The organism is Streptomyces wuyuanensis (genome assembly GCF_900103455.1).
Lineage (GTDB): Bacteria > Actinomycetota > Actinomycetes > Streptomycetales > Streptomycetaceae > Streptomyces > Streptomyces wuyuanensis.
On sequence record NZ_FNHI01000001.1, the window covers coordinates 575,217 to 631,709 of the forward strand.

A 56,493-nucleotide genomic window follows, 5' to 3' on the forward strand; every position below is an offset into this window, starting at 1 on the left:
GGTCAGGGTCAGCGCGCACCGGCCACCGGCCGTGGCCAGCGCGGCCAGATGGTCGATCAGCTCCCGGCCGAGTCCGCGCCGCGCGAAGTCCGGATGGACGGACAACTGCTCTATGTGGGCGGCGCCGTCGACGGGTTCGGTGAGCAGATACGCCACGGGCCGGCCGTCCTCCGTCTCCGTCACCCACAGCCCGCCGGCCTTCCGGTAGCGCTCGAGTTCGCCGAGCGGCGGGGGGTCGTCGTCCGCGACCGCGGTCATCCCGAGGGATCGGAAGGGCTCGCCGGCGGCCCGCTCGATGTCCTGGAGGAGCGGGAGTTCGAAGGGTTCGGCCGGGCGTATGCGCATACGGGGAGTATCGCGCACGGGCCGGGCCGGACGGCGCGCCCTCACGCCCGGCCGGACGCGGTCGGCGTGAGGCCACTACAGGGCGGGACGCGGCTCCCGCGAGGCTCCGGCGGGACGAGGCCGGCGCAGGGTTCCGGCGGGAGGCCGTCGCGTACCGCCCCGGCCGGACGCCGTCCCGTGAGGCCCGGCCCGGACCCGTCGCGTGAGGCCCGGCCGGACGCCGTCCCGTGAGGCCCGAGCCGGCCCGCCCGGGTCATGCGCCGGTGGAGAGCAGGTCCTTCGCCGGGCCGTTCACCGGCTCGGGGACGCCCGTGAGATCCATGACGAACAGCGGGACCCCGAGGTCGTCCGCCCGCGCTCGGGCGTCCGCAGAGTAGCCCGCGAGGGAGAAGAGGACGCTGGCGGCCGAGGAGTTCAGTCCGTTCAGCCAGAGGCATTCCACGGCGCGCAGGGTGACGGGACGTGTGGTCGGGTCCACCTGGGCGACCAGGCCCTGTGCGCGCAGGTCGATTCCGGCGGTGGTGCGCTCCTCGGGCTGGACGACCTCCCGGAACCCCAGCCAGCGCAGATACAGCGCCGCGGCGGTCACCGCGTCGCGTGCCGTGCGGATCGTCACCGGGCGGAAGGCGGGCCTGGGCACCGGTTCGGCACGGGGCGGCACGGACAGGGGGCAGTCCTCCGCCGGCCCGTCCGCCGGGCCCGTCGGCACCGGGGCCCCCGCCGCGTCGACCGGGCCGGCGTACCGGGAATCCCCGGAGTCGAAAGCGCCCGGACCGGGGGCGCCGGGCCCGCCCGGACCACCTGCCCCGCCGGCTCCGGAGCCCCCGAAGGAGCCGCCGGCGCCCGATGCGGCGGCCGTGCTCCGCCGAGCCGCTGCCGCGCCCTCCGACGCCTCCGGCGTGGCCGTCACCGGCCGCACCGGGATCCGCAGCACCGTGCCGCAGGGGCAGCCGAGTTCCGGCTGCGGCCACTGGTCCTGCCGCCCGCAGGCCGGGCAGCGCACGGTGACCCAGTCGTCGGTCCAGGTGCGGTGGCGGATCGGTTCGGCCGGAGCCCCTTGCAGCAGGGGCGGGGCGAGTGGCGCCCCGCAGGCACATGGATAGACGGGCGACGCGAAGGTGTGCGCGCGGCGGCACACCGGACAGCGCACCGGTACGTGATCTCCCATGTCCGTCCCCCTTCGGCGCTTCCGGGCACGCCTCGTGTCCATCGTCCACCAACCGCGACGCCTTGGGGAGGGAGTTCGGCCATCGGCGGCGGGCCCTTCCCTTGACGCCGTCCGACCCGCCACTTAGATTACTTCCGAATAGTAGAAGATGTCTTCCGTATAGTGGAAAAGTCGCGAGGTTACGGAAGGCGATCAGGGAACCAGCACGGAATCGACGCTCTCAGGTGGCGCGACAGAGCCCGATCCGCCAGGCCGAAGCAGGAGCACTCCATGCCTCGTATGACCGCCGCCCGAGCGGCTGTTGAGATCCTCAAGCGTGAAGGCGTCAGCCACGCATTCGGTGTGCCGGGCGCGGCGATCAACCCCTTCTACAAGGCGCTGAAGGAGGGTGGCGGCATCGACCACACCCTCGCCCGCCATGTCGAGGGCGCCTCGCACATGGCCGAGGGCTACACCCGCGCCGCCCCGGGCAACATCGGTGTCTGCATCGGCACCTCGGGTCCCGCCGGCACCGACATGATCACCGGTCTGTACTCCGCCATCGGTGACTCGATTCCGATCCTCTGCATCACCGGCCAGGCGCCGACGAGCGTGATCCACAAGGAGGACTTCCAGGCCGTCGACATCGCCTCGATCGCCAAGCCGGTCACCAAGGCCGCCACGACCGTGCTGGAGGCCGCGCAGGTTCCCGGCGTCTTCCAGCAGGCCTTCCATCTGATGCGCTCCGGCCGGCCCGGCCCGGTCCTCATCGACCTGCCGATCGACGTCCAGCTGACCGAGATCGAGTTCGACCCCGAGACGTACGAGCCGCTGCCCGTCTGGAAGCCCGCCGCGACCCGCGCCCAGATCGAGAAGGCGCTCTCCTTCCTCCTGGAGGCGGAGCGTCCGCTGATCGTCGCGGGCGGCGGCATCATCAACGCCGACGCGTCGGATCTGCTGGTCGAGTTCGCCGAGATCACCGGCACCCCGGTCGTCCCGACCCTGATGGGCTGGGGCACCATCCCGGACGACCACGAGCTCAACGCCGGCATGGTCGGCCTCCAGACCTCCCACCGCTACGGCAACGCGAACTTCCTGGAGTCCGACTTCGTCCTCGGCATCGGCAACCGCTGGGCCAACCGCCACACCGGCTACAAGCTCGACGTCTACACCCGCGGCCGGAAGTTCGTCCACGTCGACATCGAGCCCACCCAGATCGGCAAGATCTTCGCCCCGGACTACGGCATCACCTCGGACGCCAGGGCCGCGCTGGAACTCTTCGTGGAGGCCGCCAAGGAGCTGAAGGCGGCCGGACGGCTGCCCGACCGCTCCGACTGGGCCGCCGCCACGCAGGAGCGCAAGGCCACCCTGCAGCGCCGCACGCACTTCGACGACATCCCGATGAAGCCGCAGCGCGTCTACGAGGAGATGAACAAGGCCTTCGGCCCGGAGACGCGGTACGTCACCACCATCGGCCTCTCCCAGATCGCCGGTGCGCAGATGCTGCACGTCTACCGGCCGCGCCACTGGATCAACTGCGGCCAGGCGGGCCCCCTGGGCTGGACCATCCCGGCCGCTCTGGGTGCCGCCACCGCCGACCCCGGGACCCCGGTCGTGGCACTCTCCGGGGACTACGACTTCCAGTTCCTGATCGAGGAACTGGCCGTCGGCGCCCAGCACCGGATCCCGTACGTCCACGTCCTCGTGAACAACTCCTACCTGGGCCTGATCCGCCAGGCTCAGCTCGGTCTGGACATCGACTTCCAGGTCAACCTGGAGTTCGAGAACATCAACTCCCCGGAGTTGGGCGTCTACGGAGTCGACCACGTCAAGGTCGCCGAGGGCCTCGGCTGCAAGGCGATCCGCGTCACCGACCCGGGCGAACTCGGCGCGGCCTTCGAGCAGGCCGCGAAGCTGGCCGCCGAGCACCGGGTGCCGGTCGTCGTCGAGGCGATCCTGGAGAGGATCACCAACATCGCGATGAGCCGTACCGCGGACATCAGCGACGTCACCGAGTTCGAGGAGATCGCGACGGAGCCGGGCCACGCCCCTACCGCGATCAGGCCGCTGAAGGTCTGACGCGGCCGACCCGACGGCCGAGTGGCCGGTCCGCCGTGGGGCGGACCGGCCACTCGGCCACGTCGGCGTGTACCCGGTCGGGCAGCTGCCCGACCGTCCGTCAGGGGGCGTGCGCCCGCCGGATCAAGCGCTCCTCCCGGTGTTTCCATACGGCTCCGCGGAGGCCGGAAGGCCGGCCGGTCGTGTCCCGGACGGGCGGCCGCGGGCGGTCCGCCTGCGCAGCGCCCATCCGGCGAGGACCGCGGCCGCCGCCGTCGCGTAGGCGGTGGTGCCGACGGTGTCGGCGTTCCCCGGAAAGGCCGGGCCGGTGACGTACTTCGCCGCTCCGGCGACGGCGATGCCGAGCCATTCCCAGCGGCCGTCGAGGGCGACGAGGGCGACGAGGAGCAGGGCGTACCAGGAGTAGCCGGGAGTCAGGAGGAGGAAGGCCGTCCCCGTGACCAGCAGCGCTCCGCTCCACGGCCGCTCCGGATCCCCGCGGAGCACCACGTACGCGACGACGGCCGTCATCGCTGCGGCCACGACGGGCAGCGTCCAGTCGTCCGGCAGGATCAGACGCAGCAGCGCGTAGCGGTTCCTGGCGGAGGCGTCGTCGTAGCCCTCCTCCCGGACGTAGCCGCCCAGGAAACCGAGGACCGAGCCACGCGACACCAGCACGTAGGGCACGTACAGCAGGGCGACGACACCGGCCGCGGGCACCAGCACGGCCAGGGCGTCGCGGGCGCGCCGAACACCGGACAGCGCGCCCGGAATCAGCACTGCGGGCAGCAGCTTCGTCGCGACGGCCGCCCCCAGCAGCGCCCCGCCCGCCGCCCTGTGCCGGACGACGGCGGCCAGGGCTGCGACGGAGAGGAGCACGCCGAGGACGTCGACGTGGGCGTTGTTCACGGCCTCGACCGGCACCGCCGGGCACCAGGCCCAGTAGGCGGCCCTCCACGGCGCACCGCGGCGACGCAGCACCAGCAGCAGGGCGGCCGCCGTGGCGACCGAGAGCAGCGCCCCGCCGGTCTGCAGCGGCTTGTGCCGCGTGCCCTCGGGCGACAGGCCCTCCACCAGGAGGAAGTAGCCCTCCGCGACGGGCGGGTAGACGGTGTTCACCCGCGGCCGGTTGATGCGGGTGCACACGCCGGCGCCCACCGGCGCACGGTCGGGTCCGGCGCAGGCGGCACGGCCCTCGGGAAAGAGCCACGCGTCGCGCAGCGGGGCGAGTTCGGCAGCCGCGGGGACGTGGTCGTACGGAGAGATCCCGGCCGCCTGCACCCGGCCGTCCCAGGCGTACCGGTAGGAGTCGGTGCTGGTGCGCGGCGGTGCGACGAGGCCCGTCGCGGCGATCACGACCGAGCCGGCCATGACGAGCACCACCGCCGTCCGTGCGGGTGCCGTGCGCAGCATCCACAGACTTGCCGCGAAGAGCAGCCAGGCCGCCGCGTACCAGAGGGACAGACGCCCGGGGGCGGAGTGGTAGTCGTCCGCGCGAACGGTGCGGACGAGTACGGCGACGAGGCCGGCGAGCAGCAGGACGGTCACGGCGGTGCGGCGGCTGGTCATGGCGCCCAGCGTGGCAGCGCCGCGGACGTCGGAACGGCACGCGCAATGCGCCGTCCGCGTTTCGTAAGGTGTCCGAACCGCCGCCCGGGCCTTCGCGGCGGTCTCATGGACGGCATGAGACAGCGACTTCGGCCACCGTCCTTCTCCGGCAGGTTGCACGACGCCCGTACGGCCACCGTGATCGGCAGGTGGCTCGGCGCGGCGATCGCCGTCTGCTTCCTGACCGGCCTCGTCAGCCACTGGCTGCAGCACCCGCCCCGATGGCTCGTGAACGAACTGCCGCCGCGACCGGTGTGGGGCTACCGGCTGACCCAGGGACTCCACGTCGCCTCGGGCCTGGCGGCGATCCCGCTGCTCCTCGCCAAGCTCTGGGCGGTCTACCCGAGGCTCTGGGTCTGGCCGGCGGTGCGTTCCGTCGGGCACGGGCTGGAGCGGCTCTCGGTGGGGGTACTCGTCGCGGCGGCCGTGTTCCAGTTGTTCACCGGGCTGCTGAACATCGTCGAGTGGTATCCGTGGCCGTTCTCGTTCGTGCCGGTCCACTTCGCCGTCGCCTGGCTGGTCGCCGGTGCGGTGCTGCTGCACCTGGCCGTCAAGGCGCCGCAGATCAGGGGCCATTGGGGGCGCAGGTCGCCGGGCACGCTCGCGCTGCCGCCGGAGGACGCCCCGGACCGCAGGTCGCTGTTCGTGGCCGTCGGCGCGGCGGTCGCCGCCGTGACGCTGACGACCGTGGGTCAGGCGTTCACGCCGCTGAGGAGACTCGACCTGCTGGCACCGAGGCATCCCGGGATCGGCCCTCAGGGGCTGCCGGTCAACCGGACGGCAGCCGCCGCGGGTGTCACCGCCGCGACGGTCCGGAACTGGCGCCTGGAGGTGCGGGGACCGCGCCGCTACACGCTGACCCTGGACGAACTGCGGTCACTTCCGCAGGCCGAGGCCGTACTCCCGATCGCCTGTGTCGAGGGATGGAGCGCGTCGGCGCGCTGGGGAGGCGTACGCGTCCGGGACCTCATGGAGCGGGCGGGCGCCTCCCGGGACGCGGGGCTGCGCGTGGTCTCGATGGAGGTGCGCGGCGCGTACCGAGTGATGGAGATGGGCCGCGAGTACGCCCACGACCCGCTGACCCTGCTGGCACTGACCCTCAACGGCGAGGTGCTGTCGGCCGATCACGGCTTCCCGGCGCGGATCATCGCCCCGAATCGCCCCGGTGTCCTGCAGACGAAATGGGTCACCCGACTGGAGGTCATGTGATGCCGCCACGTGGAGGCGCCGCACCGCTCCGGTACGTCACCGGAGCCCTGGGAGTGGTGATGATGGCCGTGGGTGCGGCGCTGGTCCTCTCCAACCGCGATGCCCCGGGGGTGCTGGTGTGGCTGGGAGGAGCGCTCGTCCTGCACGACGCGGTGCTCGCTCCGCTGGTTCTCGGCGTGGGGCTGCTGGTGGCCGGCCTGCCCGCCCGGGGCGTGGTGCGCGGTGCGCTGGTCGTGGGCGGTTCGCTCGTGCTCGTCACGCTGCCGCTGCTGCTCCGCCCCGGTGCTCCGCCCAACCCGTCGGCGCTGCCGCTGCCCTACGCACGGAACCTGGTGATCGTCCTTGGGGCTGTGGCCGGCGCCGCCTGCCTGGTCCTCCTCGTCCGGTGGCTTCGCCGCAGACCGCGGTACACCGAGGACGACGGCCGGCGGGGGCGTCAGGCCCCGCGCCGCTGAGAGGGTCCGCGTAGTTCGACGAAGCTCCGCCCGGCCGCCGTCCACCGGCGTGCCGGGGTCCAGCCCGCACCGGCCGCGTGCCCGCACAGGGCGCGGGCGCCGAGGCGCGCCCAGGGGAACGGGGCACCCCGTTCCCCGCTGCCGTTGACGACGCTGACCTCGACGCGTTCGTCGGCGTCCTCGTCCTCCGCCGAGGTCTCGGCTATCAGAACCGCCCCCGGTGCGGTGACTTCGGCCGCGCGCCGCAAGAGCGCGGCCGGATCTCCGCCGATGCCGATGTTGCCGTCGATCAGCAGCGCCGTCCCCCAGCCGCCCTCGTCGGGCACCGGCTCGAACACCGACCGGAGCAGGGCCGTTCCCCCGGCCCGGAGCGTACGGGCCACCGCCTCCGGACTGACGTCGATGCCGAGCGCACGGCGTCCCCGCGCCAGCAGCGCGACGACGAGCCGTCCGGGACCGCAGCCGATGTCCAGGACGGACCCCTGGCACCGCCGCAGCACGGTGAGATCGGCCGAGTCGGGCCTCTCGCACCACCGTTCCACCTCCAGGGGCAGGAGCCACCCGTCGCGACGACGCAGGAAGAGCGGACCGCGGCCGGTGCGCAGCGCTTCCGTGTAGGGGTCGGCACGCCATGCGGTCGCCGTCATCGCGGGTCCGCCGGGGAAGATCCGTCGCCGGGCCGCGGCCGGCACCCGTCCGCGCGGTCGGGGCCTGACGCCGGTACCAGCCGTGCGTACAGGGCCGCGAAGCGGCTTCCCGCTGCATCCCGGGCCACCAGCCGCGCGTCCGCGGCGGTGTCCACGTCGCGCAGGGTCGGCAGATCGCCCACGCGCAGCCCGGCGTCGACCAGCCGACGACGCTGTGCGGCCCCGGTCTCCGGCACGGACATGGGTACGCCGCGCAGCAGTTCGGGGTCGGGGACCGCCAGGCCGAGTGCCCAGAACCCGCCGTCCGCCGCGGGCCCGAACCACGCGTCGTGCTCGTGCCACGCCCGCGGCGCGAGCGCGGGGGCGAGGAGGGCCGCCGAGAGCTGCGGGGTGTCCATCCCGACGAGCAGCGCCGGGCCCGCAGACAGCGAGAACGCCGCGGCGAGCCGCTCGTCGAGCGGGCCGGGGCCCTGGGGCACGACGTCGAAGCCCTCCGGCAGCCAGTCGCGGGCCGTTCCGTCCAGGACGAGTACACGGCGCTCCGCGGCAAGTCCGGCGACCACCGCGAGGGTGTCGGCGAGCGCGGCCTCGGCGAGCAGTGCCGCCTGCGCCGGGCTGAACGGAGGACACAGCCGTGTCTTCACCCGGCCCGGTACCGGCTCCTTGGCGATGACGAGAAGCGTGGTCACCGTGCACCACCCGCCTCGCCCAGCACCCGGCGCATGTCGTGCACCGCCTGCCAGGTGCCCCGCCAGGTACCGGTCACCTTCGACTTGCCGGTCCGGGGCAGGTAGGGCACGTCCTCCTCCCGTACCCGCCACCCGGCATCCGCGGCGCGCACCACCATCTGCAGCGGATAGCCGCTGCGACGATCCGTCAGGCCCAGCCCCAGCAGCCCCTCGCGGCTTGCCGCCCGGAGCGGACCGAGATCGTGGAGCCTCAGACCGGTCCGTCGGCGCAGCATCCAGGACAGCGCGAGGTTTCCCGCGCGGGCGTGTGCCGGAAACGCCCCCCGGACGGCGGGCCGTCGCCGGCCCAGCACCAGGTCGGCCTCGCCGTCCGCCACGGCACGGACGAAGGGGACGAGGAGGCCGGGGTCAAGGGACGCGTCACAGTCGCAGAAGCACACGATGTCCGCCTCCGCGGCCAGCAGTCCCGCGTGGCAGGCCGCACCGAAACCGCGCCGTTCCTCGCACACGACGGTCGCCCCCAACTCTCGGGCGACGGCGGCGGATCCGTCGGTGGAGCCGTTGTCGACGACGATGGCGCGCCATCCGGCAGGGACGCGTTCGAGGACCCAGGGCAGCGCCCCGGCCTCGTTCAGACAGGGAAGTACGACGTCAGTGGTCACGAGTTTCACCGTACGAATCGGCGGCGGACAAAGCGGATATCGACCCCTTACGAAACGCGGACGTCATCCTTCGCCGGCGGCAGTCCCGTGCCGCTCCGCTGCCGAAGCGCACCCCGCCGCCGCGGCGCTGCCCAGTGACGCCCGTGCGTCCGCCCGCCTGCCCGTACGTCCGGTGAGGACCGCACCGCGGTAGAGCCCCACGCCGTGGCGCGGCGCGGCGTGCCCTCGCCTCGGGGCGACGTCCGTGCCGGGCCCGCCCCGTCCACACTCCACGGGTTCCGCAGCCGCGCACGCCGGCGTGGGCACGCGCGGGGGCCGGCGCGAGGGTGTCTGCGGGCATGCACGGGGGTCCGGAGGCACGCGGGCCGGCGTGGGCGCGCCGGGGCGCGCGGTGTGGCGGGTGGCCGCAGGTCGCTCCCACGCGCTCGTCGGCGTCCTGTCCCCGGCTGCCTTCCGGGCTCAGAACGGCTGAGCGCCCGCGGCGGGTGCAGCGCCCGGTGCGCGCTGCGCGGCGCGGGCGAACTCGGCCATGCCGTCACGGAAAGCCGTGCGGGGCGACCAACCCAGGTCCCGTCGCAGCCGACGCGAGTCCGCCGTGATGTGCCGGACGTCTCCCAGCCGGAACTCGCCGGTGACGACCGGGGCGGGCCCTCCGCACGCGTCCGCCAGGGCCCCGGCCATCTCGCCGACGGTGTGCGGCTCGCCGCTGCCCGTGTTGTACGCCGTGAGGACGCCCGCCTCCAGGTCTGCGCACGCCTCCAGCGCCGCGACGTTCGCCGCGGCGACGTCCCGGACGTGGACGAAGTCCCGTCGCTGGGCACCGTCCTCGAACACCCGGGGCGCCTCGCCCCGGGCCAGCGCCGACCGGAAGAAGGAGGCCACTCCCGCGTACGGGGTGTCGCGGGGCATCCCCGGCCCGTAGACGTTGTGGTACCGGAGCGACACGGCCCGGCCGTCCGTCGCACGCGCCCAGGCGGCCGTGAGATGCTCCTGCGCCAGCTTCGTCACGGCGTACACGTTGCGCGGGTCGCACGGGGCGTCCTCGTCGACCAGACCCGGCGTCAGTTCCGCGCCGCACCGCGGGCACGGCGGCTCGAACCGGCCCCCCGCCAGATCGGCCGCCGACCTCGGACCGGGCCGCACCGCCCCGTGGCGGGGGCATGCGTAACGCCCTTCCCCGTACACGACCATCGAACCGGCGAGCACCACCTGCCGCACCCGCGCCTCAGCGGTGGCGGCGAGGAGCGTCGCCGTCCCCAGGTCGTTGCAGTCCACGTAGCCGGGCGCATCGGCGAAGTCCTTGCCCAGTCCCACCATCGCCGCCTGGTGACAGACCGCGTCCACGCCGCGCAGGGCCGGGGCGAGAACCGCTGTGTCGCGGACGTCGCCGTGCACGAACTCGGCCTCCGGCAGGACCGGAGGCCCGTGGTGCGCGGTGGGCAACAAGGCGTCCAGGACCACCGGTTCGTGCCCTTGCCGGATGAGTGCCGAGACGATGTGCGCGCCGATGAAACCGGCGCCTCCTGTGACGAGTACGCGCATGTTGCCGACGCTATGGGCCGCCACCGCCCCATGCGGGCTCCCGCGCCAGGGCGTCATACTTCCGTCATGGGTCGGGCAGCCGCCGACGAGCCCGCAGGCAGCGCCCCCGCCCGCAGGCCGTCCGCCGTCGTCCGGTCCGCCCACGCTCGTGCGCTGTGCGCGTCCGCCGGCTCACGGGGCGGTGGCGGCGGAACCACGCCCGGTCGGCTCGCCGGACATGCCTCCGAGGTCAACAGGGCCTCTCCGCAGTCCCGTTGAGGTGCGCCGCAGGCTGACGACACGGCAATGTATGGCATGTGCATCCCATTCCTCAGCAGGTGCGGCCCGCCACGGGCCACATGCTCGTCAGCGGTGACGACGCCCTCGCCCACCGGCTCGCCGCCGAACTCCGCGACGTCTACCGGCAGCAGGTCACGCTCCTCGTCCCACCCAGCCGCTCGCCCGCGAGCCCTCCCGCGGACGCGAACGTCCCCTCGGGCGGCCGGGCCCTCGCTCTCCTCGGCAGGGTGTCGGCCGGCATCGCGCGTACGGGAGGGAGCCGGGCCGCGGCGAACGGCGGGGGCGGTCGACCCGACGAGCCGGCCGTCATGGAGACCGACGACCCCGACGACGTCGCGCTGCGGGAGGCCGGGGTGGAGACCGCACAGGCGCTCGCCCTGGTGCACGAGGACGACGAGACCAACATCCGCGCCGCGCTCACCGCCCGCCGCCTGAACCCCCGTCTGCGGCTGGTCATCCGCCTCTACAACCGCAAGCTCGGCCAGCACCTGGAGGAACTGCTCGACCAGGCCGCCGCCCTCGCCGTCCCCGGGATCGCCGCGGACGACATCGACTCGTCCACCACCGTCCTGTCCGACGCCGACACCGCCGCCCCCGCCCTCGCCGCCACGGCGGTCACCGGGACCAGCAAGATCGTCCAGGCGGACGGGCTGCTCCTGCGTGCGGCCGAGAGGCCCCCGCCGGGGCGCGGTGAGACCGCGGATCCGGGCCTGTGCACACTGGCACTCCTCTCCTCCACCAGCAGCGACCCCGCCGGTGTGGAGGGAACCGACGGCAGCGGCTCCGACGGTCCGCTCCTGCTGCCGGACGACCGGGCCGTCGCCGCGGCGTCCGGCCGCGGCAGGATCGTGCTCGAAGCCGTCACCGGCCCGGACGCGCGACCCGGCAGCCGCCTGAGCGGCCCCGCACTGCCCTTCCGGGAACTCTTCTCGCGCCGTGTGCGCTGGTCGTTCGCGGGGGTCGGCGCGGCCGTCACCGCTCTGGCGGTCGCGTCCTGGCTCACCACGGGAGACCACCCGCTCCACGCCGCCTACATCACGCTCCTCGACCTCTTCTCGATCAACGACCCCGCAGTGGGTGCGGAGACGGACCGCCAGGTCCTGCAGCTGCTCACCGGGCTCGTGGGACTCCTGCTGCTGCCGCTGCTCGTCGCCGCCGTACTGGAAGCGCTCAGCTCCTTCCGTTCGGCGACCGCCCTGCGCCGTCCGCCGCGGGGTCTGAACGGGCACGTCGTCCTGCTGGGGCTCGGCAAGATCGGCACCCGCGTCCTCGGCCGGCTGCGCGAACTCGGCACCCCCGTCGTGTGCGTCGAGAACGACCCCGAAGCGCGCGGAGTGGCCCTCGCCCGCAGGCTGCGTGTCCCCGTGATCATCGGGGACGTCACGCAGGAGGGGGTGCTCGAGGCCGCCAGAACCCACCGCGCCCGCGCCCTGCTCGCCCTCACCAGCTCCGACACGACCAATCTCGAAGCCGCCCTGTACGCCCGGTCGATCGCCCCCGACCTCCGGGTGGCGCTGCGGCTGTACGACGACGACTTCGCCACCGCCGTCTACCGGACGCTGCGCGCCGCGCACCCCGGGGCGCTCACCCGCAGCAGAAGCGTGACCTCGCTCTCCGCGCCCGCCTTCGCCGGTGCCATGATGGGCCGCCGGGTGCTGGGAGCCGTCTCCGTCGAGCGCCGGGTGCTTCTGTTCGCCGCCCTCGAAGTCGCCGACCTGCCGCGGCTGGAGGGCCGTACCATCGCCGAAGCCGTCCGTCCGGGCAGGTGGCGGGTGCTGGCCCTGGACATGACGGCACCGGGCGACCGGCGTCCGGACCTCTCCGCCGCCCCGCCCGACGACGGGACGGAACACACCACCGGGCTGCTGTTCGACCTCCACCCGGGGCATCTGCTGCGGCCCGGCGACCGGGTGGTCGTCGCCGCCACACGTCGTGGTCTGGCGGAACTCCTGGGACACCGGACCGGGTAGCCGGGTCCGTGCGCGGTGCTGCGGCAGCGCGTGAAGGCGCCGCCCAGGGCGTCGCGAGCGGGTGAACCTTTCGGGGCAGCCCTTAGGGTGTGAAGACCGGTGCCCGCCCCGTCGACGCGTGCACCGGAGGGACGACACCGTGAACGAAACCGCCTCGCTTCTGACCGTCGCCATCGTGGTGGCCGCACTTGTGATCAGGACCGCCGTGGCGGAGATGCGCAATCCCGGGAGTGCCCGTGCCCGGTGGGCCCTCGCCTCCGGCACCCGGGCCGTCACCGCGGGGGCTGTGGCGGCGGCCGCCCTCGGTCTCGTCGGCTGGCGGTACTTCGGCTACGGAGCCGTGGCGTGGGCGGTTCTCGCAGGTGCCCTCGTCGCCGTCGTCGTGGACCGCCGCCCGCCCGAGGGCTGAACCCCGGCTTCGCGTGCGGCGGGACGACTGCCGCGCCCGAACGACGCGGCCCCCACGAGATGCCTCCGGGGAAGGCTCGTCCGGACCGTGCCGACCGGGTCCTTCCCGGGGGCGCGCCGGGCGGTTCTCGGAGACTCGGCGCCGGTGAGGCACCCCCGGACGGCCGCGCCGACCTGGGGTCTCCGGACGGCCGCGCCGGGCGGGCCTTGCGGCTCGCCCGGCGCGGTTCACCACTCCATGAGCCTCGGTCCCCGAGCCGCGGCGTCCGCGCCGCCCCGTGAGCGGCCGCGGCCCCGGCCTCCCGCCCCCGGCCGCCCCCGATGGCCGGCGCGGTCCACCAGCCCTCAGCCGCTGATCTCGACCGTCCCGTTCTCCGCGGGCCCGGCGGGCACCCGCTTCGGGCCCTTCTGCGTGATGCCCCTCAGCACCTCGGTGAGGTCGACTCCCGTGGTGGAACCCAGCAGTTCCAGTCCCTGGGCGACGTTGTCCGCCACTGCCCGCGGCAGCTTGCCGGCACCGTCGGTGGAGATGACGGTCAACTTGTCGATCGCGCCGAGCGGTTCGGCCGCCTTGCCGACCACCTGCGGCAGCACCTCGACGAGCATCTGCAGCACCGCGGCGTCGCCGTACCGGTCGAAGGCGTCCGCCTTCTGCTGCATGGCCCCCGCCTCGGCCGATCCCTTGGCGGCGATGGCCGCGGCCTCCGCCTCGCCCTCGATGCGGACCGCGTCGGCGAGCGCCGCACGGTGCGCCTTCTCGCCCTCACCGGTCAGACGGGCGCGCTGGGCGTCGGCCTCGGCCTGCTTCACCAGGGCGACGCGACGCGCCTCGGCCTCCTGCTCGGCCTGGTAGCGGGCCGCGTCGGCCGGCTTGCGGACCTGGGTGTCGAGTTCCCTGTCGGTCAGTGCCGCCCGGCGCTCCGCGACCTTCTCCTGCTGGCTGAGGATCTCCTGCTGCCGGTCTGCCTCGGCCAGCGGCCCCGCGGCTGCGGCCTTCGCGGCGGCCTCGTCCGTCTCCGCCTTGATCTCGGCCTGCTTGAGGGCGAACGTCCGCTGCGCGACGGCGATCTCCTCCTCCGCCTTCAGCCGTGCCTGCTCCGATGCCCGCCGGGCCACCGCCTCGGCGATGTCGGCCTCCTGCTTGGCCCGCGCCGCTTCCGGGCGCCCGAGGTCCTCGAGATAGGAACCCTCGGTGGTGATGTCCTGGATCTGGAAGGCGTCGAGCACGAGGCCCTGCCCCGAGAGGCTGGCCTCGGCCTCCTCGGCGACCTGGCCGGCGAAGGCCGCCCGGTCCCTGATGATGTCCTCCACCGACATCCGGCCGACGATGGAGCGCAGCGCGCCGGAGAGCACTTCCTGGGTGAAGCCGACGATCCCGTCCTGCTGGACGAGGAACCGCTGGGCGGCGGCCCGGATCGAGTCCTCGGTCCCGCCGACCTTGACGATCGCCACGCCCTCCAGATTGGCCTTGATGCCGCGCAGCGTGACCGCGCCCCGGACGGCGACGGGGATGTGCCTGCTGGAGAGGTCGAGGGTGAACCTCTGCTGCACGAACGGCACGACGAACACGCCGCCACCGACGACGACCTTCTGGCCGCTGTTGTCGGTGAAGACCCGCCCCGTCTCGGGATCGGTGGACTTCTTGCCGCGCCGGCCGGTGATGATGAACGCCTCGCTGGGGCCCGCGACCTTGTACCGCGTGACCACGACGAGGCCCAGCAGGACGACGAGTACGACGACTCCCACCACGGCGATGACGACTGGATTCATGGTGCTCCCCCCTGCCTCCCTGGGGCGGCAGATCAAGTGTGTCGAATGGAACGGCGCCGGGGTGAACCGTCAGCGCTCGACGGGGCGGACGAGGACGGACGTGGCCGACAGGGCGGCCTCCACCCAGATCTCCGAACCCCGCTGGACGGGCGCGGCGGACCTGGCGGCGAACTTCACGGGCTGGCCGGCCACCCTCAGCAGCACCTCGCCGTAGCCGTCGGCCGGGATGGCGGTCACCACGGACCCTCCGGTGCCCAGAAGATCCTCACCGCGCGGAGCTGCCGGGGTCCGGTCCCGCATGAGCGCGCTGCTGAGCCGCCAGGTCAGCCGGGCCGCGAGCAGTCCGGCGAGTACTCCCGCCACGGTGGCGGCGGTCCCTCCCAGGCCCGTCGTGCCCAGCACGATCGCGCCGGTGAACCCGAGCATCGAGACGAACCCGGCGATCACCGGGAGCGACAGCCAGCCGTCGAGCAGGCCGTCCAGCACGCCGTCGAAGACGCCTTCCAGCACTCCGTCGAGGACGAGCGAGAGCGCCAGCAGGACGATGCCCGCGATGCCGAGACCGAGAAACAAACCCATACCAGCACACCCCCTGACCACTGGTCACCCCGATGGCCGGATGGTCTCATCCACACCGAACCCATTTCATTGCCGTGTTACGGCAATCTTGACGACGTCTTGATGCCAACGTCTTCCGCTGCCCGGACCGGGGAGGCCCGGACCGGGGGGCCCGGAGCGACAGGCCCCGCACCGTGGACGGGGCGGGGCCGGGACGCCTGCGTCGTACCGTCGTCTAGAGGTCGAACTCGTGCGGCGGGAGGTCGAGGGCGTAGCAGGCCTCGCGTACGACGGCCTGCTCGGTCTTGTCGAAGTCGCCGTCCGCTCCGCCGATGACGATGCCGATCTGGATGACGGCACGGGCCTCCGCCGGCTTCTTCTTCGCCTTGGCGATCTCCTGCAGCACGCTGACCCTGCCGAAGTCGAAGTCGGTCGTGAGCCTGTCCAGGTTGTCCTCGAACCGGCGCCTGAGGTCGTCGGCGGGGAAGTTCTGCAGGACCTCGTTGGTGGCGATGAGCTGCGCGACGCGCTGCCGTTCGGACGGCTCGACGGTGCCGTCCGCGGCCGCGACCAGGGCGCACATGGCCATGGAGGCATCGCGGAACGCGCCGCTGCGCAGGTCGTTCTTCTTCGCCGTCAGCTGGGTCTGCATCGTCGACGCGGATTCCCTTATGCGGTCCCACAGTGCCATGGGGATTGCCTCCTCGGATGGTGACGGTTCTTCGGTTCCGGTTCGTGCGCCCGCAGGCCGAATCGGTGCCGTGAAGGCGCCGGTGCCCGGCGCCCACGCGGTCGGCTTAAATCTACATCACTGTAGAAGTTTGGTGAGGTGTCCTCCGCGTCTGCGTGCCTCCGCCTCTCGGTGCCTCCGCCTCTCCTGACTGCGTGCCTCCGCCCCCGCCTGCCTCCGCGGTCCCGGTTCGGGGCCCGGCGGGGCCGGCGCGTGCACCGCCTCGTACCGCATGGCCGTGCGAGGCGCCGTACGGCCGTGCGACCTGCGGCGGGGCCGAGAGGGAGGACAGGGGCGGAGAGGGGGCAGTTGACGGAAGGGGAGCACCACGCGCCTTCCGGGGCCCGGGTGTCGTCGCCGCCCGAGCCCTTCTACGCGGAAGTAGAGTGCTTGGACCTTGCCGTGGCGCCGAGCGCGCGTGCCGACGACGGGCGGGCGCCGCCCCCCCGGGCAGTGGAGGAACCTCGACGTGAGCGATGCCCCCGGACAGCCCCCGGCGAAGCCCCGGCAGCCCCCGGCGAAGACGGGACGGAGCCCGGTGGCGGACCGGCGGACTCCCTCGCCGGGCCCGGCCCGCGGTCCTGCCCGGCGCGGGCGGCGAGCGTTCAGGGCCGTTGCGGCACTCGCCACGCTGCTCGTCGTGACCGCGGCCGCCGGCGTCTGGGTCTACCGGGACCTGCAGGGCAACATCCGCTCCGCTGACGTGGACAACAAGATCGGTGACGACCGGCCGCCCAACATGAGTCCCGGCTCGAAGAACATCCTCGTGGTCGGCTCCGACTCCCGGGCCGGGGCCAACGCCGAGTACGGCAGGGGCCTCACCACCATGCAGTCCGACACGCTGATGGTCCTTCACCTCGCCGCGAACCGGGAGTGGGCGACCGTGGTCTCCTTCCCCCGGGACTCGTGGGTGAAGGTACCGGCGTGCGACCGCGGCGACGGCAGCACCTCCGACCCTCACCACGCCAAGATCAACGAGGCGTTCGCGATCGGGGGCACCACCGGTGAGGTCGCGGGCGCCGCCGCCTGCGCCATCAAGACGGTGGAGCAGAACACGGGTCTGCGCATCGACCACTTCATGTCGGTCGACTTCCAGGGGTTCAAGGGCATGGTCAACGCCCTCGGCGGCATGGAGGTCTGCCCCGAGGCCGCGATCCGCGACGAGAAGGCGCGACTCGACATCCCCGCGGGGTGCCAGACCGTCAGGGACGAGGACGCCCTGGGCTACGTCCGCGCCCGCTACGGCGTCGGCGACGGCTCCGACCTCGGCCGCATCGGCCGGCAGCAGGAGTTCATGCGCGCCCTCGCCGACCGGGCCCAGGAGAAGCTGACCAGCCCCGGCGCGCTGTACGGACTGCTGGAGTCCGCCACCGAGTCCCTCACCACGGACAAGGCACTCGCCGGGATCCAGCCCCTGTACGGTCTCGCCTCCCGGCTCAAGGCTATCGAGCCCGGCCGGCTGACGTTCGTGACGGTTCCCAACTACCCCCGCAGCATGGACGTCCCGTCCGACACGGCCAATGTCGTCTGGCGGTACCCGGAGACCGCCGATCTGTTCACGGCCCTCGCCCGGGACAGGGAGGTCCGCGAGGAGAGTGTCGCGGCCGCCGGAGAGAACCCCCTGTACGCGAGCGCCATCCGCGTGAGGGTGCTCAACGGCACCGGCACACCCGGCCTCGCCGGCGAGGTCGCCCGGTCGCTGCGGCTGGCCGGTTTCACCGTCACCGGAACCGGCAACGCCCCCGCGGCGGCGGCGCGGACGTCGGTCACCCACCCGGCGGGGCTCGCCCGGCAGGCCCGCGCCCTGGCCTCGCGGCTGCCCGGCACCGCCGTCTCGGAGCGCGCGGACGCCCCCGGGGGACTGATCACCCTGACGGTGGGAAACGACTTCGACGGCCTGCCGTAATCCGCGGGTCGTGCCCTTGCGGCCGGCGGCGCCGCACCGCACGGCGGTCCGTGAAGGGGGCAGGGCGCGGCCGTACGCTCCCCGCCCTGCCGCTCATGCCGTGCGGAGGCTCACGCCGTACGGTGGCTCATGCCGTGCGGAGGCTCACCCGCCATGGCGCTCACGCCGTACGGAGGCTCACCCGCCCGGGCGCTCATGCCGTACGGAAGCGGAACGCGCCCGTTGCGCCGCCCATGGTCAGCCAGACGTGATCGGCCTCCTTCACGAGTCTGAGCGCGACCCGGGTGCAGCCGGGGCAGCGGGCGGTGAGGCCGGGTTCGGGCCCGTAGACGTGGAGTTGGGCGAGGGGGCCGGCCATGCCGCACGTAGGGCAGCGCCACCAGGCCCGGGTCGGTTCGACGGCGAGGATCTCCGAGAGCGGGCCGGCCAGCCAGTTGCCGTCGCGGTGGAGGGGCGTGTCTCCCATGGGGGCCTCCGGGGTTGAGGTGGGTGGGTTCGGCGCCGGTGCGGCGCGGGGCGCTGTCAGCCGAAGCGTTCGGTGCGGATCGATCCGGAGTCCCGGCCCAGGTCCACGAGGTGGTCGCTGACGGCTTCGACGAATGCGGTGGGACCGCAGACGAAGACCGTCCCGGCTCCCGCGAGCCGCGAGACGTGTCCGCGCAGGTCGTCGGCGGAGATCCGGCCCGGCGCACGGCTGCTGCCGGGCGCGGCCCGGCGCGTGTAGAGGACGTCGACGTCCAGATGGTCCGCCCCCTCGGAGAGCAGATCGCCGTACCAGAAGTCCTCGGGGGTGCGCACCGAGTACACCAGTTGGAAGTCGCTGGGGGACTTCGCCTCACGGTGGGCGCGGATCATGGCCGTCAGCGGGACGACCCCCGAGCCTCCGCCCACCAGAAGCACCGGACCGGTCTGTTCGGGCCGCCAGACGAACCAGAAGCCGAGGGGCCCCCGCACCTCCACGTCGGCGCCCACGGGGAGGCCGTCGGCCAGATAGGGCGAGACCTCCCCGTCGGCCACGGCCTGCACGCCCAGTTCGATGCGTTCGCCTTCGGCCGGCGCGGCGAGGGAGTAGCTGCGCGCGGCCTGGTAGCCGTCGTCGCCGGTGAGCCGCACGTCCACGTGCTGGCCGGCGAGGTGGCCGGGCCAGCCCGGCACGGTGAAGGCCAGGGAACGGGCGGTGGCGGTCTGCGGCAGGCGCTCCACGAGGTGGGCGCGGCGCCAGTCGGCGGCCATCGTCAGTCGTCCCAGGTGCGCTGCTCGCGCCAGGGGTCGCCGTAGTTGTGGTAGCCGACGCTCTCCCAGAAGCCCGGCTCGTCCTCGAGTGTGAGCCTCAGTTCCCGCACCCACTTCGCCGACTTCCAGAAGTACAGGTGCGGCACCAGCAGCCGCGCTGGTCCGCCGTGCTCGGGGGACAGCGGGAAGCCGTCGTAGGTGTGGACGACCCACGCCTTGCCGTCGAGGAGGTCCTCCAGCGGCAGGTTGGTCGTGTAGCCGCCGTGGCTGACGGCCACGGCGTAGTCGGCGGCCGTCTCGACGTCCTCCAGGAACGCGTCGACCGGGACGCCCCGCCACGGCGTGTCGAACTTCGACCACCGGGTCACGCAGTGGATGTCGTGGACCGTGTCCTCCTGGGGCAGCGCCATCATCTCGTCCCAGGTCCAGCCGCGGGAGTCGCCGTTCTCCGTGGTCACGGTGAAGGTCCAGGTCTCGGTCGGCACACGGGGCGTGGGGCCGGCCGACAGGACGGGGAACGACTCCGTCGGGTACTGCCCGGGAGGCAGCTTGTCCGCAAGGCCGCGGGCGCGGCCGTGAAAACCGGGTGAGAACGTACCCATACCGTCGCCTCCTGAGCACCGTTTCCTGACCGGTCGGGCACGGAAGGGCGCCGCCCTTGCGGCGGGGGTGTGCCCCGGCCGTCGTGTGTCGTCTCACCATCCAGTGTCCGAGGGCGGGGACGGTCCGACCACTCAGGCGGCCGCCGTGGCGCCCGAGGCAGCCGGCGCCGCCGGCGTGTTCCGCTCCACGGTCTTGGCCAGACGGGCCAGCAGATTGCGGTGCCGCAGCTGGATGAACACCTCCAGGGGCGCCGCGTGCACGGTGCCGCCGAAGCCCCGCAGCGGGTGCTCGTCCACGATGACCAGGGTGTGCTCGCCCCAGGGCCGCAGCTCGATGCCGATACGGGCCGTGCCGAGCCGGCCGCTGTGCGCTTCCAGCTCCAGCCGGCCCGGAGGTTCGTAGCACCGGACGACGGTGTGGCCCTCGTAGGACCAGCGGCCGACGGAGATCGTGTAGGCGAGTGCGGTTCCGACCGCGGGCCAGTGCTCGTCGATCGGCCGGGTCGACGCCACCCCGGTGACCCAGTCGCCGTAGAGCCGGGGGTTCGCCAGCACGGTCCAGACCGCCGCCCGGGACCGTCCGATGACGCGGTGCCGTACGGCCATGGCAGCGCCTTTCGCTCGTGGCCGCACCCGGGTCGCGGGCGCGGACCTGGTGGGGCCGCCCGCCCGGCGAGGCCGTCGCGCGCATCCGTGCGACCGCTCGTCGCCGGTGCTCGTCGTCCGTGCTCGCCGTACGCGGCAGGCTGCGCGAGTTCGCGCGGTACCGGCCCGTCGCTCGCGCCGTACCAGCTTGCTGAAGGGGCACGGGGTCGGCAACAGGAGGCACGACGGCCCGCGCCGGAGCCCGTCGCCTCAGTGCGCGTGGGCGGCGCCGTCGTGCGCCGGGGCCGACGGGGGCCGGGGCGTGTCCGTACCGGGCACGGCGGCGACGCCGGCACGCACGGTGAACGCGGCCGTGCGGACCGTGCCCTTGTGCTTGAAGTCGAGGAACAGGCGGTACGTGCCCGGGCTCGGCGCCGTGGCCGTGAAGGAGACACCGGGACCCGGCCGGGTCCTGCCGTCGTCCGGTTCGCCGTCGGGGTGGACGTGGAGGTACGCGAGGTCGCCCGATCGCAGGGCCACGAGGTGGCCGTAGGCGCCGAGGTACGGCTCCAGGTCGGTGACCGGCCGGCCGTCGCGGGCGACGTTCAGCCGGAGCCCCCCGGGTGCGCCCGGACGCAGACCTCCGGTCAGGGTGACCGTGTAGCCGTCGACCGTGGCCGTGGAGTTCGGCCCGGGCGCCGGAGGTGGCGCGTAGGGGCCGGCGGCGGCGAGTTCCGCGCCGAGGGTGAGGTTCCCGGCGCCCTCGGCGGCGGGGGTGAAGTCGGCGAAGACCCGGTAGCCGCCCGCGGCGGGCAGGGTGACCGGGACGCCCCACGTGCCGTCGGCGGCCCGGACGGGATGCAGGTGCCGGTAGGTGAGCAGATCGCGGGAGACGACGATCAGGTGGAGCTCCTTGCCGTGGTCGCGCTCGAAGGCGGTGACCTGCCGCCCGGACGCGTCGCGGACGGCGAATCGCAGATCGGCGGTCCGCCCGGCCGTGACGCGCGGTGTCTTCAGGTCGAGCGTGTAGCCGCCCTCGGAGACCTGCAGCCCCGCGGGCGCGGCGCCGGGCCGCGCGGCGCGTGCCTCGCCCCCGCCCGGTCCGGCGGCGTCGTGCGGGGCGTGGGCGCCGGGCGCGGGCCCGGACGGCGCCGGGCCGACGGCGGCGCCGAGGCCGTAGGCGGCGCCGAAGGACGCTGCCAGGGCGGCGCCGAACGCGCCGATCTTCCGGATCGTGTGCATGGCCTTCTCCTCGGCGAGTCGGGGACCGTCCCCGACGTTTTTGGTAGCGTATACCCCTTGGGGGTATGTGCAAGAGGTCGGACGGCTTGCGGACGGATACGGGTAGGGGGTATGCATGGCGATCGACGTCGGAGCGTACCCCCAGGGGGTATATAGTCGACAGAGGTGGGATCGGGCGCCGTCCGGCGGCCGGCCCCGCCCCCATCCACGAGTCCAGGAGCAGGGATGACTGCCACGGTCCACGGCACCGCCGAGGTCGAACTCGCGATCGGCGGGATGACCTGCGCCTCGTGCGCCGCCCGTGTCGAGAAGAAGCTCAACCGCATGGACGGTGTTGAGGCCACGGTCAACTACGCCACCGAGAAGGCGAAGATCTCCTACCGAGACGACGAGGTCTCCGTCCGGGACCTCATCGCCACCGTGGAGGCGACCGGCTACACCGCGGCCGAGCCCCCGCCGCCCCGTACCCGGGCCGAACCCGGCGACGGCGGGGCCGGGTCGCAGGACGAGCTGCGGCCGCTCCGGCAGCGGCTGATCACCGCCGTGGCGCTGTCGGTGCCGGTGGTCGCCATGGCGATGGTCCCGGCCCTGCAGATCGAGTACTGGCAGTGGCTCTCGCTCACCCTGGCCGCACCCGTCGTGACCTACGCGGCCTGGCCGTTCCACCGCGCCGCCCTCACCAACGCCCGGCACGGTGCGGCGACCATGGACACGCTCGTCTCGGTCGGCACCTCGGCGGCGTTCCTGTGGTCGGTGTGGGCCCTGTTCTTCGGCACCGCGGGCGAGCCCGGCATGACGCACGGCTTCGAGCCGACCATCGCCCGCACCGACGGCGCGGGGAACATCTACCTCGAGGCCGCCGCCGGTGTGACCGCGTTCATCCTGGCCGGCCGCTACTTCGAGGCCCGCTCCAAGCGCAGGGCCGGCGCCGCGCTGAAGGCCCTCATGGAACTCGGCGCGAAGGACGTGACCGTGCTGCGCGCCGGCGGGGAGCAGCAGGTCCCCGTCGCGGAACTGGCCGTGGGCGACCGCTTCCTGGTGCGCCCCGGCGAGAAGATCGCCACCGACGGCACCGTCGTCGAGGGCTCCTCCGCCGTGGACGCGTCCATGCTGACCGGGGAATCCGTACCCGTGGAGGTGTCCATCGGCGACACCGTCACCGGAGCCACCCTCAACGCCGGCGGCCGGCTCGTCGTCGAGGCCCGCCGGGTCGGCGGCGACACCCAGCTGGCGCGCATGGCGAAGCTGGTCGAGGACGCGCAGAACGGCAAGGCCGCGGCGCAGCGGCTGGCCGACCGGATCTCCGCCGTGTTCGTACCCGTTGTCATCGTCCTGGCCATGGGCACGCTCGGCTTCTGGCTCGGCAGCGGGGCGGGGTGGACGGCGGCGTTCACCGCCGCGGTCGCGGTACTGATCATCGCCTGCCCCTGCGCGCTGGGGCTGGCCACACCCACCGCGCTCATGGTGGGTACGGGGCGCGGCGCCCAGCTCGGCATCCTGATCAAGGGGCCCGAGGTGCTGGAGAACACACGCAGGGCCGACACGATCGTCCTCGACAAGACCGGCACGGTGACCACGGGGAGGATGGCCCTGCTCGGGATCCGCACCGCGGCGGGGACCGACGAGACCGAGGCGCTGCGGCTGGCGGGAGCCCTGGAGCACGCCTCCGAGCACCCCATCGCCCAAGCCGTGGCGACCGGGGCCGCCGAGCGGGTGGGGGCGCTCCCGGCGCCCGAGGACTTCGCCAACGTCCCGGGCCTCGGCGTGCAGGGAGTCGTCGCGGGCCATGCCGTCCTCGTCGGCCGCGAGCGACTGCTCGCCGAGTGGGCCATCGCGCTCCCGGCCGAGCTGGAGGAGGCCAAGGAGCAGGCGGAGGCCGAGGGCAGGACGGCGATCGTCGTGGCCTGGGACGGCGAGGCACGGGCGGTCCTGGCGGTCGCCGATGCGGTCAAGCCGACGAGCGCCGAGGCGGTGCGGCGACTGCAGGGCCTCGGGCTGACGCCGATCCTGCTGACCGGCGACAACAGGGCCGTCGCCGAGGCGGTCGCCTCGGAAGTCGGCATCGAGCGGGTGATCGCCGAGGTCATGCCCGAGGACAAGGTCGACGTGGTGCGGCGCCTTCAGGAGGAGGGCCGCACGGTGGCGATGGTCGGCGACGGCGTCAACGACGCGGCCGCGCTCGCCCAGGCGGACCTGGGCCTGGCGATGGGCACCGGGACCGACGCCGCGATCGAGGCCGGGGACCTGACACTCGTGCGCGGCGACCTGAGGGCCGCGGCGGACGCGATCCGGCTGTCGCGCAGGACGCTCGGCACGATCAAGGGCAACCTCTTCTGGGCCTTCGCCTACAACGTCGCCGCACTCCCGCTCGCCGCGGCGGGACTGCTGAACCCGATGATCGCGGGCGCGGCGATGGCCTTCTCCTCGGTCTTCGTCGTCGGCAACAGCCTGCGCCTGAGGCGCTTCCGCCCGGCGGACTGAGGACAGCGGGGACACGCGGCCGTGGCGGGCGGCGAGGGCGCCACCCTCGCCGCCCGCCACGGCCGTGTTCGCAAGGTTCCGCCGTCCCGGCTGCGTGCCGGAGCGATGGTGCGCCGGGAAGAAGCGGGCACCCCGGCCCGGGCGACCTCGTGGCGGGGCCGAGCGCGGGGAGGACGAGTCCGGGAACGTGTCGTGGGCGAGCCCGGCACGGTTCGGTGTGCGGCGAGCCGAAGGGTGCCGCCCCGCCGTCCGGAGAGCCGGCGCCCGCCCGCCGGGCAGCTTCGGCCGCGTACCGGCCCGGGGCGCGGTGAGGCCCACCCCGCACCGGCGGCGGGCGGCAGGGCGGTCACGGGCACTCGGGGCGGTCGTCCGGGCGACGGCACGGACAAGGGCCAGGCGCACGGCAACGGGCCGCCGGAGGATCCGGCGGCCCGTTGCGTCGCCCCCTCGGAAGTCGCCCCTTGGGAAGGGGAGGCGCGGCCCGAAGGAGCGGGCGGCGTGAGGCGCCTCAGTGGTAGGCGTGGACGACGGCGTGGCCCTTGCCGCGGGCGATCAGCCACTTGTTGACGGGCGTGGTGACGACGAATGCGACGACGAAACCGCCCAGCAGAGACGACCAGAACAGCGCGTCCGTCAGGTGCGCGTCCATCGCTCCCGGGACCAGCGCGATGATGCCGTTGTCGACGAACTCCATCACGGCGATGGAGAGGGTGTCGGCGGCCAGCGCGACCTTGACGGCACCCCTGAAGTCCACGCCCGCGCGCAGCACCGCGAACATCGTGAACGAGTAGCCGAAGAGGAACGCGAGCGTGATCGCGAGAATCATCGTCGGCAGGTTGCCCCACATCAGAGCGGTGCCGATGACCATTCCGAGGATCTCGCCGATGGCGCAGCCGATCAGGCAGTGCAGGGTCGCCTTCGCCGCGGTGCTCCAGGTGACACCGCCGTGCCGGTGGCCCGCGTGATCACTGTGACCGTTGTGACTGCTCCGGCCGGTGTGACCGCCGGATGAGCCGGGAGCCAGCGCGGCCCGGTCGCCGGTGGCGCCGGCGTCGTGCGAGGTGTGGTCCATGACGTGTCATCCCCATTCCCGTCATTCCCGTCGAGTGCGCCCCGCGGTCCCGGGGCGCACGAGTAAACAATATACCCCCCTGGGGTATTCCGGAGGGGTGGCCGGAAGGACGGGGAGGGGCCTGGCCGGCGCCCTCCCCGCCGCGCGGGTCAGCCCCGGCCGAGCAGCTTCTTCATCAGTGAGATCTCGCCGGTCTGCGCGGTGATGATGTCGCCCGCCAGCTGCTTCGCGGCCGCGTCGGCGCCGCCGGCGCGCTCGGCCTCGGCCATGGCCACCGCGCCTTCGTGGTGCTCGATCATCAGCTCCATGAAGGCGGTGTCGAACGCCTTGCCCGAGGACTTCTCCAGCCGGGCCATATCCCGGGCGCTCATCATCCCTTCCGCGCCGTGTGCGGCGTGATCCGAGCCGCCCTCCGCGGGAATGTCCTCGCCCCACGAGGACAGCCAGCCGGACAGCGTCCTGATCTCCGGGCCCTGGGCCTTCCTGATGTCCTCGGCGAGCTTCCTCACCTCGGGCGATTCCGCTCGGGTCGCGGCGAGTTCCGCCATCTCCACCGCCTGCCGGTGGTGGGGGATCATGCCTTTGGCGAAGGTGACGTCGGCCGCGTTGTGCCGCCCTTGCGCCGCGGAGGCCGCGGTGGACGGGGTCGCCGCGGCGTGCCCGCCGTGGCCGCTCGACGTGTCGCTGCCGCCGCCGCAAGCGGCCAGGACGAGGGCGGCCGCGCCGGCGGCGGCCACGGCGAGGGTGCGGCGGGCAGGGGAATGCTTGCTGGTCATGCTGGTGCAACTCCTTGACGCGCGACCTGAACCGGGCGCGCGGGATCGCGGAAACGTGGGCGCGGGGAGGCGCGGCGCCGCTCACCGTCCGTGCCGGGGCGCGAACGGGAGGCGCCGTGCGGGGTGCCCTATATGCGCAGGAGTTGCAGTTCGGCCAGATCGGGCGGCGCCCGCCCGCTCGGGGGTGTGCGACCGGCCCCGCTCGGCGTCGCGACCGAGGGCGGGGCACCGAGCGCGGGGGCGGGCTCCGGGGGTGCGTACGGGGAGCCGACCCCGGCTGCGGCGCACGTCCCGTCCGCGTGGCCGAGGTGGTCCGCCCCGCCGTCCGTGTGCGAACAGCCCGGACCGGCCTGGGCCACGGACGGCTCGGGCACGGTCTGCCCGTGGACGGGTGAGGCGTGGACGGGCGCTGCCTGGACGGGCGCCGTGTGGAGGGGGGCTGCCTGGACGGGCGCCGTGTGGACGGTGGCCACCGCGCCGTGCGCCTGTGCCCGGGACCCGGGAACCCCGGCGGGCGCCAGGGCGTGCATGCCCAGTACGCCTGCCAGCACCGCCAGCACCAGCAGCGCGAGCCCACGCCCTGCGGGGCGCGCGTGGCTCGTCGTGCGGCGGGTCATGGGCTCATCGTAAGGGGGCCCGGCCGGCGGGCGGTTCGCCGGGCCGCATCCAGGGCGGGGTGGGGCCCGGCCGGCGGGGGGGTTCGCCGGGCCGCATCCGGGGCGGGGTGGGGCCAGGCGCTCCGGGGTGGGACCCGGACCTTCTGCGGGCACTCGCCCGACACGGGGACACGACCGGCCGGTGACCCCTGTGCGAAGGTCACCGGCCGGTCGCTCGGGCACGCAGTGCGGGACCGTAAACCGCACTGTGCGCCTGGTCCGGGGAGGTGGTTGCCGCCCGACGGCGCGAGGCTGGCGCGACAGGACGTTCGCGCCGCCGGGCGGGGTTCGTGGGTGCAGCGGAGCCGGATCGAGCATCGATCGCCGGAGCCCGGAGCCCGGAGCCCGGAGCCCGGAGCCCGGAGCCCGGAACGGGGTCGGGGAGGGCCTTCCCGGACCGGGCCGCCGGGGGATTCCGCCGGGACCGCGGCGGGGCGATGGGCCTTCCGGCCGTCCCCTCCCTCAGGTCTGGAAGGGGGCCGGGTCGGCCCGTACCACCGCACTGGCTCGCACGCCGCCGCGGTCCTCCGGCGGGCGCCGGCCGTGGAGGCCGGCGCCGTGTCCTCGCCGTCGGCCACCCCTCATCCGGGCCGGCGGTTCGGACGGCGTACGCACGCGGGACCTCCCAGTCTGCGTGCGTACGCGGTCTCGGTGTCGGCGCCCCGCCCCGGCAGCACCGGTCGCGGCGCTGTCCGGGGGCGGGGCGGCGGGTCCTCGGTCCTCGGGCGGTCCTCGGTCCTCGGGCGGTCCTCGGGCGGTCCTCGGTCCTCGGGCGGTCCTCGGTCCTCGCGCGGACCTCAGTCCTCGCGCAGGGCGCGGACCGCCTCCTCCACGCGCTTGCCGTAGTCCGGGTCTGCGGCGTGGAAGTGGGCGAGGTTCTTCTCGATGACGTCGTCGCGGGAGACCTGTGACAGGCCGCCGGCGATGTTCGCCACCAGACGCGACTTCTCCTCCTCCGACATCAGCCGGTAGAGCTCACCGGCCTGGTGGAAGTCGTCGTCCTTGGCGTGCTGCGGCGCCGCGTGCGTGCCGGTGTGCCCGTACAGGGCCAGCGGGGCCGACAGGGCGGCGTCCGTCTGCACCGGGCCCGCGTACGAGTTGGGCTCGTAGTTCTTGTCGTGGCGGGAGCCGTTGCGGGTGGCCATCAAGCCGTCGCGGCCGTAGTTGTCGGCGCCGCCGGGAACGGCCTTCGGCGCGTTCACCGGGAGCTGGGTGTGGTTGACGCCGAGGCGGTAGCGGTGGGCGTCCGCGTAGGCGAAGAGGCGCCCCTGGAGCATCTTGTCCGGCGAGGGGCCGATGCCCGGCACGAAGTTGTTCGGCGAGAACGCCGCCTGCTCGACCTCGGCGAAGACGTTGTCCGGGTTGCGGTCGAGGACCAGCCGGCCGACGCGCTGCAGCGGGTGGTCGGAGTGCGGCCAGACCTTGGTGAGGTCGAACGGGTTGAAGCGGTAGTCCGCCGCGTCGGCCGCGGGCATGATCTGCACGTACAGCGTCCAGGACGGGTTCACCCCGCGCTCGATCGCCTGGAGCAGATCGGACTGGTGCGAGTTGGGGTCCGTGCCCGCGACCTCGGCCGCCTGCTCTCCGCTCAGGCAGCGGATGCCCTGGTTGGTCTTGAAGTGGTACTTGACGAAGAAGGCCTCGCCCTCGGCGTTCGTCCACTGGTAGGTGTGCGACCCGTAGCCGTTCATGTGGCGGTACGAGGCGGGGATGCCGCGGTCGCCCATCAGCCAGGTGATCTGGTGCGTGGCCTCCGGCGCGTGCGCCCAGAAGTCCCACACGTTGTCCGGCTCCTGCTTGCCGGTGAACGGATCGCGCTTCTGGGAGTGGATGAAGTCCGGGAACTTCACCGGGTCCTTGATGAAGAACACCGGGGTGTTGTTGCCGACGAGGTCGTAATTGCCTTCCTCCGTGTAGAACTTCACCGCGAAGCCCCGCGGGTCACGGACGGCGTCCGCGCCGCCGAGCGAGTCGGCGACGGTGGAGAAGCGCAGGAAGAGCTCCGTGCGCTTGCCGATCGTGTCCAGGAACGCGGCCCGGGTGAAGCCGGTGACGTCGTCCGTCACCTCGAAGTAGCCGTACGCGCCGGAGCCGCGCGCGTGGACGACCCGCTCCGGGATGCGCTCGCGGTTGAAGCGGGCGAGCTTCTCCAGCAGATGCTGGTCCTGGAGGAGGAGCGGGCCACCGACGCCGGCGGTGGCGGAGTTCTGGTTGTCGGCGACCGGAGCGCCGGACTCGGTCGTAAGCACGCGCTGCGTCATGGGTGGGAGGGCGGCCTTCCGTGCGGGAGCTGCTGAGGTGTCAGGAGCGTAAGTACGCGTACGAGAAAACGTCAACAGTTTGTTGAAGCGAAGGGTGGATCCGGGCCGTGGCTGCGCCTGGGCGCGACAGGACAGGTGTCGGCGCGGCCACGGCCCGGACGTGTGAGGGGGTCGAGGACGACCCCGTGCCGGGGAACTGCGGATCGGTACGGGTGGGACGGTCACTCCGGCGCGGATCCCGCCGCGGGCGCGGCCGGATCGGTCGGCGCGGACCGCCCGGGTGGCTCCGCGGGCGCGTATCGCCGGGCCGGGTGGCGGGCGGCGGTCGGCCGGGCACGTCTCACCGGGCCGGGCGGACGGGCGGCGGTCGGCCGGGTCAGGCGACCGGCGAGCCCGACAGGCGCTCGACCGCGCGGAGCAGCGCCGAGTGGTCCAGTCCCCCGTCGCCCTGCGCGCGCAGGGAGGCGACCAGCTGGGCGACGACGGCCCCGACCGGCAGCGCGGCACCGACGTTGCGGGCGGCGTCGGTGACGATGCCCATGTCCTTGTGGTGGAGGTCGATCCGGAAGCCCGGCTTGAACTCGCGGTCGAGGAAGTTGTCCTTCTTGCGGGTGAGGACGGTGGAGCCGGCCAGCCCGCCGTTGAGCACGTCCAGTGCCGCCCGCAGGTCGACGCCGGACTTCTCGAGGAAGACGACGGCCTCGGCGCAGGCCTGGATGTTGACGGCCACGATCAGCTGGTTGGCGGCCTTCACCGTCTGGCCGGAGCCGTGCGGGCCGCACAGGACGATCGTCTTGCCCAGGGCTTCCAGGATCGGGCGCGCCTCGTCGAAGGCGTCCTGCTCTCCGCCGACCATGATCGACAGCACCGCCTCGACCGCACCGGCCTCACCGCCGGAGACGGGGGCGTCCAGTACGCGGATTCCCTTGCCGGCGGCGTTCTTCGCCAGGTCGACGGAGGTCTGCGGGGTGATCGAGGACATGTCGATCAGCAGGGCGCCCCGCCTGGCGTTCTCCAGGATCCCGTCCGGACCGTAGGCGATGGCCTCCACCTGCGGCGAGGCGGGGACCATGGTGATCACCACATCGGCGTCCCGGACGGCCTCGGCGAGCGATGCGGCGGCGGTGCCGCCGGCGGCCGCGAGGCGGTCCAGCTTCTCCTGCTCCAGGGTGTAGCCGGTCACCTGGTAGCCCGCCTTGATCAGGTTCTCGGACATGGGCGAGCCCATGATGCCGAGGCCGATCCACGCGATCGTGGGCAGGCCGGGCCGGGAGGAGTCTGCGAGGGTGCTCATCGGGGTGCCTCTCTTGAAGCGGTGGTACGAAGGGGAGTCGGCGGACGGCGGGCCGGGCGTCAGCGCGCGGACCGGGCGCTCTCGGGGAGCCAGTCGAAGGACCGGGCGCTCGGACGGTCGCCGGCCTTGTACTCCAGGCCGATCCAGCCGTCGTAGCCGGCCTTGTTCAGCCGGTCGAGCAGTTCCTCGAGCGGCAGGGAGCCGGTGCCCGGCGCGCCGCGGCCGGGGTTGTCCGCGATCTGCACGTGGCCGGTCTTCGCCGCGTACGCGTCGATGACGGCGGCGACGTCCTCGCCGTTCATCGACAGGTGGTAGACGTCGAGCAGGAACTTGGCGTTGCCGAGGCCGGTGGCGGCGTTGACCTTGTCCACGACCTCGATCGCGGCGGGCGCGCTCACCAGCGGGTAGAGCGGCGACTCCGGCTCGTTCAGGGTCTCGATCAGCAGGATCGCGCCCACCCGGTCGGCCGCGCGGGCCGCCGTCACCAGGTTCTCCAGGGCGAGTTCGTCCTGCACCGCAGGGTCCACGCCCTCGACGCGGTTGCCGTAAAGGGCGTTGAGCGCCTTGCAGCCGACCGAGGCGGCGAACTCCGCGGCCACGTCGATGTTGGCGCGGAAGCGGTCCGACTCCTCGCCGGGCACCGACAGGGCGCCGCGGTCCGGGCCCGGCAGCCGCCCGGCGTAGAAGTTCAGTCCGACGAGCCGGGTGCCGGAGTTCCTGAGCGCCTTCCTCAGGTCGTCCAGTTCGCTCGGGCCGGGCGTGGGGGTGTCGATCCAGGGCCACCACAGCTCGACCGCCGTGAAGCCCGCCGCGGCGGCGGCCGCGGGGCGCTCCAGCAGCGGGAGTTCCGTGAAGAGGATCGAGAGGTTCACATCGAAGCGCTGGTCCGTGTATCCCATGAGGGGGTTGCGCTCCTTCCGTATTGCGGAAACTCATTTCTGCTTAATGGAAGATTGCCTGGCGTGGGGGAGAGCTGTCAAGACCGGTCCGTGATCCGGCCGCCATGCGGACCCGCCCGTCGGCCCAGGCGGACGGGCGCGAAAAGGCGCCCCCAGGCGGACGGGACGGCCGCACACGACCGTCCCGTCCGCCTGGGGGCGCAGCGGCTCCCGCTCGGCGGCTACAGCGCGTCGACCGCGCTGACCTTCCACCCGCCGGAGGTCCGGGTCAGCTCCATCCGGACCCGGTTCAGATCGACCCGGGGCCCGTCGACACGGGTACTCCTCGTCACCTGGTTGACGAAGAGCAGGACGACGGCACGGTCGGGCGAGGCCGACACCACCGAGGCCGCGGGGCTGCCGCCACCGGGCGGCGTCACCACCGAGGCCGTGACCACCCCCTGGTACTTCTTCGCCGTGGGTGCCACCACCTTCGTGGTCGTCCTGCGGTACTCCTCGAGGAACGGCCCGGTGAGATGGCCGCGGGCCACGGCGAAGTCCCGGTCCAGATGCCGGTGGTCGTACGAGAGCACGGCCGGTGCCGCCTTCCGCGCGGCCGCCAGGGCCCCGGCCCGCCCCTCGCCGGCACGCCGGCCGTCCGCGTACGCCGTGCCGAGTACGGCCGCCACGACCAGCCCGGCAAGGGTCAGCACGGCCAGTACCGCGCAGACCGCCATCCGGCGCCGCGGGGACCGCCGGCCTTCCGGGCGGTCGCCGCGCTCGGCCGGGACACCGGCCCGCAACTCCGCGTCCGGCTCCGGCTCCTCGGGGCCGGGCTCCTTCTGGTCCGGTGCCTCCCAGTCGGGTGCCTCCCAGTCGGGTTCGGTGCCCTCGGGCGGCGGGTCCTCGGCGCGCAGGGTCCGCCCGGACACCACACCGCCGGGACCGGCGGCGGGCTGTACGGATCCGTCGGCGCCGGGCGCTGCCCGCCCTCCGTCACCGGTCTGCCGGGCCTGCTCGGCACGCTTGCCCGCCGCCCGCGCTGCGGCGGTCAGGTAACGCCGGGCGGGGGAGCCGGCGCCGCGGCCGCGGGTCGTCGTGTTCGCCACGGGGATTCTCCTCACTGGTGGTCGTACTGGCGCGACGGCGGGCGCGGGTCAGCCGACGAACTCGACGTTCGACGTCAGCCAGCGGCCGCCCTCGAGCACGAGGTCGAGCTGGAGCCGGTAGGTACGGGACTGGCCCTCCGGGGCCGCCGAGTTGGTCACCTTGCTGTCGGCGACGACCAGCACCCGGGCGGTGCTCTCGTCGGAACGGGCGATGCCGGCCTCCAGCACCTGCCCCTGCGACACGGACTTGTTCGCCGCCACCAGCTTGGTCAACTGGGCCGTCTGCGCGGCGAACTGAGCCTTGAAGCCGCCGGTGGCGCCCTTCAGCACATTCGCGCTGTCCTTCGCGTAGCGCCGGTAGTCGAGCGAGGTGAAGTTCAGCGCGGACTGCCGGGCCGCCGCCAGGATGTCCTGGCGGCGCTGCTCGTCGGCCCGCTGCTCGTGCACCCGGAAGCCGAGCCACAGGGACAGCGCCGTCGTCACGACCGTCGCCGCCACCAGCGTCGCCGGCAGTGCCCTGCCGTGCCGCGCCGCGGCCGCGAGCCTCGTGCCGAGCAGTCGCAGCGAGCGGGGCAGGCGCGCGAGGATGCTCCCGTTCATGCCATGGGTCCGACGAGCAGCCATTGCCACGATTCCTTTCCGAGCACGCTCTGTTCGCCGCCCGTCGAGCCGATCTCGACGAACGTTCCGTCCGGGCCGGTCGTGATGCCGGTCTCCGGGTCGTAGGGGGTGACGTACGAGGCACGGGCCGCACCCGTGCCCGTGGCGGCGCCGGGCGCGTTCTGCGCACCGCGCACCGAGGTGGCACTGCCGCGTGGTTCCGTGCAGCGCGCGTTCGTGTTCGCGGGGCGCTCGGAGGTGTCCGCGGGATCGCGCCGCTGGGTTCCGTAACCCTGGCGGCACGGCGGCGGATCGTCGGCGCCGGTGACCATGCCGAAGTGGGTCGTGCCGTCGCCCGGGATGACGGTGGAGCTGCCCGCGACGACCACCGGGAAGGTGACCAGGGCCTGCTCCACACCGGGCAGCCGAGCCACCGTGACCTGTCCGCCGCTGATCAGATTGCCGAGCAGTACGGGCAGATGGGTCTCGTTCGCCTTCAGCAGCGAGTTGACCTCCTGCGCGGCCGGCGCCGCCGAGCCGATCAGCCTGCGCAGATCGCCGTCGCTCGACTTCAACTCGGCCGTCAGGGCCGCCAGGTCGCGGGAGAAGGACTCGATGGCCGAACCCTTGTCGGCCTGTGTCGCGAGCACCGTGCGCGAGTCCTCGATCAGCGACGTGGTCTCGGGCAGCGAGGCGTAGGCCGACTCCACGAGGTTGTTGCCCGAGTCCACCAGCCGGCTCAGATGCGGGCCGGTACCGGCGAAGGCCTTCCCGAGCTCGTCGACGGTGATCCGAAGATCGTCCTTGCCCACGGAGTCGACCAGCCGGTCCAGGCTGAGGACCAGATCCGTGGTGGGCAGCGGCACCCTCGTGTCACCACGGCCGATCACACTGCCGTCGTGCAGGAACGGCCCGGCGCTGCCTCGAGGCTGGAGATCGACGTACTGCTCGCCGACCGCGGAGCGGTTCGCCACCACCGCCAGCGTGTCGGCCGGGATCCGGGCCTCGTCCTCGATCTCCAGCGCCACCGACACCCCCGCCGCGTCGGCCAGGCGCAAGGAACCGACCCGGCCCACCGGCACCCCGCGATAGGTGACCTCGGCACCCGAGAAGATGCCTCCGGACTCCGCGAACTCGGCACGCACGGTGTAGCCGCGGTCGAAGAGCAGGTCCGCCAGGCCCGCGTAGCGGGCGCCGACGTACGACACACCGACCGCGGTGACCGCGGCGAAGGCAAGCAACTGGGCCTTGACCGTACGAGTGATCACAGTTGCATCCCCTTCAGCATCAGCTCGGCGAGAGCGGGATCGACTCCCCGCGGCAGGCCGCCGAGGTCCGGGCGGCCGTAGGCGGCGTGACTGCCGGTGCAGACCGGCGGGCAGAGCGGACCCGTACCGCCCGGCGGGGCGGAGGGAGTGCCCGGGGCCTGCGGCGGCGCGGTGGGCACCGGGACGCCGGGCGGCTCCGGCAGTTCCGGCGGTTCCGGTGCCTTCGGTACGTCCGGTGGGCCGGGCTTCTTCGGCGCGCCCGGCTCCTCGGGCTCGTCGGCGAGATTGCCGTAGACGCTCGCCAGGTCGAGATCGGCGGTGATCGACAGGTTCACGTAGTCGCCCTTGACGGCGTCCGTCGCATTGCGCGGGAACGGGTACGTCGTCATGAGCTCCAGAGCGTTGGGCAGATCGCTGCCCGCCTTGTTCAACTGCTCCAGGATCGGCCGCAGACTGCGCAGATTGGCCACCACATCGGCCCGCGAGGCGTTGACCACCTTGGTGCCCGCCGTGCCGAGCCTCGACAGCGAGGTGAGCATCGCGGTCAGGTCCCGGCGCTGGTCGGCCAGCACCTTCAGGGCGCCAGGCAGGGTGTCGACCGCCGTGGCGACGGTCTTCTTCTCCTTGGCGAGCCGTTTCGCCAGCCGGTCGATTCCCTCCAGTGCCCGGACGATCTCCCCTCGCTGCCCGTCGAGTCCGGCGAGGAACGTGTCCAACTCGGTGAGCAGCGACTTCACCCGGTTCTCACGGCCCTCGAGGGCCTTGTTCAGCTCCACGGTGATCGTCTTGAGCTGGGCGACACCGCCGCCGTTGAGCAGCGCCGACAGCGCGGAGAGCACCTCCTCGATCTCCGGGTTGCGGCCGCTGCGGGACAGCGGGATCCGGTCGCCGTCGCCGAGCCGGCCCGTCGGGACGGCTTCCACCGGGGCGGACAGCGCCACGTACTTCTCACCGAGCATGCTGGTCTGGTGCAGCTCGGCGATCGCGTTGCCCGGCAGCTTCACCGAGCCGTCGACCCGCAACCGCACCCGGGCGTGCCAGCCGGCCAGCTCGACCTTCTCGACCGAGCCCACCGTGACGTTGTTGACCTTCACGGCCGACTGCGGAACCAGATCCAGCACGTCCGCGAACTCGACCGTGACCCGGTACGCGTCGCCGCCGGCTGCAGCGCCGCCCGGCAGCCCCACGTCGTACAGGCCGTTGAACTCGCACCCGGTGAGCGCGACCGAGCCCACGGCGGTCCACACGGCGGCCGCCCTGCCCCCGCGCAGCGCACTCCTGACGCCCCTCATGCGCCGGCCTCCAGGATCCCGCCGAGCGTCCGGTCGACCGGGCCCGTGCCCGGCACGGCTGTGGCGTGGGGGAGTCGGGGCAGGGTCTCGAAGAGCTCCTCGAGCTCCTTGCAGTCGGGGTTCTTGCCCCCCGCGTCCCCGGTGGTGCGCAGCAGCGAGCACAGCAGCGCCGCCGGATCCTGCGCCTGTTCGAGGTTGTTGCGGGTGTCGAGGGTGCCGGACGAGGGATTGTAGGCGTTCTGCAGATTGGACAGTCCTGCCGGTGCCACCTCCAGCAGCTCCTCCAGCGCCGCGCGCTGGGTGACCAGTACCTTGGTGACCTTGCTCAGCCCCTTCACATCGGACGTCAGCGCCTTCTTGTTGTTCCGCACGAAGGCGGACACGTCGCCGAGCGCCTTGCCCAGATGCCGCAGCGCGGCCGCCAGGTCCTTGCGTTCCCCGGCGAGCTGGTCGGCCACCGCGGCGAGACTGTCGTTGAACGACCGGACGTTCTTGTCGTCCGCGGCCAGCGCCGCGGTGAACACCTGCAGATTCCGGACGGTGCCGAACAGGTCCTTGCGGCCGTCCGACAGCGTGGTCACCGCGAGCGACAGGTCCTCGACCGTCCGGTGGAGCTGCTCGCCCTGACCTTCGAGGTTGTCCGCGCTCACCCCCAGCAGCCGGGACAGCGAACCGTCCGCATTGGCTCCGCGCGGACCGAACGCCTCGGCCGTCGTGTGCAGACTGTCGAAGACCCGGTCGAGTTCGACCGGGACCGCCGTGCGGCTCTCGGGGATGACCGCCCCGTTCTCCATCGCGGGCCCGCCGCGGTAGACGGGCAGCAGCTGCACGTAACGGTCGCTGACGACCGAGGAGTTGATGATCGCGGCCTGCGCGTCCGCGGGGATCCTGCGGCCCGCGTCGTACTCCAGCTCCACCCGCACGCGGTGGCCCTGTGCGGTGATCGCCTTGACCTCACCGACGCGTACGCCGAGGACGCGTACGTCCGAGCCCGGGTGGATGCCCACCGTACGAGGGAAGTACGCGGTGACCCGGACCGGGCTCGACCGCGGCCACAGGACGACCGCCGTCGTGCCCGCGACCAGCGTGAGCGCGACGAACAGCGCCAGACGCGCGTGCCCCTTCGGGATGCTGAACCTCCTCGACCCCATGCGGCTCATTGAGATTCTCCTGTCCTCGGTACCACCGGGGCGGCGACCATGTTCTGGATGTAGCTGTCGAACCAACGGCCGTTGCCAAGGGTGTTGGTGAAGACCCGCACGTAGGGCGCGAGCAGCTTGACGCTGCGGTCGAGGCTCGCCTGGTTGCGTTCGAGCATGGTGACCACCTGGTTGAGGCCCTTGAGAGCCGGGCCGATCTCCTTCGCGTTGTCCTCGACCAGACCGGACAGCTGGACGCCGAGCGCGGCCGAGCTCTTGAGCAGCGAGTGGATGGCCGCCCGGCGCCTGGTGATCTCCTTGAACAACTTGTCGCCGTCCCTGACGAGCGTGGCGAACTCGCCCGAGCGCTCGGAGAGCACTCCGGTCACTCCGTTGGCGTGGTCGAGGAGCTCCCGCAGCGCCTGGTCGCGGGAGGCCACCGTCCGCGAGATCCTCGACAGTCCCTTGATGGACGCCTTCACCTCCTGCGGCGAGTCCTCGAACGTGGTGGAGACGGTCTCCAGCGCCTTCGCCAGCCGTGCGGTGTCGACCTTCTCGGTGGTGGTCGTCAGATCGCTGAAGGCCGCCACGACGTCGTACGCGGGGGTCGTGCGGTCCAGCGGGATCTCGCTGCCGGGTGCCAGCTGCCCCGGCCCCTTCGGCTGCAGGGCCAGGTACTTCGCGCCCAGGATCGTCTTGACCCTGATGGCGGCCCCGGTCCGGGTGCCGAACCCCGGCTCGCCCTTGATCCGGAAGGTCACCTTCACGTGGTCGCCGTCCAGGTCGACCTCGTCGACCTTGCCGACCTTGACACCGGCGATCCGCACCTCGTCGCCCGGCTTGAGCCCGCCCGCCTCGGAGAACGCTGCGCTGTAGGTCTCGCCGTCGCCGATCACGGGCAGGCTGTCGGCGTTGAACGCGGCCACGGCGAGCAGCGCGAGCGTGGTGACGCCCACGGCTCCGACCGCCACGGGACTGCGGTCGCGGAAGGGAATCATGAGCACCTCGCCCGGGCGACACGGAGTTCGGGGGTGAGGACCTCCCCGGTCCTCGGCAGCACGATCCGGCCGTCGAAGTCGCAGAGATAGAAGTTGAACCAGGAGCCGTACGAGGCGGTCCCCGTCAGCTTGTCGAGCTTGTCCGGCAGCCGTTGCAGAACGCCCTCCACGGTCTTCTCGTTCCTGTTGAGCGTGCCGGTGAGCTCGGTCAGTTCGGCGATGTCGTCGCGGAGCGCCGGCCGGGCGTCCTCGAGCAGACCGGAGGTGGCCGCGGCCAGTCCGTCGATGCCCGCCAGCGAGGCGCCGATGGGCTTGCGGTCGGCGGACAGGCCGGAGATCAACCGCTGGAGCTGCTTGAGAAGCCCGGAGAACCGGGCGTCCCGCTTGTCCAGGGTCGCCAGCACGGTGTTGAGGTTGTCGATCACGGAACCGATCAGCTCGTCACGGTCCGCGAGGGTGGTGGTCAGCGAAGCGGTGTGCGCGAGCAGGCTGTCGACCGTGCCCCCCTCGCCCTGCAGGGTCTTGATGATCTCGGTGGCGAGCCGGTTGACGTCCTCCGGGCTCAGCGCGGCGAACAGCGGCTTGAAGCCGCCGAGGAGAGCGTCGAGGTCCAGCGCCGGCTTCGTACGGGACAGCGGGATCACCCCGCCCGGCTTCAGCCGCGTACCGTCGCCCGCGCCCTCGGTCAGCGCGACATAGCGCGAACCCACCAGGCTGCGGTAGCGGATGACCGCGCCGGTGCTGGTCAGCAGCGGCCGGTCACGGCGGACGGTGAAGGTCACCTCGGCCCGCGTGCGCTCCCTGATCGCGATGTCCCTGACCTCGCCGACCCGGACGCCGGCCACCCGGATGTCGTCGCCCTCCTCCAGGCTGGTGACATCGGTGAACACCGCCCGGTACGAGTCCTCGGGGGCGAACGAGACGTTCACGATCGTCGCCGCGAGCAGAGCGGTGGCCAGCACGGTCACCAATCCGAAGAGGCTGAACTTGATCAGTGGAGCGGCCGTGGCATCGGCGCGTGTCGTCCTCATGCGACGCTCACCGCCGTTCCGCGGGCCATCGGACCGAACAGCAGCGTCGCCACGGGCGGCACCCGGTCGGCCGGCATCCCGAGGACCGGGGCGACCAGCGAGCCGACGGCCCGTTGCTCGGCCGCGGTGGCCGACACCCCCGCCCCGCCGGGCGGACCGTCCGCCGCCGTCCTCGACGTGCCGTCGTCGAGACGGACGTCCGGGGCCGGCACCCGGGGGTTGGGCATGCCCCTGCAATCGGGTCCTGAGCGCTCTGCATAGCGCGGTTCCTCACCGGGTCGGTACGCGGGCCTGGGACGGACGAATTCGAGCGTGATGCGCATCCGACCGCCCCTGAAGGCCTCCTCGGACGCGGCCTCCTGCTTCACCAGGCCGTCGAGCAGGCAGGGGTACTCGGGTGCGTAGCGGGCGAACAGCGCCAGCGTGGGCCGGGAGACCCGGCCGAGTGTGATGAGCCGGTCGCCGTTCTCGTCGAAGAACTCCTTCGCCGTGCCTGCCACGGTCGTGGTCGACCCGAGGGCCTCGGCGAGCCGGTCCTGCTGCTCGACGACCGTGCGGCTGGTGGTGACCGAGTTGCGCAGGATCCGCAGCAGATCCGGCGCGGCGTCCCCGTACACCTCCGCCACGTCAGCGAAGCGCGCGATGTCCTCCTTCAGCGACGGCATATGGGGGTTGAACGCGCGCAGGTAGGTCTCGACGCGGGTCAGGTTGGCGCCGATGCGGTCGCCACGCCCCTCCAGCGCGGTGGCGAAGGCGGTCAGGGTGGCGTTGAGCTCGGCGGGCCGTACGGTGCGCAGGAGCGGCAGCAGGTCGTTCAGCAGCTGCTGCAGCTCGATGCCCACCTCGGTGCGGTCCTGGGTGATCACATCACCGGCCCGGATGGGCCGGCCGGTGGGCCCGGGAGGCGGCACCAGGTCGACGAACTTCTCGCCGAAAAGCGTCTTGGGCAGCAGCCGGGCGTGCACGTCGGCCGGGATGCGGGAGACGTGTCCCGGCTTGAGCGCGATGTCCACCGTCGCCTTCTCGCCGTCGGCCCGCACCCCCCGCACCTCGCCGACCAGCAGGCCGCGCAGTTTGACGTCGGCCCGCGGATCGAGCTGGTTGCCGAGCGTGTCGGCCTCGAGCGTGATCCGTACGACCGAGGTGAACACCTGCTGGTACACGGCCACGGACAGGGACAGCAGCAGCGCCATGACCACGAGGAAGGCGATGCCGTAGAGCCGCAGCCGGGTGGCGCGTGCGAAGGACGGTCCTGGAATGCGCATCGGCGCTACCCCGCAATCCGTACGGTCGTGTTGGCGCCCCAGATCGCCAGACTGAGGAAGAAGTCGAGGATGTTGACGGCGACGATGGAGGTGCGCACCGCGCGGCCCACCGCGACACCGACACCGGCCGGGCCACCGCTCGCGTGGTAGCCGTAGTAGCAGTGCACCAGGATGATCACGACGGCGAAGACGATCACCTTGCCGAACGACCACAGCACGTCGACCGGTGGCAGGTACTGCTGGAAGTAGTGGTCGTAGGTGCCGGTGGACTGGCCGTAGTAGCCGGTGGTGATGGTGCGCGCCGCGAAGTACGAGGACAGCAGCCCGACCACGTACAGCGGGATCACGGCGACGAAACCGGCGATCATCCGCGTGGTCACCAGGAACGGCAGCGAGGGAACGCCCATCACCTCGAGGGCGTCGGTCTCCTCGCTGATCCGCATCGCACCCAGCTGGGCGGTGAATCCGGCGCCGACCGTCGCCGACAGCGCGAGGCCCGCCACCAGTGGCGCGATCTCACGGGTGTTGAAGTACGCGGAGAGGAAGGCCACGAAGTTCGAGGTGCCCAGCTGGTTCAGCGCCGCGTATCCCTGAAGGCCGACCTCGGTGCCGGTGAAGAAGGACAGGAAGGCGATGACGCCGACCGTGCCGCCCACGACGGCCAGCGCGCCGCGGCCGAAGCTCACTTCGGCCAGCAGCCGCAGGACCTCCTTCTTGTAGCGGCGCAGCGTCCGCCCGGTCCACGCCAGCGAACGCCCGTAGAAGGACAGCTGGGTGCCGAGCTCCTCGAGCCGGTCCAGCACCAGACGATTCATCAGTGCCATCGCTCAGCCCTTCTGCGGCACGACTTGGAAGTACACGGCCGTCATCACGAAGTTCGTCACGAACAGCAACATGAAGGTGATCACCACGGACTGGTTCACCGCGTCGCCGACCCCCTTCGGCCCACCCTTGGCGGTCAGCCCCTTGTAGGAGGCGACGATCGCGGCGATCGCACCGAACACCAGGGCTTTGAACTCGGCCGCCCACAGGTCGGACAGCTGGGCGAGGGTGGTGAACGAGGCGAGGTAGGCGCCGGGTGTGCCGTTCTGCAGCACCACGTTGAAGAAGTAGCCGCCGGCCACGCCGACCACCGACACCAGCCCGTTGAGCAGCACCGCGACCAGCATCGTCGCCAGCACCCGCGGTACGACGAGCCGGTGGATGGGGTCGATGCCCAGCACCTGCATCGCGTCGATCTCCTCGCGGATCTTGCGCGCGCCGAGGTCCGCGCAGATGGCCGTGCCGCCCGCTCCCGCGATCAGCAGCGCGGTGACGATGGGGGACGCCTCGCGCAACACGGCGAGCACCGACGCGGCGCCCGAGAAGGACTGGGCGCCGAGCTGACGGGTGAGGCTGCCGATCTGGAGGGCGATGACCGCGCCGAAGGGGATGGAGACCAGCGCGGTCGGCAGGATCGTGACACTCGCGACGAACCAGGCCTGCTGAATGAACTCCCTCATCTGGAAGGGACGTTTGGGCATGGTGCGCAGCACGTCCAGGCCCATGGCGAACAGGCTGCCCGTATGCCGCAGCGCACCCGTGGGGGACAGGCTCACGATCCCGCCGCCTTTCCGCGTATCGAGGCCCGCACCTGCCGCAGCGACTCCCGGTCGGCGATCGCCTCCCAGCGCGGCGGCCGGGTGATGCCCGCGGTGGGCAGCAGCCGCGGCGTCAGGTCGGGTACGCCGGGCGGCGCGGGATCCGCGTCCGCCCCGAGCTGGGCCAGCTCCTGCTCGACCTGGGCGGCGTCCTTCTCCTCCGCCATGCCGATCGGGCCCTGCATCCGGCCGCCCAGAAACTGCCGTACGACCGGTTCCTCGCTGGTCAGCAGCTTCTCCCGAGGGCCGAACATCACCAGTTCGCGGCGGAACAGCAGCCCGATGTTGTCCGGCACCTGCCGCGCGGAGGCGATGTCGTGGGTGACGATCAGGAACGTCGCGTCGATCTGCGCGTTGAGGTCGACGATCAGCTGGTTGAGATAGGCCACCCGGACCGGGTCCAGCCCGGAGTCCGGCTCGTCGAAGAGGATGATCTCGGGGTCGAGCACCAGCGCCCGGGCGAGCCCGGCCCGTTTGCGCATGCCGCCGGATATCTCTCCGGGCAGCTTGTCCTCGGCACCGATCAGACCGACCATGTCCATCTTCTCGAGCACGGTCCGACGGATCTCGCTCTCCGGCCTGCGCGTGTGCTCGCGCAGCGGGAACGCGATGTTGTCGTAGAGGTTCATCGACCCGAAGAGCGCGCCGTCCTGGAACAGCACGCCGAACAGCTTCCGCACCTCGTACAGATCGTGCTCGCGCAGGGCCGTGATGTCGGTGCCCGCGATCCGGATCGACCCGCGGTCGGGCTTGAGCAGCCCGACGAGCGTCTTGAGGAACACCGACTTGCCCGTGCCCGAAGGACCGAGCATGACCGAGACCTCGCCGGCGGGCAGCGTCAGGGAGACGTCCTGCCAGATGACCTGGTGGCCGAAGGACTTGGTCAGTCCTTCCACACCGATCTCGACACCCATACGGTTCACCCTTCAGCCGTGGAGCGGTCCGACATCTGCTCTACGCAGGGGGACGGGCCGTCCGTCGCTGAAGGGCGAAGTTTTTTACGGCGGTGTTCGGCGGAGGTTCCGCACGGCTCCTACGGGTGTGACAGCGACGCCGGGTCCGTGACGCCGGCCGACGCGTCCGGCACGCGGACACGGCCCGTGGGCAGCGGGTCCGCGGGGAGGGTCGCCGAAGCCGCGGCGGTCGGACCGGGCACCGGGACCTGGGGCACGGCGGCCGGGGGCAGCGGCAGTTCCGGTACGACCGGCATCTTCGGGATGTCCGGCACCGGTGGGGTGCCCAGCGGCAGCTTCGGCAGCGGGACCTCGGGCAGCGGCACGAGCGCCGGCGAGTGGTCTCTCGGGCGCGGTTCGGCGCCGTCGCCGTGCCACGCCGCCCGGCCGGAGGTCGGCGCGGTCGGCTGCGGGCCCCGGCCGGCCGGCGCGTCGTCCGCCGCCTGCGAGACCGCCGGGGACGAGGGACGCGAGGGAGCCGGCCGGTCGCCGTCATGGGCGTACGGCAGGATCAGGCCCACCACCGCCAGCGTTGCCGCCGTCGAGGCCACCGCCACCGCCTGGGTGTTCCCGCCCTGCGGGCGCCCCCGCCCGATCAGCCACAGCGCCAGACCCAGCGTGGCGGCCAGCGAATTCCGCAGCGTGCGACGGGCTCTCGCCAGCAGCGACTCCACTGTCCGGTAGCTCAGCCCCATCTTCACCGCGACCTGGTTGACGTCCAGGTCCTCGGATTTCAGCCAGAGGGCCTCGGCCTGGCGGGCGGGCAGTTCGTCGCTCCGGCGGGCCAGCCACTTCGCCTCGTCGCGGTCGCAGACCACCTCCTCGACCGGCGCCGGGACCGGGGTGAGCAGTCTCGGGCTGCTGCGCACCTCGGTCTCGCGGTTGACCTGCCGGTAGCGGTCCACGCACAGCCGCATCGTCACCGTCGTCAGCCACGCGCCCAGCCGCTCGTCGTCCAGGTGGGGATTCTCGGCTGCACGCAGCATCGCCTCGTGCACGGCGTCCTCGGCGTCCTCCAGGCTCATCGACCTGCGGCGGGCCACCTTGAGCAACTGCTCGCGGTGGGCCCACGCGCGCTGCCACCGTTCATGGGCCGCATCCGTCTCCGTCGTCATGAGGGCCCCTTCGCTCTCACCCGGCCGGACAGGGTGCTGGTCGGTCCGGCGCGGGGGAGATTACCGTCCGGTAGCCGGGGTTGTGGAGGGGGCGGTGTGCATCGATTCGGTTTCCCTGCTGGTCAGCCTGGATCCGGGCGGCCGGGCAGCACGCCGGAGCCCGGCAGCTCGGTGAGGTCGGCCGGCACCGGGAGCGGTGTCGGCCCGGGTGCCGGTGCCCCCGGCGAGGGCGAGGGCGACGCGCTGGGCTCGGGCGGGGAAGAGGGCGGGGCCGGCGTCCCCTGGTCGCGGCCTCCGCCGGGACGGGGCGCGCCGGCGGACGAGGCCGGGGGGCGCGGCGTGTCCGCCGGTTCGGGCTCGGAGCGGGGTCCCGGTGCGCCGCCGCGGTCCGGCACCACTCGGTGGCCTTCGAGGAAGTACGCGAACCACGCCCTGACCGTGCGCAGGTAGGCCGTGGAGTGGTTGTAGCCGAGAATCGCCCGGTCCAGGTCCGTTTCCTCGGACAGGTCCCGCCCGCCCGCACAGAGGTACCGCCCGGCCGCGAGGGCCGCGTCGAAGACGTTGCCCGGATCGCTGCGCCCGTCGCCGTTGCCGTCGGCGCCCCAGGACGCCCAGGTCGAGGGGATGAACTGCATCGGGCCCACGGCCCGGTCGAACACGGTGTCGCCGTCGTACCGGCCGCCGTCGGTGTCCCTGATGAGGGCGAACCCGTGGCCGTCCAGCCGCGGGCCGAGGATCGGGGTGAGCGTCGTGCCGTCCTCCCGCACCCGGCCGCCGTGTGCCTGCCCGGACTCCACCTGCCCGATTGCGGCGAGCAGCTGCCAGCGCAGCCGGCAGCCGGGCCTCCCGACGGCGAGGCTCTCCTCGGCCTTCCGGTAGGCCCCGAACACGGTCTCGGGCAGCGCGCCAGCCACCGGGGTCCCGGCGCCCTCCGCACCTTTCGGGCCGCTCCCGGCCGGGGACCGCCGCAGCGGCGGAAGCTCGGTGCGGTACGCGCCGTCGCCGAGGACGTCCGGCCCGGGCGGGGCCGGACGCTTCGCGGGGGGCGAGGCGCCGGCCACCGGTACCGGCGCCTGTGACCCGGCCAGTGCCGCCATGGCCGCGGTGGCGATCGCCGTCGCCCTGACACCTCTGCGCGTGCGCCCTGTCATGATGCATACCCCTCCTCGCGCCGCTGCTCCGCAGCGCTCCTCACCTGCTCTACGGGGCACCCGCGCGGTTCCGTCGCACGACATGCGGACTCTCCGCAGCCGACCGCGCGCCGACCCGGGGCCGATGCGGATTCCCCCGGGACCCGGAGGGCCGAGGACGGCGCGCGAGGGCCCGACTAACGTGGGGGCATGGTGCGACTGAGAGTGGAGTTCACGACCGAGCCGTTCGACCTGGACGAGCCGCCCGCGCACGCGCTGGCCGTCCGCGAGGTCGTGCAGAGCGCGGCTCTGGACACGGTGGACGTCGGTCCCTTCGGCAACACGGCCGAGGGCGGCGCCGACGAGGTGCTGGGCGCGGTCGACGCGCTGCTGCGCAAGGCCCTGGAGACCGGGGCCACCCGAGTCTCCCTGCAGGTCAACGTCCTGGAGGGCGAGGAATGACCGGGCTTGCCGACCACGCATTCGCCCGAGCGGTCAAGCCGCTGGTGGACGCCATGGGCGGTGTGCTGATCACGCCTGCCGAGGCCCGCGAGGACGACGTCGTCCTGAGCTGGGAGGGCGAGGAGGTCCTCGCCGTACGGCTTCCGCAGCTGGCGGACTCCCTGGACCACATCCTGGCCGCGCTGGAGCGGCAGCACGGCAAGCCCCTCGCGGAGTTGGACCGCAAGACCAAGCAGTCGGTCGTGCGGACGCTGGAGGCGCGGGGGGCCTTCTCCGTGCGGCACGGTGTGGAGACCGTGGCGAGCGCCCTCGGAGTCAGCCGCTTCACCGTCTACAACTACCTCAACCGCGAGAATGCCGCTCGGAGTGAGTAGGTGAACACTCCATGTACGCAGCCGCCGTCCGAATGTCGGGACGGCGGCTTTTCCGTCCACGAACTTTCAACAAAGTGTTGACGGGCTGTCCGGGGAAGGCGTTAGCTATCCGCAGCCCGTCCGACGCACCTTGCAGAACAGCCACGGAGGCTCCCGTGTCTTCGACTTCCGTACCGGGCCTCACCCGGTTCAACACCTCGACGGACAGCGAGGCCCAGGCCGTGCTGCACGAGGTGTGCGCCAGCTCGGCATGGGGCAGCAGACTGCTCGCCCAGCGCCCCTTCGCCACCGTCGCAGCCCTCTTCGCCGCAGGTGACGCCGCCACGGCGGAACTGACCGCCGAAGACCTGGCCGAGGCGATGGCGGGGCACCCGCCGATCGGCCGGCCGAAGCCCGGGGACCCGACCTCCTCCCGCGAGCAGAGCGGGATGGCCGGAGCCTCCGAGGAGCTCAAGGCCGAGATGCTCGAACTCAACCTGGCCTACCAGGACAAGTTCGGCCATGTCTTCCTGATCTGTGCCACCGGCCGTACCGGTGAGCAGATGAGGGACGCCGTCCGGGAGCGGATCGACCACTCGCCCGAGCAGGAGCGGGAGATCGTCCGCACCGAACTGGGCAAGATCAACCGGATCCGGCTGGCCCGTCTCGTGGAGGAAGAGAGCGCATGAGCACCGACACCACGGCGTCCGTGTCCACCCACATCCTGGACACCAGCATCGGCCGCCCCGCCGAGGGCGTCGCCGTCTCCCTGTCGGCCCGCGAGGGCTCCGGCGGCGGATGGACGGCACTCGGGGGCTCCGCGACCGACGCCGACGGCCGCTGCAAGGACCTGCCTGCACTGCCGGAGGGCACGACCCACGTACGGCTCGACTTCGAGACCGAGCCGTACTTCGCGAAGAAGCAAGCCGAGGCCCAGCAGGACGCCCCCGCGAATCGGGACAGCGGTGCGTTCTTCCCGGAGGTGGCGATCACGTTCGCCGTCGTGCCGGGCGAGCACTACCACGTACCGCTGCTGCTCAACCCGTTCGGCTACTCCGTTTACCGAGGGAGCTAGCAGACAATGACAGCCACATCCCGACCCGGCCGCCCCGTACTCCTGGGACAGAACCAGTACGGCAAGGCGGAGAACCGCGTCGTGAAGATCACGCGGGACGGCGACACCCACCACATCAAGGACCTGAACGTCTCGGTCGCGCTCTCCGGCGACATGGAGGACGTGCACTACTCCGGGTCGAACGCCAACGTCCTCCCGACCGACACCACCAAGAACACGGTGTACGCGTTCGCCAAGGAGCACGGCATCGAGTCCGCCGAGCAGTTCGGCATCCACCTCGCCCGCCACTTCGTGACCTCGCAGGAGCCGATCCACCGCGCGCGCATCCGCATCGAGGAGTACGCCTGGGAGCGCATCGCGACCTCCGACGCCAACTCCAGGTTCATCGGCGCCGACGAGGTCAGGCACTCCTTCGTCCGCAAGGGCCAGGAGACCCGCCTCACCCAGATCACCTACGACGGGGAGTCGTGGGAGGTCGTCTCCGGCCTGAAGGACCTGGTCGTGATGAACTCGACGAACTCCGAGTTCTGGGGCTACGTCAAGGACAAGTACACGACGCTCCAGGAGGCGTACGACCGCATCCTGGCCACGGAGGTCTCCGGCCGCTGGCGGTTCAACTGGACCGACGACGAGCAGAAGGCACCCAACTGGGAGAAGTCCTACGGGCAGGTGAAGAAGCACATGCTCCAGGCCTTCGCCGAGACGTACTCCCTCTCGCTGCAGCAGACGCTGTACCAGATGGGCGCGCGCATCATCAACAACCGTGCGGAGATCGACGAGGTCCGCTTCTCCCTGCCGAACAAGCACCACTTCCTTGTCGACCTGGAGCCCTTCGGACTCAAGAACGACAACGAGGTGTACTTCGCCGCCGACCGGCCCTACGGCCTCATCGAGGCGACGATCCTGCGGGACGGCGCCGAGGCGCGGATCCCGGTCGACCTGACCAACCTCTGACGGCCGCCCCGGCCGCGGCGGCCGGGGAGTGGCCCGTCGGACAGGACCGGCCGCGGCCCCGTCCGCCCGATCGGACGGGGCCGTACCGGAGACGAGGGAACAGGTGGTTTCCTTGACACGTGCACGTGGGGCGGAGACGCCCGCGGCGGTCCCGCCCACCCGGTCCTTCCCACCTTTCGGCACCCACGGCCCACGGGCCGTGGCACTCAAATCCTCCAGGGTCCTGCCGTGCCCGTACCGCCACTGAAAGCCAAAGGACGCACCGCAATGGCAGCATCGGCAGCAGCCCCGCGCATCGTCATCGAGAACTGTTCGATCGCGACCGTGGACGCCGACGACACCGAGTACGCCTCCGGCCACATCGTCGTCGCCGGCAACCGCATCGAGTCGATCGGACCGGGCAGCGCCCCCGAGGACCTGGAGAACGTGGTCCGCCGCGTCGACGGCACCGGCCACCTCGCCACCCCCGGCCTGGTCAACACGCACCACCACTTCTACCAGTGGATCACCCGCGGCCTCGCCACCGACCACAACCTGTTCGACTGGCTGGTCGCGCTCTACCCGACGTGGGCGCGCATCGACGAGCAGATGGTGCACTCCGCCGCACAGGGCTCCCTCGCGATGATGGCGCGCGGCGGTGTCACCACCGCGATGGACCACCACTACGTCTTCCCGAAGGGCTCCGGCGACCTGTCCGGTGCCATCATCCGGGCCGCGTCCGAGATGGGTGTCCGCTTCACCCTGGCCCGGGGCTCCATGGACCGCAGCGAGAAGGACGGCGGACTGCCGCCGGACTTCGCCGTCGAGACCCTCGAAGGCGCGCTGGCCGCCACCGAGGAGACCATCGACAAACACCACGACGCGTCCTTCGACGCGATGACGCAGATCGCCGTCGCCCCCTGCTCCCCGTTCTCGGTCTCCACCGAACTGCTCAGGCAGGGCGCCGAACTGGCCCGCCGCAAGGGCGTACGCCTCCACACCCACGGCAGCGAGACCGTGGAGGAGGAGCAGTTCTGCCACGAGCTCTTCGGCATGGGCCCCACCCGGTACTTCGAGTCCACCGGCTGGCTCGGCGAGGACGTGTGGATGGCGCACTGCGTCCACATGAACGACTCCGACATCGAGGCGTTCGCCCGGACGAAGACCGGAGTCGCCCACTGCCCCTCGTCCAACGCCCGCCTCGCCGCCGGTATCGCGCGGGTCCCCGACATGCTGAAGGCCGGCGTCCCCGTCGGCCTCGGAGTCGACGGCACCGCGTCCAACGAGTCCGGCGAACTCCACACCGAACTGCGCAACGCGCTGCTCATCAACCGCCTCAACCCGGTGCACCGCGAAGCCGCGCTGAATGCGCGTCAGGCGCTGCGTCTGGGCACGTACGGCGGCGCCCAGGTGCTCGGCCGCGCCGCGCAGATCGGGTCCCTGGAGCCGGGCAAGCTCGCCGACCTGGTCCTCTGGAAGCTGGACACGCTCGCCCACGCCTCCATCGCGGACCCGGTGACCGCCCTCGTCCTGGGTGCGGCGGCCCCGGTCACTCTCTCCCTCGTCGGCGGCGAACCGGTCGTCGAGAACGGCCGGCTGCTCAAGGCCGACGAGGACGCCATCGCCCGCTCGACGCGGGACGAGGCGCAGCGCCTCGCGCGAATCGCCGCGCAGGCCTGACACCCCCGGTAGTCCGGTCGAGGGGGACGGCCCTCGGCCGGCCGGCCGCGGACCCGAGCTGGGTCCGCGGCAGCCGTCGCCGGGAGGTGTGCGCCGACACGGCACACACCTCCCGGGACGGTGAACTCCTCCGTGCCGCCACCCCACGGCACCGCACACGGGCGCACACCTCAGCACCACGCACAACACCTGCATCACGCACCACTTCTCACCTCCCTGACACCCACGTCGGAGCCGACGTGTCAACCGACCGGAGGAATGCCGTGGCAGCCAAGCCAAGGTCCCGCAAAGACGCGGATGCCGCGCCCGACGACCGGCAGCACCCTTCCCCCGACGACCGGGAAGGTCCGGGCGGCGCAGAACGCAAGCACCCGGTGGACGAGACGCTTCCGCCCTTCAGGATGTTCACCAGCGGCCTCCAGCACGTGGCCGCCATGTACGCGGGTGTCGTCGCCCCGCCCATGATCGTGGGGCCCGCCGTCGGCCTCGGCGCCCGGGACACCGCGTTCCTCATGGGCGCGAGCCTGTTCACCGCGGGCATCGCCACCCTGCTCCAGACGCTTGGCTTCTGGAAGGTCGGCGCCCGGCTCCCCTTCGTCAACGGCGTCTCGTTCGCCGGTGTCACCCCGATGATCGCCATCGGCAGGGACCGCGGCCACGACGGCATCGCCGTGATCTTCGGCGCGATCATCGTCGCCAGTGTGCTGGGCTTCGTCCTCACGCCGTACTTCTCGAAGCTCGTACGGTTCTTCCCGCCCGTCGTCACCGGCACGGTCATCACCCTCATCGGCGTCTCCCTGCTGCCCGTCGCCTTCAACTGGGCCCAGGGGGGCAACTCCGCGGCACCCGGTTACGGGTCGACGGAGAACATCGGCATGGCCGCGATCACCTTCGTGATCGTGCTCGCGCTGCGCAAACTGCTGCGCGGGTTCCTGCAGCAGATCGCCATCCTCCTCGGCCTCGTCGCCGGCACGCTCGTCGCCGTCCCGCTCGGTATGACCGGCCTGGACGCGCTGCGCGGTGCGGACGCGTTCGGCTTCCCCACGCCGTTCCACTTCGGCGCCCCGCAGTTCGAGATCGCCGCGATCGTCTCCATGTGCATCGTGATGCTCGTCTGCATGACCGAGTCCACCGCCGACATGCTCGCCCTGGGCAGGATCGTGGACCGGCCGGCCGACGAGCGGACCATCGAGGGCGGACTGCGCGCCGACACCCTCGGCAGCGCGATCAGCCCTCTCTTCAACGGCTTCATGTGCAGCGCCTTCGCGCAGAACATCGGCCTGGTCGCCATGACGAAGGTCCGCAGCCGCTACGTCGTGGCCGCCGGCGGGGGCATCCTGATCCTGCTGGGCCTGTGTCCCGTCGCGGCCTCTGTCATCGCCCTGGTCCCGCTGCCGGTCCTCGGCGGCGCGGGCATCGTCCTCTTCGGCTCGGTCGCCGCCAGCGGCATCCAGACGCTGGCCGCGGCGGCCCTGGAGAAGGGCGAGAACGCGTTGATCGTGGCGGCCTCCGTGGGCATCGGGCTCATCCCGATCGCGGCGCCGGAGTTCTACCACGCCTTCCCGAAGGACCTGCTGGTGGTGCTCGACTCCGGCATCTCGACCGGCTGCGTGGTCGCGATCGTGCTCAATCTGGCCTTCAACCACCTCGGCACCAAGGCCAGGGCCGACGAAGCGACCCCGGCCGGGGCGGAGCGGGAGCCGGATCCGGTCCCGGTGCACTGAGGCGCATCCCGCCTCCCGTACGGCGACGGCGATCGAACGGCCGTCGCCGTCACCGTGGCGGTGCGGTGCGGTGCGGTGCGGGTCAGGGACGGGTTCGGGAACGGCCCGACGGTCCGCGGTCCGACGACCCCGAAGCCCCTGAGGGGGCGGTCTGCGGCCGGTCGGTCCCCGGGACCCGGGACCCGGGACCCGGCGCACGGGCCCCTGCCCCGCAGCCAAGCCTCAGTCGCCGGGCCGCCAGTCCGGCCGGCGGCCGCTGAGGCCGACGACCCGGTCGAGCAGCGGGGCGCCGGCCGGCACCGGGACCACCGGGCCGAACATGCCGTCGCGGCCCCCGCCGTCCGCGGCCGGGGCCATCAGGCCGTACGACACCCGCAGGTCCGCCTCGGCCGGGGCGTAGTCCTGGCCCGTGGCACGCGCCAGGTCCCAGCCGTGGACGAGGAGTTCGTTCAGGGCGACCTTCCCCGCGGCCGCCGCGGGGAAGGGGAACCCGCCCGCCCGGGTGTCGCCGTCCCACGCGGCCACCAGTTCGTCCAGCAGCCTCGGCAGCTCCGAGCGCCAGTCGTCCGGCAGGACCCACTCCACGGTGCCCGGGTCGACGGCCGTCGACGGCCCGAAGTCCTTGCGCGCGGCGTCCCGGAAGGCCGCGGACAGACCGAGGACATGGGCGAGGAGCTCCCGTACCGCGTACTTCGGACACGGCGTGGGCTCGCCGAGGCCGGCGTCCGTCACCCCCGCGGCCAGACGTGCCATGGCAGCGGCCACCGGGCCCAGGTCCGGCGCCTTCGCGCAGTCCGTACCGTTCGCACTGTCGGTCTCCATGCATGGGCAGACCTTCCGGCGGGCCGGAACTCATCGGCGGGGGGGCCGCACGGTGGCAGCTCCGTACGGCCGCCTGGTCCCGCGGGACGGCGGCCGCCCCTCGCCCGATCGGGCCATCCTCCGCACGGGCAGGCACCTCTGCCCCGGTGCACGCCCATACGCTCCCAAAGTGACCCGTACCACTGCCCTGAACACCGGCCTCGACGCATTCCTCGCCTGGGCGGAGACGGAGCGGAAGACCGCCCTGCCGCCCCGCCCCGCGGACGCGGTGCTGACCCTGCTGGCGCTGCACGGCGCGGACCGCCGTGCCGGCGTACCCGAACCGACGCCCGACCTGGTGCGCAGGGTGCTCGCCGAGGACCTGCCCCTGCTGCTGTGGGCGAGCCCGGACGAAGCCGCCGCCGTGCCGTCCGTGCTCACCGCGCTCGCGGACCGCGTCCGCGACGCGGGCCGGCTGAACGCCAAGCGGCACGCGCGCGTCCTCGCCGCGCTGGACGACGTCGTCCCCGTGTTCGTACGCGCCCTCGGCGACCCCCGCAATCTGACCTGGCCCCGCTGGTACGCGTCGCTGCTGCGGGCGCAAGGCGTCCGGGCGGACGATGCCGACGCGGTACGCGGCTGGCTCGCCGCGCTCGACGCCGCGCCCCGCGCGGAACGGCCCCGGCTTCCCGAGCCCCTGCACCGCTCGGACGTGACCGCAGCCACCTTCGCTGCCCGCGTCCGGCTCGCCGACGCGCTGCTGGCCGCCTTCGCCCACGACGTCGAAGGCCCCACGACGGCGGGACCGCTGCTGCCCGCGACGCCCGCCCTGGAGGCCGACCGGCCCGAGGAGGCGCTCACCTCCGAACTGGAGGCGCTGGCGGCGGCCCTGACCGACCGCTGGACGGCGGCGGGCCTGGCCGAAGCGCTCTCCGGCCCGTACGAGGGCCTGGCTCCGGGGCCCGAGGCGCTCCCGCACGTCGTCCTCGCGGACCGGTTCCTCGACGAACACCTCGACCAGTACGGCGACTCCGCCGCGCCGTTGCCCCCGCCCGCCTCGCTGCCCGGCCCGGGTGAGATCCGGTCGCTGTTGCACGCGGCCCCGCTGCCGTCGGCACTCGCGGCCGGGAGCGAGGACCTCCGCGACCTCGCGGAGCAGTGCGGTTTCCCCGGCCCCGCCCGTGACGTCTGGACCGACGGCACCCCGCAGGAACTCGTCGAGCTCGGCGCCGACGTCCTGGCAGCCGTCGTGGAGCGCATCGCCTCCGGAGCCGACCCGGCGAGTGACGCCGACGAGGAGTACGCCCTCGACGCGGCACACGTCCTCTACGGCCTGTACGCGCGCGGCGGCACCCCCGAGTCCGTGGCCCGCAAGGCGTCCGGCCACACCGACCTGACCGTCCCGCCCGACCTGGAGGACGCCCCGGCGCCCGTGCCGGCCTCGGCTCCGCCCGGGTACGAGACACCGGCGCTCGCCGAACTGTCCGGCCTGCTCGGGCTCCCCGGCCTCACCGAGGACGACCGCGCGGTGGTCGACGGCCGGGCCCGCGAGCTGGCCGCGGTGGTCGACGAGCTGGCCCGTACCGGCTGTGTCTTCCGCACCGGCGATGCGTACGGACTCACCCCGCTCGGCAACGCCGTCGTGCGCCATGTCCTCGCCGTGGGCCATGTCGCCGCTCCCGACGAGCACGAGATCGCCTCTTGGGACGCGGCACGGACCGTCGCGGCCGTCCAGTACTGGCCGCCGGCCGTCGCCGCCGGCGCCCTCACGGCGTGGACGACGGCCAGGGGCGCGACCGACGAGGTGTGGAGCGAGCTGCTGGACGCCGTCTCAGCGGCCAAGTCCGCCGACTTCTACCGCACGCTGACGACGGCCCTCTTCGACCGCCTGGACCGCGGGCACGTCCCCGACGGCCCACTCCGGTCCGCGCTCACGGACCCCGTCACCGGCGCCCACGCCCACCGGCTCCTCCACGCTCGGGGCGAACCGGCCGACGAGGGACTCGTGCCCCTCTCCGCCCGGGCCACACTGCTGCTCGAGGACCTGGACGCCTGCTGGGCGGCGGACATGCGGACGTTCGTGGCCGCCGCCGACGAGGACCGCGCGCCCGAGCCGGCCCCCACCGCACTGATCGATGCCTTCGACGAGGCCGCCGCCGGCTGGCCGGGCGGCGCCGGCGCCCTGCTGCCGGCGCTGACGGACGTCGACCCGGCGAGCGCGGTCCGCGTCCTGGAGGACCTGCGCGGACGCCATCCGGACGGCAGGGTGGCAGACTTGGCGGCGCACGCCGCGAAGTCGGCGAAGGCCGCGGTGAAACGGTCCGCGGCACGCCGCCGCGGCACGGGAAGGTGAGGGCGCTGGGTGACCGCCGCAGATGACACGCCGGTGCCGGGGACTGAGGGTGAACCGGCCGGCCACCGGGTGCAGATCGAGTACTGCACGCAGTGCCGCTGGCTGCCCCGCGCGGCATGGCTCGCCCAGGAACTGCTCGGCACCTTCGACCGTTCCGAGCTCGCCGAGGTGGGCCTGAAGCCGGGCATCGGGGGAGTGTTCGTCGTACGGGTCGACGACGAGGTCGTCTGGGACCGCCGGGAACAGGGCTTTCCCGAGCCGACCGCGGTGAAGCGCGCCGTCAGGGACCGGGTCGCGCCCGGGAGGACGCTGGGCCACAGCGAGCGGTAGCCACCGGCGGGGGCCCTTCCGCACGCGCCGGCCGGGGCGAATCCCTTCCCCTCGTCCACTTCCTCCGCCGGGTCCCGCGCCCTCGCCCCCGTGCCTCCCCTCCGCCCTCTTGCCGGTGCGGCCGGACTGTGCGATACAGGTCTGGACCAATGCCCGGCGGACGGAGGCAGTCCGGTGCAACGCCCCCTCTTCTTCCCCGTGTTGACGTGTGCGACGGCGCTGCTGCTCACCGCGTGCGGCGGCGGCGCCGGGGCGGCGGACACCCGCAGCCCCTCCGTGCCGCGCGGCATCACCGTCCAGGCGAGCAGCGCCACGTCCGTGCACGTCATGTGGGAGCACTCCACGGACGACAGCCGCGTGGGCGGCTACGAGGTCTTCCGCGCCGGCCGGAAGGTGAAGTCCCTGCCGGCGGCCACGCACATGACCGACATCGACGGCCTCGCTCCGGCCACGTCGTACACGTTCACGGTCCGCGCCCTCGACACCGCCGGGAACGCCTCGGCCCACAGCGCGCCGGTCCCCGTCAGAACGCTCGCCCCCGCCGCCGAGGACCGGCGCCCGCCCGGCCGCCCGGGGGCTCCGACGGGCCGCGCCGAGGGGAGCCGTGCGGTCACCCTGTCCTGGGGCGCCTCGACCGACGACCGCGGAGTGACGGCGTACGACGTCTACCAGGCGGACTCCCGCATCCACAGCGTGCCCGGTACCGCCACCTCGGCCCGGGTCACCGGACTGCGGCCCGGCACGGTCTACACGTTCACCGTCCGCGCCCGCGACGCGGCGGACAACTCCTCGCCGGACAGCGCCCCGCTCGACCTGACGACCGCCAGGGCCCCGGGCGCCGGCCCCAACACGGCCCCCACCGGGCTCACCGCCGTCATCCGGCGCACCGGCCCCTCGGCCCACACGGTCGAGCTGACCTGGGCCCCGCCGCCGACCGGCGCCCCGGTCAGGGAGCACCAGCTCTTCCTCGACGGCAGACTCGCCACCACGATCGTCTGGGGCGCCGAACCCCCGCCCGGTCCCGCGAAGTACACCCTCACCCTGACCGACCCGCCCGGCACCCGACACTCGCTGAAGCTGCGCGCCAGGCTGCCGGACGGGAACTGGGGCGACTTCTCGGCGCAGCGGACGGTGGTTGTGGGCGACTGACCGACCGTACGGATACGGGCCCCGTCACTCCCGGACCGGCCCGTGCCGCGCCGGCGCCGTGCCGTACGCCTCAGGGTGCCTGGCGCGACGGGCCGGTGGTGAGCGGGGCGGGCACGAACCGCACCCGGAACATCTTTGGCCACCACTTGCCGGTCAGCAGGAACTGGTCGGTGCCCGGGACGGCCGCGATCCCGTTGAGGACGTCCGCGCGCCGCCGCTCGGTCGCGCCGATCAGGCCGGCCGCGGCGATCTCCCCCGTCACACGGCCGGTTGCGGAGTCGATCCGTACGATCCGGTCGGTGGGCCAGACGTTGGCGTACACGAGGTCGCCGACGCACTCGAGTTCGTTGAGCCGCTCCACCGGCCGCCCGTCGAGGGTGACGACGACCGAGCCCTTCCTCCCGAGGGTCCCGGGGTCCCGGAAGACGAGCCGGGAGGAGCCGTCGCTCGTCACCAGGCGCTCACGGCGCGGCTGGTGGCACAGACCCCAGCCCTCACCGTCGTACGGGACCCGGCGCAGCTCGGCCAGGGTCCTCGCGTCGCGTTCGATCGCGACCCCGTCGCGCCAGGTGAGCTGCCACAGCGTCGGCCCCATGACGGCGATCCCCTCGCCGAACAGGGGCGCCGGCAGCTTCGCGCGCCGAGAGGGCGGGGCTCCCGGCCGGCCCCATGCGATCGCCGACCGGCCGGTGACGCCCGTGCTCTCGTAGAGCGTCCCGCCGGCCATCTCCAGGCCCTGGGTGAAGGCGCCCGGGTCGTGCGGCAGGGTCTCGACGACCTCCACCCGCAGACGCTCGACCGGCGCCGACCGGCCGTTCACCCCCGGCGCCCCGCCACCGGCACCGCCCGCCTCGCAGGACGCCACGGCTCCCGCGGCGAGGACCAGGACGACCACGGGGGCCACGAACGCGACGCGCATGCCCCGCACACTCGCACGGCGCCCCGGTCCGGGCGGCCGCCCCTTCTCCGGCTCACCGGGGGATTCGCCCCCATGCAGCAGTCGCTGCCGAGGCCCGGGGCCGTCGTCGCC

Annotated in this window: 53 protein-coding genes (1 of these 53 cut by a window edge); 17 read left to right on the forward strand and 36 right to left on the reverse strand. The window is 72.9% G+C overall.

Going from position 1 to position 56,493, the window contains the following annotated elements:
- Positions 1-345, reverse strand: the 5' portion of a protein-coding gene (locus BLT82_RS02395) for a GNAT family N-acetyltransferase (RefSeq protein ID WP_093652073.1). Its footprint begins 162 nt before the window's first position; the window shows 345 of its 507 coding nt (coding positions 1-345); the start codon lies at positions 343-345; its stop codon lies beyond the left edge, outside the window.
- Between the two features lie 253 nt (positions 346-598).
- Entirely contained in the window at positions 599-1,513 is a 915-nt protein-coding gene (locus BLT82_RS02400) for a hypothetical protein (protein ID WP_208867647.1), read from the reverse strand.
- 270 nt (positions 1,514-1,783) lie between these two features.
- Here BLT82_RS02400 and gcl point away from each other — a divergent pair, with 270 nt between their 5' ends.
- Complete coding sequence (gcl, locus tag BLT82_RS02405) at positions 1,784-3,571, forward strand: glyoxylate carboligase (protein WP_093652075.1); 1,788 nt, start codon at positions 1,784-1,786, stop codon at positions 3,569-3,571.
- Positions 3,572-3,694: 123 nt separating this feature from the next.
- Here gcl and BLT82_RS02410 read toward each other — a convergent pair whose 3' ends face one another.
- On the reverse strand, positions 3,695-5,119 hold the full coding sequence (locus tag BLT82_RS02410) for a glycosyltransferase 87 family protein (protein WP_093652076.1): 1,425 nt from the start codon (positions 5,117-5,119) through the stop codon (positions 3,695-3,697).
- 105 nt (positions 5,120-5,224) lie between these two features.
- Here BLT82_RS02410 and BLT82_RS02415 point away from each other — a divergent pair, with 105 nt between their 5' ends.
- Positions 5,225-6,367 carry a molybdopterin-dependent oxidoreductase gene (locus BLT82_RS02415; protein WP_093652077.1) on the forward strand — a complete coding sequence of 381 codons (1,143 nt, stop codon included), beginning with the start codon at positions 5,225-5,227 and terminating at the stop codon, positions 6,365-6,367.
- Positions 6,367-6,822 carry a hypothetical protein gene (locus tag BLT82_RS02420; RefSeq protein WP_093652078.1) on the forward strand — a complete coding sequence of 152 codons (456 nt, stop codon included), beginning with the start codon at positions 6,367-6,369 and terminating at the stop codon, positions 6,820-6,822. The genes BLT82_RS02415 and BLT82_RS02420 overlap by 1 nt, the downstream gene beginning before the upstream one ends.
- On the opposite strand, the gene BLT82_RS02425 is transcribed toward BLT82_RS02420, so the two are convergent.
- From BLT82_RS02425 to BLT82_RS02440, 4 genes are all read right to left on the reverse strand, one after another.
- A complete protein-coding gene (locus BLT82_RS02425) occupies positions 6,804-7,469 on the reverse strand; it encodes a class I SAM-dependent methyltransferase (protein ID WP_093652229.1) in 666 nt (221 codons plus the stop codon). The genes BLT82_RS02420 and BLT82_RS02425 overlap by 19 nt on opposite strands.
- On the reverse strand, positions 7,466-8,158 hold the full coding sequence (locus tag BLT82_RS02430; protein WP_093652079.1) for a TIGR04282 family arsenosugar biosynthesis glycosyltransferase: 693 nt from the start codon (positions 8,156-8,158) through the stop codon (positions 7,466-7,468). The genes BLT82_RS02425 and BLT82_RS02430 overlap by 4 nt, the downstream gene beginning before the upstream one ends.
- Positions 8,155-8,829 (reverse strand): glycosyltransferase family 2 protein, encoded by a 675-nt coding sequence (locus BLT82_RS02435; protein ID WP_404202647.1) that lies wholly within the window; start codon positions 8,827-8,829, stop codon positions 8,155-8,157. Before BLT82_RS02435 ends, BLT82_RS02430 begins: the two co-directional genes overlap by 4 nt.
- A gap of 450 nt (positions 8,830-9,279) precedes the next feature.
- Positions 9,280-10,362: an NAD-dependent epimerase/dehydratase family protein gene (locus BLT82_RS02440; protein ID WP_093652081.1), complete on the reverse strand. Its 1,083-nt coding sequence runs from the start codon at positions 10,360-10,362 to the stop codon at positions 9,280-9,282.
- 338 nt (positions 10,363-10,700) lie between these two features.
- On the opposite strand from BLT82_RS02440, the gene BLT82_RS02445 reads away from it, so the two are divergent.
- Together BLT82_RS02445 and BLT82_RS02450 are read left to right on the forward strand one after the other, a co-directional pair.
- A complete protein-coding gene (locus tag BLT82_RS02445; RefSeq protein ID WP_208867673.1) occupies positions 10,701-12,611 on the forward strand; it encodes a potassium channel family protein in 1,911 nt (636 codons plus the stop codon).
- Positions 12,612-12,750: 139 nt separating this feature from the next.
- Positions 12,751-13,020 carry a hypothetical protein gene (locus BLT82_RS02450; protein WP_093652230.1) on the forward strand — a complete coding sequence of 90 codons (270 nt, stop codon included), beginning with the start codon at positions 12,751-12,753 and terminating at the stop codon, positions 13,018-13,020.
- A 344-nt stretch (positions 13,021-13,364) separates the two neighbouring features.
- On the opposite strand, the gene BLT82_RS02455 is transcribed toward BLT82_RS02450, so the two are convergent.
- The 3 genes from BLT82_RS02455 to BLT82_RS02465 form a co-directional block, all read right to left on the reverse strand.
- Positions 13,365-14,789, reverse strand: coding sequence for a flotillin family protein (locus BLT82_RS02455; protein ID WP_093652083.1), 1,425 nt, complete (start codon positions 14,787-14,789; stop codon positions 13,365-13,367).
- 69 nt (positions 14,790-14,858) lie between these two features.
- Positions 14,859-15,368 carry a hypothetical protein gene (locus tag BLT82_RS02460; protein WP_093652084.1) on the reverse strand — a complete coding sequence of 170 codons (510 nt, stop codon included), beginning with the start codon at positions 15,366-15,368 and terminating at the stop codon, positions 14,859-14,861.
- 214 nt (positions 15,369-15,582) lie between these two features.
- On the reverse strand, positions 15,583-16,038 hold the full coding sequence (locus tag BLT82_RS02465; protein ID WP_093652085.1) for a tellurite resistance TerB family protein: 456 nt from the start codon (positions 16,036-16,038) through the stop codon (positions 15,583-15,585).
- 577 nt (positions 16,039-16,615) lie between these two features.
- Between BLT82_RS02465 and BLT82_RS02470 the strand changes: the two genes are divergently transcribed.
- On the forward strand, positions 16,616-17,983 hold the full coding sequence (locus tag BLT82_RS02470) for an LCP family protein (protein WP_093652086.1): 1,368 nt from the start codon (positions 16,616-16,618) through the stop codon (positions 17,981-17,983).
- Between the two features lie 193 nt (positions 17,984-18,176).
- On the opposite strand, the gene BLT82_RS02475 is transcribed toward BLT82_RS02470, so the two are convergent.
- The 5 genes from BLT82_RS02475 to BLT82_RS02495 form a co-directional block, all read right to left on the reverse strand.
- Positions 18,177-18,449: a DUF6510 family protein gene (locus BLT82_RS02475; RefSeq protein ID WP_093652087.1), complete on the reverse strand. Its 273-nt coding sequence runs from the start codon at positions 18,447-18,449 to the stop codon at positions 18,177-18,179.
- Positions 18,450-18,505: 56 nt separating this feature from the next.
- A complete protein-coding gene (locus BLT82_RS02480; RefSeq protein WP_093652088.1) occupies positions 18,506-19,216 on the reverse strand; it encodes an FAD-binding oxidoreductase in 711 nt (236 codons plus the stop codon).
- Between the two features lie 2 nt (positions 19,217-19,218).
- The gene (locus BLT82_RS02485) at positions 19,219-19,818 is read right to left on the reverse strand and encodes a molybdopterin-dependent oxidoreductase (RefSeq protein ID WP_093652089.1); all 600 of its coding nucleotides are present in this window, start codon (positions 19,816-19,818) and stop codon (positions 19,219-19,221) included.
- A 132-nt stretch (positions 19,819-19,950) separates the two neighbouring features.
- Entirely contained in the window at positions 19,951-20,424 is a 474-nt protein-coding gene (locus BLT82_RS02490) for an SRPBCC family protein (RefSeq protein WP_093652090.1), read from the reverse strand.
- 249 nt (positions 20,425-20,673) lie between these two features.
- Positions 20,674-21,645, reverse strand: coding sequence for a hypothetical protein (locus BLT82_RS02495; RefSeq protein WP_093652091.1), 972 nt, complete (start codon positions 21,643-21,645; stop codon positions 20,674-20,676).
- A gap of 225 nt (positions 21,646-21,870) precedes the next feature.
- Here BLT82_RS02495 and BLT82_RS02500 point away from each other — a divergent pair, with 225 nt between their 5' ends.
- Positions 21,871-24,126: a heavy metal translocating P-type ATPase gene (locus BLT82_RS02500; RefSeq protein WP_093652092.1), complete on the forward strand. Its 2,256-nt coding sequence runs from the start codon at positions 21,871-21,873 to the stop codon at positions 24,124-24,126.
- A 508-nt stretch (positions 24,127-24,634) separates the two neighbouring features.
- On the opposite strand, the gene BLT82_RS02505 is transcribed toward BLT82_RS02500, so the two are convergent.
- The 19 genes from BLT82_RS02505 to BLT82_RS02595 form a co-directional block, all read right to left on the reverse strand.
- The gene (locus BLT82_RS02505; RefSeq protein WP_093652093.1) at positions 24,635-25,198 is read right to left on the reverse strand and encodes a DUF4396 domain-containing protein; all 564 of its coding nucleotides are present in this window, start codon (positions 25,196-25,198) and stop codon (positions 24,635-24,637) included.
- 149 nt (positions 25,199-25,347) lie between these two features.
- A complete protein-coding gene (locus BLT82_RS02510) occupies positions 25,348-25,974 on the reverse strand; it encodes a DUF305 domain-containing protein (RefSeq protein WP_093652094.1) in 627 nt (208 codons plus the stop codon).
- A gap of 128 nt (positions 25,975-26,102) precedes the next feature.
- Positions 26,103-26,591, reverse strand: a complete 489-nt coding sequence (locus BLT82_RS02515; RefSeq protein ID WP_093652095.1) for a DUF6153 family protein — start codon at positions 26,589-26,591, stop codon at positions 26,103-26,105.
- 836 nt (positions 26,592-27,427) lie between these two features.
- Positions 27,428-28,891 (reverse strand): catalase, encoded by a 1,464-nt coding sequence (locus BLT82_RS02520; protein WP_093652096.1) that lies wholly within the window; start codon positions 28,889-28,891, stop codon positions 27,428-27,430.
- A gap of 376 nt (positions 28,892-29,267) precedes the next feature.
- A complete protein-coding gene (locus BLT82_RS02525) occupies positions 29,268-30,185 on the reverse strand; it encodes a 2-hydroxy-3-oxopropionate reductase (protein WP_093652097.1) in 918 nt (305 codons plus the stop codon).
- 59 nt (positions 30,186-30,244) lie between these two features.
- Positions 30,245-31,084, reverse strand: coding sequence for a TIM barrel protein (locus tag BLT82_RS02530; RefSeq protein WP_093652098.1), 840 nt, complete (start codon positions 31,082-31,084; stop codon positions 30,245-30,247).
- A 221-nt stretch (positions 31,085-31,305) separates the two neighbouring features.
- Positions 31,306-32,172 carry a hypothetical protein gene (locus BLT82_RS02535; protein WP_093652099.1) on the reverse strand — a complete coding sequence of 289 codons (867 nt, stop codon included), beginning with the start codon at positions 32,170-32,172 and terminating at the stop codon, positions 31,306-31,308.
- A 48-nt stretch (positions 32,173-32,220) separates the two neighbouring features.
- The gene (locus BLT82_RS02540) at positions 32,221-32,772 is read right to left on the reverse strand and encodes a hypothetical protein (RefSeq protein WP_244291794.1); all 552 of its coding nucleotides are present in this window, start codon (positions 32,770-32,772) and stop codon (positions 32,221-32,223) included.
- Positions 32,769-34,040, reverse strand: a complete 1,272-nt coding sequence (locus tag BLT82_RS02545) for an MCE family protein (protein ID WP_093652100.1) — start codon at positions 34,038-34,040, stop codon at positions 32,769-32,771. The genes BLT82_RS02540 and BLT82_RS02545 overlap by 4 nt, the downstream gene beginning before the upstream one ends.
- Complete coding sequence (locus tag BLT82_RS02550; protein WP_093652101.1) at positions 34,037-35,332, reverse strand: MCE family protein; 1,296 nt, start codon at positions 35,330-35,332, stop codon at positions 34,037-34,039. Before BLT82_RS02550 ends, BLT82_RS02545 begins: the two co-directional genes overlap by 4 nt.
- Positions 35,329-36,492: an MCE family protein gene (locus BLT82_RS02555; RefSeq protein ID WP_404202664.1), complete on the reverse strand. Its 1,164-nt coding sequence runs from the start codon at positions 36,490-36,492 to the stop codon at positions 35,329-35,331. The genes BLT82_RS02550 and BLT82_RS02555 overlap by 4 nt, the downstream gene beginning before the upstream one ends.
- Positions 36,489-37,469, reverse strand: coding sequence for an MCE family protein (locus BLT82_RS02560; protein ID WP_093652102.1), 981 nt, complete (start codon positions 37,467-37,469; stop codon positions 36,489-36,491). Before BLT82_RS02560 ends, BLT82_RS02555 begins: the two co-directional genes overlap by 4 nt.
- On the reverse strand, positions 37,466-38,500 hold the full coding sequence (locus BLT82_RS02565; protein WP_093652103.1) for an MCE family protein: 1,035 nt from the start codon (positions 38,498-38,500) through the stop codon (positions 37,466-37,468). The genes BLT82_RS02560 and BLT82_RS02565 overlap by 4 nt, the downstream gene beginning before the upstream one ends.
- Entirely contained in the window at positions 38,497-39,765 is a 1,269-nt protein-coding gene (locus BLT82_RS02570; RefSeq protein ID WP_093652104.1) for an MCE family protein, read from the reverse strand. Before BLT82_RS02570 ends, BLT82_RS02565 begins: the two co-directional genes overlap by 4 nt.
- Before the next feature lie 5 nt (positions 39,766-39,770).
- Positions 39,771-40,589 (reverse strand): MlaE family ABC transporter permease, encoded by an 819-nt coding sequence (locus tag BLT82_RS02575; RefSeq protein ID WP_093652105.1) that lies wholly within the window; start codon positions 40,587-40,589, stop codon positions 39,771-39,773.
- Positions 40,590-40,592: 3 nt separating this feature from the next.
- Positions 40,593-41,363: an MlaE family ABC transporter permease gene (locus BLT82_RS02580; protein ID WP_093652106.1), complete on the reverse strand. Its 771-nt coding sequence runs from the start codon at positions 41,361-41,363 to the stop codon at positions 40,593-40,595.
- Positions 41,360-42,319: an ABC transporter ATP-binding protein gene (locus BLT82_RS02585; RefSeq protein ID WP_093652107.1), complete on the reverse strand. Its 960-nt coding sequence runs from the start codon at positions 42,317-42,319 to the stop codon at positions 41,360-41,362. Before BLT82_RS02585 ends, BLT82_RS02580 begins: the two co-directional genes overlap by 4 nt.
- Before the next feature lie 119 nt (positions 42,320-42,438).
- The gene (locus BLT82_RS02590; protein WP_093652108.1) at positions 42,439-43,473 is read right to left on the reverse strand and encodes an RNA polymerase sigma factor; all 1,035 of its coding nucleotides are present in this window, start codon (positions 43,471-43,473) and stop codon (positions 42,439-42,441) included.
- 122 nt (positions 43,474-43,595) lie between these two features.
- On the reverse strand, positions 43,596-44,624 hold the full coding sequence (locus tag BLT82_RS02595; protein WP_244291795.1) for a lytic transglycosylase domain-containing protein: 1,029 nt from the start codon (positions 44,622-44,624) through the stop codon (positions 43,596-43,598).
- Between the two features lie 192 nt (positions 44,625-44,816).
- Here BLT82_RS02595 and BLT82_RS02600 point away from each other — a divergent pair, with 192 nt between their 5' ends.
- From BLT82_RS02600 to BLT82_RS02630, 7 genes are all read left to right on the forward strand, one after another.
- Entirely contained in the window at positions 44,817-45,065 is a 249-nt protein-coding gene (locus BLT82_RS02600; protein WP_093652233.1) for a hypothetical protein, read from the forward strand.
- Complete coding sequence (locus BLT82_RS02605) at positions 45,062-45,439, forward strand: helix-turn-helix domain-containing protein (protein ID WP_093652109.1); 378 nt, start codon at positions 45,062-45,064, stop codon at positions 45,437-45,439. The genes BLT82_RS02600 and BLT82_RS02605 overlap by 4 nt, the downstream gene beginning before the upstream one ends.
- Positions 45,440-45,594: 155 nt before the next feature.
- Positions 45,595-46,107, forward strand: a complete 513-nt coding sequence (gene uraD, locus BLT82_RS02610; protein WP_167745939.1) for a 2-oxo-4-hydroxy-4-carboxy-5-ureidoimidazoline decarboxylase — start codon at positions 45,595-45,597, stop codon at positions 46,105-46,107.
- The gene (gene uraH / locus BLT82_RS02615) at positions 46,104-46,493 is read left to right on the forward strand and encodes a hydroxyisourate hydrolase (protein WP_093652110.1); all 390 of its coding nucleotides are present in this window, start codon (positions 46,104-46,106) and stop codon (positions 46,491-46,493) included. Before uraD ends, uraH begins: the two co-directional genes overlap by 4 nt.
- Positions 46,494-46,499: 6 nt before the next feature.
- The gene (gene pucL / locus BLT82_RS02620; protein ID WP_093652111.1) at positions 46,500-47,447 is read left to right on the forward strand and encodes a factor-independent urate hydroxylase; all 948 of its coding nucleotides are present in this window, start codon (positions 46,500-46,502) and stop codon (positions 47,445-47,447) included.
- A gap of 267 nt (positions 47,448-47,714) precedes the next feature.
- A complete protein-coding gene (locus tag BLT82_RS02625) occupies positions 47,715-49,106 on the forward strand; it encodes an 8-oxoguanine deaminase (protein ID WP_093652112.1) in 1,392 nt (463 codons plus the stop codon).
- A 263-nt stretch (positions 49,107-49,369) separates the two neighbouring features.
- Entirely contained in the window at positions 49,370-50,830 is a 1,461-nt protein-coding gene (locus BLT82_RS02630) for a nucleobase:cation symporter-2 family protein (RefSeq protein ID WP_244291796.1), read from the forward strand.
- Positions 50,831-51,052: 222 nt separating this feature from the next.
- Here the strand turns inward: BLT82_RS02630 and BLT82_RS02635 are convergent, their stop codons facing one another.
- The gene (locus BLT82_RS02635) at positions 51,053-51,652 is read right to left on the reverse strand and encodes a TIGR03086 family metal-binding protein (protein ID WP_093652113.1); all 600 of its coding nucleotides are present in this window, start codon (positions 51,650-51,652) and stop codon (positions 51,053-51,055) included.
- Positions 51,653-51,821: 169 nt separating this feature from the next.
- Between BLT82_RS02635 and BLT82_RS02640 the strand changes: the two genes are divergently transcribed.
- The 3 genes from BLT82_RS02640 to BLT82_RS02650 all read left to right on the forward strand — a co-directional run bounded on the left by BLT82_RS02640 (position 51,822) and on the right by BLT82_RS02650 (position 55,463).
- Entirely contained in the window at positions 51,822-53,984 is a 2,163-nt protein-coding gene (locus BLT82_RS02640; protein ID WP_093652114.1) for a hypothetical protein, read from the forward strand.
- A gap of 9 nt (positions 53,985-53,993) precedes the next feature.
- A complete protein-coding gene (locus BLT82_RS02645; RefSeq protein WP_093652115.1) occupies positions 53,994-54,314 on the forward strand; it encodes an Rdx family protein in 321 nt (106 codons plus the stop codon).
- A 174-nt stretch (positions 54,315-54,488) separates the two neighbouring features.
- Positions 54,489-55,463, forward strand: coding sequence for a fibronectin type III domain-containing protein (locus BLT82_RS02650; RefSeq protein ID WP_093652116.1), 975 nt, complete (start codon positions 54,489-54,491; stop codon positions 55,461-55,463).
- Positions 55,464-55,533: 70 nt separating this feature from the next.
- Here the strand turns inward: BLT82_RS02650 and BLT82_RS02655 are convergent, their stop codons facing one another.
- Entirely contained in the window at positions 55,534-56,382 is an 849-nt protein-coding gene (locus BLT82_RS02655) for a glutaminyl-peptide cyclotransferase (RefSeq protein WP_208867649.1), read from the reverse strand.
- Between the last annotated feature and the right edge of the window lie 111 nt (positions 56,383-56,493).

Coding starts and splice junctions, on each gene's coding strand:
- BLT82_RS02400 (WP_208867647.1), bottom strand. CDS start 1,513: ATGGGAGATCACGTACCGGTGCGCTGTCCGGTGTGCCGCCGCGCGCAC.
- gcl (WP_093652075.1), top strand. CDS start 1,784: ATGCCTCGTATGACCGCCGCCCGAGCGGCTGTTGAGATCCTCAAGCGT.
- BLT82_RS02410 (WP_093652076.1), bottom strand. CDS start 5,119: ATGACCAGCCGCCGCACCGCCGTGACCGTCCTGCTGCTCGCCGGCCTC.
- BLT82_RS02415 (WP_093652077.1), top strand. CDS start 5,225: ATGGACGGCATGAGACAGCGACTTCGGCCACCGTCCTTCTCCGGCAGG.
- BLT82_RS02420 (WP_093652078.1), top strand. CDS start 6,367: ATGCCGCCACGTGGAGGCGCCGCACCGCTCCGGTACGTCACCGGAGCC.
- BLT82_RS02425 (WP_093652229.1), bottom strand. CDS start 7,469: ATGACGGCGACCGCATGGCGTGCCGACCCCTACACGGAAGCGCTGCGC.
- BLT82_RS02440 (WP_093652081.1), bottom strand. CDS start 10,362: ATGCGCGTACTCGTCACAGGAGGCGCCGGTTTCATCGGCGCGCACATC.
- BLT82_RS02445 (WP_208867673.1), top strand. CDS start 10,701: ATGCTCGTCAGCGGTGACGACGCCCTCGCCCACCGGCTCGCCGCCGAA.
- BLT82_RS02455 (WP_093652083.1), bottom strand. CDS start 14,789: ATGAATCCAGTCGTCATCGCCGTGGTGGGAGTCGTCGTACTCGTCGTC.
- BLT82_RS02460 (WP_093652084.1), bottom strand. CDS start 15,368: ATGGGTTTGTTTCTCGGTCTCGGCATCGCGGGCATCGTCCTGCTGGCG.
- BLT82_RS02465 (WP_093652085.1), bottom strand. CDS start 16,038: ATGGCACTGTGGGACCGCATAAGGGAATCCGCGTCGACGATGCAGACC.
- BLT82_RS02475 (WP_093652087.1), bottom strand. CDS start 18,449: ATGGGAGACACGCCCCTCCACCGCGACGGCAACTGGCTGGCCGGCCCG.
- BLT82_RS02480 (WP_093652088.1), bottom strand. CDS start 19,216: ATGGCCGCCGACTGGCGCCGCGCCCACCTCGTGGAGCGCCTGCCGCAG.
- BLT82_RS02485 (WP_093652089.1), bottom strand. CDS start 19,818: ATGGGTACGTTCTCACCCGGTTTTCACGGCCGCGCCCGCGGCCTTGCG.
- BLT82_RS02490 (WP_093652090.1), bottom strand. CDS start 20,424: ATGGCCGTACGGCACCGCGTCATCGGACGGTCCCGGGCGGCGGTCTGG.
- BLT82_RS02495 (WP_093652091.1), bottom strand. CDS start 21,645: ATGCACACGATCCGGAAGATCGGCGCGTTCGGCGCCGCCCTGGCAGCG.
- BLT82_RS02500 (WP_093652092.1), top strand. CDS start 21,871: ATGACTGCCACGGTCCACGGCACCGCCGAGGTCGAACTCGCGATCGGC.
- BLT82_RS02505 (WP_093652093.1), bottom strand. CDS start 25,198: ATGGACCACACCTCGCACGACGCCGGCGCCACCGGCGACCGGGCCGCG.
- BLT82_RS02510 (WP_093652094.1), bottom strand. CDS start 25,974: ATGACCAGCAAGCATTCCCCTGCCCGCCGCACCCTCGCCGTGGCCGCC.
- BLT82_RS02515 (WP_093652095.1), bottom strand. CDS start 26,591: ATGACCCGCCGCACGACGAGCCACGCGCGCCCCGCAGGGCGTGGGCTC.
- BLT82_RS02520 (WP_093652096.1), bottom strand. CDS start 28,891: ATGACGCAGCGCGTGCTTACGACCGAGTCCGGCGCTCCGGTCGCCGAC.
- BLT82_RS02525 (WP_093652097.1), bottom strand. CDS start 30,185: ATGAGCACCCTCGCAGACTCCTCCCGGCCCGGCCTGCCCACGATCGCG.
- BLT82_RS02530 (WP_093652098.1), bottom strand. CDS start 31,084: ATGGGATACACGGACCAGCGCTTCGATGTGAACCTCTCGATCCTCTTC.
- BLT82_RS02540 (WP_244291794.1), bottom strand. CDS start 32,772: ATGAACGGGAGCATCCTCGCGCGCCTGCCCCGCTCGCTGCGACTGCTC.
- BLT82_RS02550 (WP_093652101.1), bottom strand. CDS start 35,332: ATGAGGGGCGTCAGGAGTGCGCTGCGCGGGGGCAGGGCGGCCGCCGTG.
- BLT82_RS02555 (WP_404202664.1), bottom strand. CDS start 36,492: ATGAGCCGCATGGGGTCGAGGAGGTTCAGCATCCCGAAGGGGCACGCG.
- BLT82_RS02560 (WP_093652102.1), bottom strand. CDS start 37,469: ATGATTCCCTTCCGCGACCGCAGTCCCGTGGCGGTCGGAGCCGTGGGC.
- BLT82_RS02565 (WP_093652103.1), bottom strand. CDS start 38,500: ATGAGGACGACACGCGCCGATGCCACGGCCGCTCCACTGATCAAGTTC.
- BLT82_RS02570 (WP_093652104.1), bottom strand. CDS start 39,765: ATGCGCATTCCAGGACCGTCCTTCGCACGCGCCACCCGGCTGCGGCTC.
- BLT82_RS02575 (WP_093652105.1), bottom strand. CDS start 40,589: ATGGCACTGATGAATCGTCTGGTGCTGGACCGGCTCGAGGAGCTCGGC.
- BLT82_RS02585 (WP_093652107.1), bottom strand. CDS start 42,319: ATGGGTGTCGAGATCGGTGTGGAAGGACTGACCAAGTCCTTCGGCCAC.
- BLT82_RS02590 (WP_093652108.1), bottom strand. CDS start 43,473: ATGACGACGGAGACGGATGCGGCCCATGAACGGTGGCAGCGCGCGTGG.
- BLT82_RS02595 (WP_244291795.1), bottom strand. CDS start 44,624: ATGACAGGGCGCACGCGCAGAGGTGTCAGGGCGACGGCGATCGCCACC.
- BLT82_RS02605 (WP_093652109.1), top strand. CDS start 45,062: ATGACCGGGCTTGCCGACCACGCATTCGCCCGAGCGGTCAAGCCGCTG.
- uraH (WP_093652110.1), top strand. CDS start 46,104: ATGAGCACCGACACCACGGCGTCCGTGTCCACCCACATCCTGGACACC.
- pucL (WP_093652111.1), top strand. CDS start 46,500: ATGACAGCCACATCCCGACCCGGCCGCCCCGTACTCCTGGGACAGAAC.
- BLT82_RS02625 (WP_093652112.1), top strand. CDS start 47,715: ATGGCAGCATCGGCAGCAGCCCCGCGCATCGTCATCGAGAACTGTTCG.
- BLT82_RS02635 (WP_093652113.1), bottom strand. CDS start 51,652: ATGGAGACCGACAGTGCGAACGGTACGGACTGCGCGAAGGCGCCGGAC.
- BLT82_RS02655 (WP_208867649.1), bottom strand. CDS start 56,382: ATGCGCGTCGCGTTCGTGGCCCCCGTGGTCGTCCTGGTCCTCGCCGCG.